The organism is Bradyrhizobium sp. T-12, assembly GCF_058314695.1.
In genome coordinates this window covers 229,176-286,846 of record NZ_JBZFQJ010000002.1, presented here as the reverse complement: position 1 = coordinate 286,846, position 57,671 = coordinate 229,176, and the positions used below count along the sequence as shown (strand labels likewise).

Sequence of the window (57,671 nt, the reverse complement as noted above, 5' to 3'; positions counted from 1 at the left end):
ACTTCGCGCAGGTGCCGACCTGCAGCTCCCCCGTAAACGATCCCGATTTCGAGTGTGCGGCCATTACCGGACCAAGCGGTCGTTCCATTCCATTCCGCCAAAAATCTCATCGCCAAAGGCTCGGTGTCCGTTGTCAAAGGGTCGACAACGATTAAGAGGCTGTTCAATCCCACCTGCGCGTCAGTCACCTCTTGCCAATTCCGGACCGTTCTATCCAACGCCCAAATGCGTTGCTGCGTTTGCAACGAAAGTGGCCCTTCGGCATCGAGCAGCAGAGCCGAAGCACCGCAGTGACTGACCCTCGGTGCATCAAGAACCACTAGCTTTGCGCACATGCCCGTACTTTGTCCGTCACTGCAGCTCTTCAAGGCCCAATAGAATTGGTGTACCGACCCGGTTCAGCCTGTCCAAATGTTGGAAACGTGTCAAAATAAGATCCGACCTGGCGGAATCGAACATTCCATCAGTACACGCCCGATATTTCCGCTCCAGATGTTCCCAACTGACGGGGTCGCTGCTCGAGCCGATATAATTGGATTTGCGCCGTTTAAAGAGACTCCCGTCTCGCCGCATGACATCAACTTCGGTAAAGGCTTTTCCGGCTCTGTAGAGCGGCTCGAAAAGCTCTGGCGTGCTCTGGTCTGGATGAACATAAGGTTCAACCGACTCCATTATCTTGCGCGTCGCGGGATCCTTGAGCGCATCGGGAGTGAAATCGGCTAGCGTGACGTCGCCTTTTCGCAGTGCCACAGCCACGCAATAGCTGTAGCTAAATTTTGCCTGTAAGTGACTTTCAGGCCGATCATAACGCATGATGTTAAGCGTTTGATAGCTGGTGCCGCAACGCACCGAGGTTATATCTGCCAGATCAAGCTCTTTATTTCGGAGGCCTTCGACAAGCACGTCGAGAGCCGGGAGCACCATCGCGCAAACCGGATATAGCTTGACGTTGATGCGCATCACTTCAAAGGGGGCTCCCATGTCGCGCATTGCGTCTTCAAAACAGATCACACTCAAGTCACCGAATAGGTGCATGAAACCTTCATGACCCTCGATGGCAGTCGGGCTTGCGTCGATGCCAGCCAGAGCCAGCTTTGCGGCCATTACGCCGTTCTCGGCAGCACGGCCGGCGTGGACGGGCTTGGTCGACGTTCCAAAGTTCTGACGGATGCCACAAGCCATCGAGGCGGCGATCCCCAACGCATCTCTGGTCTGCTGCGCGTCCAAACCCAACAGCTTTGCCGATGCAGCCGTCGCTGCGAAGGTTCCGAAAGTCGACGTCGTATGCCAACCGTTGGCATTATGTTGGTAGGTCATCGCCCGCGCAATCTTGGCGCCGACTTCCATCCCAGCCACATACGCGGTGATCAGTTGTTCGCCCGAAACGTTGCGCTCGTCGGCCAGCGCAAGAAGCGCCGGAACCATGCCAGTGGATGGATGGCCAAGCATAGTCGCGTTGCCGTCATCGAAATCGTGCACATGAGCTGCCACACCATTGAGAAAAGCCGCCGTTCTCGCCGTCGTGCGCAAGGAAGTGCCGATAACCAGCGATTTGCCGGGTTCATCGACCAAAGCTTGACGCGCCCTGCTTGCGGCCGCCTCGCCTGCGCCCGCAAGCGTCACAGACAACGTGTCTGCGAAAGCGCGCTTGGTCGTCTCCACCGCCTCTGTCGGGATGTCGGAAAAGCGCAGTTTCGTAACCCAATCAGCAAGGAAGGCGGTCACGGGTGGACGTGATCGCGTCGCCTCGGCGGCACTGGAAGTGATCTCGTTCATATTATGATACTTCGAATTTGGTTCAGCGTAAGGCTAGAACCGCGGAGCGGATCGCTGCCACGGCGGTACGCAAGTCGTCGTCCGACGACGCGATGGAGATACGGAAGTAAGGAGAAAGGCCATAGGCCGCGCCTTGTACAACTGCGATGTCGGCCTCGGCCAGTAAGTAATCGCACAGAACGCTATCAGACGAGATTCGGCCGCCTGCCGGCGTCGTTTTCCCAATCAGATCGGTACAGCTCACAAAGATATAGAACCCTCCCTCAGGGCGCTCGGCGGAAAGACCTGGAATTGCCTTGATGATCGGTAAGACAAAATCTCGCCGCCGGTGGAACACAGCTACGCGCTGGGCTAAGAAATCTTGTGGCCCTTCGAGTGCGGCCAGAGCAGCAGCCTGCGCGATTGAACATGCGCCACCCGTCGCTTGCGACAAGACTCGAGTAATGTCCCTGATCAGCCAATCCGGCCCGGCGCAATAGCCGATACGCCAACCCGTCATGGCGTATGCTTTGGAAACGCCGTTGACCGTCAGGATGCGCTCCCGCAAATCGGGCGCAATCTGCGCCAAGGTGTAAAACGGCCGCCCATCAAACCGAATGTGCTCATAGATGTCATCTGACAAAGCAAGGACGTTAGGATGGCGACGCAATATTTCGGCGAAGGAAAGCAATTCCGCCTTTGAGTAAATTGATCCCGACGGATTGTTTGGCGAATTCAAAAGAAGCCAACGCGTCCGAGGTGTGATGGCCGCCTGTAGTTGTCCAGGCTGCATCTTGAAGTCACTTTCGACGCCGCACGCGACTATCACCGGCTGTCCGCCGGCGAGCCGCACCATGTCTGGCATCGGCACCCAATAGGGTGCAGGTATAATGACCTCGTCGCCGTCGTTTAAGGTTGCGGCGAAGGCATTATATATACTTGGTTTCGCGCCCGGAGCGACCACGATCTGATTGACTCCGTATTCCAAGTCGTTGTCGCGTCTCAGCTTGCGCGAGATGGCCTCGCGCAGCTGAATGGTACCCGTATTGATGGTATAGCGGGTTTCTCCAGCTCGGATCGCCGCAATTGCCGCTTCCTGAACGTGCTCTGGCGTATCGAAGTCAGGTTCGCCCTGTGCAAGGCTGATAACGCGCTTGCCTGAGGCCACTCTCAACTTTGCTTTTTGAGCCATGCTCTCGGAGACATCGACCTGAATCTTGCCAACCCGCTTCGATCTGCTTCGTGTATTCAAATTAGTCACCGCTTCCTAGTCCGTGAGAACGACGCCAGGCTTTCGACCCGTCTGCGCGCGGGCTCGGCTGTCGCAGCCTCTTATTTGATGAGCCAAGCGTTGAACATTTCATTCGACTTGGACAAGTTTTCACCCCAGAAGCTGACATCGAGGGGCACGAGCTGCTTAAAGTTGTCAGGCTGCGTCGGGATCAAATACAAGATCTTGGGGTCGATATATTGGTAGGCGCTGATCGAAGCCGTTCCGTTCAGGACGCGCGCTGCACGCGCGGCTTGTCGCTTCGGATCAAGAGTGAATTCGATGAGCTTCTGAACCATCGCCACCTTCGGATTCCCTTTCGGAATCGACCAGCCATATGCGGTGTAATAGCCTTGATTCCATAGGATCTTAAGATCCTCTCCTTGCACGATAAGCTCCGCTGCCCGGTTGACATAGGTCGCGGTAATGTCGATTTCGCCGCTGTGTAACAGCTGCGCGCTCTGCGGCGCCGTCGTCCACCACATAGCGATCCGCGGTTTGATTTGATCGAGCTTCTTGAATGCCCGAATCCAACCGGCATCTGTTTTCAGTTCGTTTATGATGGCCTGGCCGGGCTTGACGCCGTCGGCGCGCAATGCCCACTCGATGTTGTCCCGGCCGCTGTTGCGGAGGGACCGCACGCCAGGGATCGCTTTGTCCCACATGTCCGCAACGCAAGTCAGATCTTTCCCGGTCGCGGAGGTCCGATAAACCGTTGAATAGGCTGATATCGAGTCGGGCACAAAACCGGCGAGGTTCCTCAGCTCCACCGGAAGGTCGTCATACAGGTGTTTTGGAAGGGTGATCTTTTCAACCAAATCCAAAGCCAAATATCGAACTGCTTCGTCCATGCCTGCGCCAATGCAAGCATCGAAGATATAATTCTTCGTGTCGACCATCGACTGCATCTGGGGCAGCGGCTGCGCGGCTCGCACCACGGGAACGACCGTGATGCCGGTAGCCTCCGTGAAAGGAGTGTAAAAGAGCTCCTTATAAATCTGAGATACGGAGCCACCAGCATCTGCAATGTAGAGAGTTTCGCCCGCTGCCGAAGCGCGACCCATGATCGCGGGTGCTGCTAACGTTGCGCCCGCCAGCATTGTGGTCTTAGTAAACTTTCTTCTGTTCATTTCTGGCCTTCCGTTAGCGACTTACGCCGACCGCGGATTTCATCGAATGTCGTCGGAGGCAATCATCCCGGGGCGTTCAAAGGGATGGTCGTTGCCGATAGTGCCGATCATCATTCGTCATTTCACAAGCCACTGATTGAACAGCTCATTCGATTTCGTGAGATTCTCTCCCCAAAAAGCCACGTCCAACGGGACCATCTGCTTGAAATTATCTGGTTGCGTCGGGACGTACTCGAGCACCTTCTTGTCGATAAATTCGAAGGCACTTTTCGAGGCGCTTCCTTGCATCAACTCGGAAGCAAGCGCGGCTTGACGCTTCGGATCCAATGAGAACTCGATGAGCTTCTGCACCAAATGGACCTTTGGATTGCCTTTTGGGATGACGTACCCATAGGCAGTGTAATAACCTTCGTTCCAAAGCACTTTGAGGTTCTCACCTTGCCGGATCAGCGTTGCAGCCCGGTTCGCATACGTCGCTGTAATATCGATCTCCTGAGCTTGCAGAAGCTGAGCGCTTTGTGGGGCCGTACTCCACCAAGTCAGGATTTTCGGTTTGATCTCATCCAATTTTCGAAATGCGCGCTCCCACCCGGCTTTTGTTTTCAGCTCATTGATAATGGCCGGTCCCGCGGGAACGCCATCCGCTCGAAGCGCCCATTCTATGTTGTCGCGACCGCCAGTACGCAGCGAGCGAACTCCCGGAATGGACATGTCCCAAATATCGGCAACTCGTTTCAGATCCCGTTTTGTCGCTAACGGCCGATATACCGTCGCAAACGCTGCAACGGAGTCCGGATAGAAGCCCGGAACATTTCTGATGGAGTCAGGAAGGTCGTCATATATTGACCTCGGCAACTCAATTCGTTCGCTGAGCCCCTCAGCATCGTAGCGGACACCTTCATCGAGACCGGCGGCCCCATGCACATCGAACGTATAGTTCTGCGTTTCCACCATGGTCTTCATCTGAGCCAGCGCTTGGGCTGGCCGAACGACCGGAACGACATCAATTCCCGTGCTTGCAGTAAAGGGCGTATAGATAACCTTCTTGTAGGACTCGGTGTACGCACCGCCCGCATCCGCAACATAGAGGGTCTCACCGGCCGCCGATGCGCGTCCGACGATGGCGGGTAGTGGGAAAGTCGCGCCGGATAGCGCAGCTATCTTGACGAATTGCCTTCTATTCATTGTTGGCCTCCTCACTAACCATTGCCTCGAACTGACGGCTCTAATGTCGGCCCATCCAACCGATGCAAGCGCTACACGCGTCTGGACGTCCCGCCAACGGAATTGGCTATGAGCATAAATCCGAGAATTAACGCCAGGAGTAGCGTCGACACTGCTGCCAACTCCGGTGACGCCCCGTACACTGCCTGTTGGTATAGCTGCTTCGGAAGCGTGGTGAAGCTGCCTCCCGTGACAAACAGAGAAATCGTCACTTCGTCAAACGACTGGATGAATGCGAAAAGAAACGCGCCATAAACTCCAGGCTTGATGATCGGCAGCATGATATATCGGAAGGTCTTGAATTTTGACGCGCCCATCGTCCATGCGGCATAGTCCAACGAACGATTGTAATTTTTGAGCACGGCCATCAGTGACATCGTGGCATAGGGCAGCGCAAACACCATATGCCCCATGATCAATCCGACCCATGTGCCAATCAGCCCGAAGCGGGCATAAGCGTAGAACAGCGCGACCGCCGTGATGATATGAGGCAGAAAAATCGGAATGGTCAGCAGCAGAATTATCAGGAACTTTGCCCTCGTCTTTTGACGAACGAGAAATAGTGCCGCCGGAATAGCGATGGCAATGGCCATCAAGCTGGTGATGGCGGCGATGCCAACCGATCGCCAGAAAGCCAATACCCAGATTGGTGAGCTAAGGACCGACGTGTACCATCGGAGTGAGAAACCCTGGGGCGGCCAGCCGAACAGAAGGCTGTTAGAGAATGAAATCGGAACGATACAGAAGATCGGAAGTATCAAGAACAACGCAATTGCCAGCGAAACCATCGACAGAATGGGTCTACTCACCCTTTGCCTGAGCTTCACCGTCCGTCCCGTCAGTTTTTCGGCGACCAATCCGAAGCTGGCGGTAATCCATGAAATTCCGTTGATTAGTTTCATTCCGCCACGGCGGAGCATTCGGTTCAGTCTCGACGGATGCTGGTCGCCCTCTTCTCCGGTCAGAATGTGCATTCCAACCACCCGATCAAACAGAAAGAAGGAAATAAGTGTTGCCAGCAACAGCATGGCGGATATCGCCGCAGCGAAGTTCCAGTGCAACACCTCGGTAACTTGTTCGATGATCAATTGAGCGATCATCGTTTCCCGAGGACTCCCGAGCAGCTGCGGCGTGATGAAAAACCCAAGAGCACTCACAAAGATCAAGATACCGCCGGCCGCCACTCCCGGTAACGACAGAGGAAAATAGACCCGCCAAAAACCATGGGAGGGGCGGGCACCCAGCGTGCTCGCCGCTTTTTCCAAGTTCGGCTCGATGCCCTCCATTACGGAGTACATCGTAATAATCGCCAAAGGCAAAAGCGAGCTGCTCAGGCCGATCATCACGCCGTTCCAGTTGTAGAGGAAGGCGATCGAATGATCGAGCCAGCTCAACTTCAAGCCGGTTACGTTGATCAAACCGCGGCGACCGAAGATAATAATCAGTGACAGATTGCGGATCAGAAAGCTAGTCCAAAGCGGCACCAGAACGGACGTCAGGATTGCTGCTCGAACCCCTGCATTTGCTTTGGAGAGTGCATATGCAACGGGGTAACCGAGCGTCAGGCAGATCCCGGTGGCCCAAGCAGCGGTTTGAATCGTTCGCACGAGCACGCTAACGTATAGATTGGTCTTAAATACTCGCGAAAAATTCTCTAGCGTCAGCGCACCGTGAGCGTCAAAGAGGCTGAGAACAAGAATTCCGCCGACAGGCAGTACAAATACGACGGATAGAAACGTCAGCAGCGGTGCTATCTGAAGAAACGGCCAGCGCGCTAGCAATTCGCTCAGAGGTAGGCGCCGATCTGATCGCGGCCATGATCCCGGGATGGTCGTCCGATCTGTCACGTTCCTACATCCTTTATTTCTACCGACCGGGAGGCGGCCCAGCTCAAGATGCAACGTTGACCGTTCTCGATATCGTGAGGAGCCTGTGCATTCAGAACAAGGGCTGAAAGGACGCGATCGGACGCCGACTTGAAGAAGTACCGGGTTGTCGGCCCAATATTGATGCGCTCAATAAACGTCGCTTCGGTCCGGTGGTGCGCGGGAACGACGTCGGCGTTGACGCGAACGTATTCAGGTCGAACCATCAGTCGCGTTCCCGCCTGCATGGGCGTCACGTTGCCGCTTGCATCGCTCACTTCGCCAGCCGCCATGATATTGGACTGTCCGATGAAGTTAGCGGCGAAGACCGTCGAGGGGCGATCGTAAATTTCGTTCGGTGGTGCCAGTTGCTCGATCTCGCCACCGTTCATCAGACAGATCCGATCTGACATGGCCAACGCTTCTTCTTGGTCGTGGGTCACGTAGATGATGGTCGTCTTTAATCGCTTATGCAGATGCTTGATTTCGATCTGCATCTGCTCGCGCAAGTTCTTATCCAGCGCGCCCAAAGGTTCGTCCATCAGTACGATCGACGGCCGGTAGACCATTGCGCGTGCGAGAGCCACGCGTTGTTGCTGACCACCCGATAGCTCCTTGGGCACACGCTCGGCAACGTGAGGTAAGCTGATGATCTCCAACATCGACTTTACCCGGTCGCGTATATCAGCCTCCGGCATCTTCCGCATGCGCAGCGGAAATGCGAGGTTTTCCGCGATACTCAAATGAGGAAACAAGGCATAGTTCTGAAAGACCATGCCAATATCCCGATAAAACGCGGGCTCGTTGGTAGCTCGACGACCGTTGATGTAGATCTCGCCGGAGTTTGGAGGGGTTAGTCCGGCGATCATGGTTAGGAGCGTCGTCTTTCCGGAGCCAGAAGGGCCCAATAGAGTCAGAAATTCTCCTTCGGCCACATCGAGAGACGTCGGCTTCAAAGCGTCGAACGCACCGTACCGTTTCGAGAGGTTTTCGATCTTGAGCTTCATTCGTATGCCCGCTCTAACGATGCGCAGGAACTGAGTTGCGGGGCGGTCCCGCCAGGAATGAAATGCTGCGTACAATCGTGTAGTTCAACAACCCCTCAGCCCCACCCTCACGCGCATACCCCGAGTCCTTTGTTCCCCCAAAAGGCGTCTCCGGCAGCGATGACGTGAAGTGATTGATCGCAAGGTTTCCGACCTGCATGTGGTCGGCGATGTAGCCGGCGTAGTCAGCCGAATGAGTCATCGCGTAACCCGCAAGCCCATAGGGCAGTTCGTTGGCGCGCTTGATCGCGTCTGGCAGCGAAGTAACCGAATTTACGAGTGCGACTGGGCCAAACGGTTCTTCCTTCATAATACGCGCATCCGCGGGCACGTCGGCCAATACCGTAAGAGGCCAATAGTAGCCGTTATTCTTGATGCGCTCCCCACCGGCAACAAGCCTGGCACCTTTCGCGATCGCCTCGCTGACGAGTTCCTGTATCGCAGCAAGGCGCCGTGAATTGGCTACGGGCCCCATCTGCGTGGCCGGATCGAGGCCATTGCCGACCTCAATTTTTCGAGCCGCCTCGCCCATGTTGTTGACAAACTCTCCATAAATGGAGTCGTGGACGAACCAGCGTGTCGGTGATGTACAGATTTGGCCCGAGTTGCTGGCTTTAGCGGCAACCGACCTGCTCGCTGAATCGAGCGGATCGACATCGTCACAAATTATGACCGGCGCATGCCCGCCCAATTCCATAATGCAGGGCTTCATATGCATTCCGGCTTGCGCGGCAAGTCCCTTGCCAACTGGAACGGAGCCAGTAAACGCAACCAGTCTGATTGACGGGTGTCCTATCAAATAGCGCGAGATATCTGCGGGAATGCCGAATACCAAATTCAACACGCCATCTGGCAGTCCGGCTTTCACAAAGGCTTCCGCCAGATGCACGGCAGCCGCCGGTGTTTCCTCAGAAGCTTTCAGGACGAGACTGCAGCCTGCCGATAGCGCACCGCCAACCTTCCGGGCGACTGAACTTAAGGGATAGTTCCAAGGACTAAAGGCCGCTACAGGGCCAATCGGATAGAGTTGCACGGTGTTTCGATACCCGGGCTCGGACGGAATGGTCCTGCCGTAAAGTCGGCGTCCTTCTTCCGCATCCCATTCCAACACCTGACATGCCCGCCGAACTTCGGTCTGCGCGTCGCGTAGCGGCTTGCCTTGCTCCAGAGTGATATCGCGGGCCACCACATCGGCATTCGCACGCAGGTTCGCCGCGGCTTGACGAATTATCTCGGATCGCCGGGCCGCTGAGGTCAGTGACCAAACGTTGAAGCCGTTCGTTGCAGCATCGACGGCAGCGGCAAGATCGGCCTCCCTTGCCATAGGAACGATCCCCAGCACGGCTTCGTTTGCGGGGTTCAATATCGGAGCGCCGTTACGTTCGATCCATTTTCCACCGATAAACAGCCTTATTGGGGTGTGCCCAGTCATCGGGTCACTCCGAGGAATTTTCGTGTGTCGGCCACCACTTTTGCCGGACTACGCTTACGCCACGGCGCGCGCTGACCTGGCGGACGGTTTTCGATTTCTGGGTGGATCTTATTCCAGACGAAGACGGGCCCGTCCTTCGCCAGGATTTCTGGCAGGGCGGCAGTATATGTGGCTAGATCATCGAAAAAATAAGTGCGATTGATGCCACATCCGCGAGCCACAAGGTCATAAGCAACGTTCTTCGCGTTCGGTACGGGCTGTCCACCAGTTGTGGCATAGCATTCGTTGTCCATCAAGAAGTAGTAGTAGTTTCGAGGCGCCTTTTCGGCGATCGTTGTCAAGATGCTGAGGTTCATTAGTAGATCGCCCTCAGAATCGAAAACGACTACCGGCTTCTCAGGTTGGGCCAATGCGAGCCCAAAACTAAAGCCGGCATGACCGCCCATGGAAGGATCACCGACTGGAAGGTCCGCACCTCCTTCGCTGATGTCCAACCAATATTGACCCGAGCGACCCGAGACGACGAGCGCATTCCTGCGATGAGGTGCGAAAGCGTGGACAAGATCTTTTGTGTAAATCATCGACCCGCGCCTCAATTAAAACCGTGAAATTCGTCGGCGATCAGTACGACGACTGGGCGCTGAGTTAGTTCAGACTCGGTGAAAGCGAGCGAGATGCGATCGGCGTCCGCATTACTTTCCACCATGTAGAACTTGATTCCGAAAGCGAGCAGGAAGCGTTCTGTATATTCGGCCGCGCTATCGTGATTGACGCCGTGCCGCGTGTAACCGCGGTAACCAACCAAGAAGACGACCGGAACGTTCAGATTGAGCAGCCAGCCGCGCATGGAATCTCCCGATTCCATCATGCCGGTATTCTGCACCAACACGATCGGCTTTGCTCCTCCTGCGAAAAGTCCGGCCGCTATTGAGCAGGCATGCCCTTCGCGGGCGACGCCGACCAAGCTCAGCGATTGCTCCTCCTGCATTTTCAAGAACAGCCAGTTCGTCTCGCTATCTGGCAGCCAAACAACATGCGACACGCCGTTTTGCTTCATTTGCGCAACGACCGATTCGGGACTCAGTGCCGCGGCTTGCTCGTCACTCATCATCGTCCTCTTTTCGCCGGCCGCCATGGGAGCGAGGGCCCGCGGCCCAATTTGTATCCGAGACGTTAATTTAGGATACGATTAAAGGGCCTCCGGCACATTCGTGTCAACCTGAATGTGACGAAATCGTAATTTCCGAATGGAATCCTCATTTTCAGAAAGCCACGAACAATGCCCGAAACTCGGCAAGCCCCCCAAAAGGGCTCGGTCTGCGACAAGTCATTGGGGGGATCGCGAACGGTTTCATATGTATCCGGGAGGGATTGCTACGGCGCCCCCTCGTTCGCGGTCAAACGCTTGCGCAATCCGGAAGGCCGTTGCATCACCAAAACGGCGGACGGTAATTTGCAGACCTACCGGCATAAGGGCTGCGAGCCCCATGGGTATCGATATAGCGGCCAAGTCCATTAGATTGGCTATACGGGCGAGGAGACCAAAAGGTGCGGTTTGCTCGTGCGCCCCCTCGATCTCTGGAGTCACGATCGGAGCCGAGGGCAAGAGAAACGCTGCTGCGCCTTCCAGATAACGATCGAATTCCACCTGCATTTCGCGGCGGGTTGTAAGCAGGCCGAAATAGTCCCTCGCGCTGATGCCACTGCTTTTGCGCATTCGCTGCGCTATCAAACGATCAACTCGACTGTCGAGCCCCTCGATGTATTGCGATAGCCCATTCCAGCCTTCGGTCCCCGTGATACCGGATGCGTGAGCCGCATATTCTTCGTGACTCCGAGGCATGGGACGCACATCTATGTGAGCGCCTAGTCTCTTGAGGTCGCCCAGTGCCTTATGGAAAAGGTCCATAATTCGGGGGTCGACGAATTTGAGCTGAGAGTCAGTTGGCGCTCGCAAGATCAAGCCCTCGACGCCAGCCGTTAACTCGCCAAGAGGATTTATGCGCCCAATTCCGTAGGTCGAGGGATCCTGGGGATCCCGCCCTTGCAAGGCATCGAGTACCAACGCGGCATCCCGGATGCTGCGGGCCAACGGACCCACAGTGTCAAATGTCGGCGCCAATGGAAAGACGCCGCCCCGGCCGACCAAGCCGAGCGTACTCTTGTGGCCAACAATTCCACAAAGCGATGCGGGGGTACGAATTGAGCCGCCGGTATCGGTCCCGAGCGCAACCGGCACGAGCCCCGCCGCGACCGCGACTCCCGATCCGCTGGATGATCCGCCGGGTACTCTCGCAACCGAGGTATCCCAGGGATTCACCGGCGTACCGCAGACGGGATTGCACCCCCAACCACCAAAAGCGAATTCAACGGTGTGCGTTTTCCCGATGAGAACCATTCCTCGATCGAGGAGGCGCTGAACAGCGTGGGCTGTGTTCTCCGCAGGGGTCGATGCGGTCGCAAGCGATCCGGCCCGGGTCGGTCTCCCCTTGACATCAAATAGATCTTTGACCGCGAAAGGTATCCCGTCCAGCATATGCAAAGCGTTGCCGCCCGCACGCCGTGCATCGGCGGTCTTGGCAGCTACGCGAGCCGAATCCGCGTAGATTGCGACGAAGGCATGGAGCTGCGGGTCGAACTTCGCAATCCGCGCCAGAAAACGCTCCGTGATCTCGAGCGACGTGACCTGCTTGGTGGCCAATGCGCGCGAAAGCTCCCCGATCGTAGCGAACGCGACGTCACCAAGGGGCAATGTATGGCTGTCACTCATCGGAGTTCCCAACTAGTCCAACGCTAGGCGCGTATCTCTCAAGCAATGCATCAATCGGTCGGGCGCAGACATCAAAGCAGCCCCGCGCCCACCGAGCCCAGATCAGGGATCAACGAAGGATCCGTGAACCTGTCCATTGTGAAGACAGCCGATCCGGGCAACGGCTTATCCGCAACCCATGCGGCCGTTTGCTCTCCGACAGCGCAAGCCATCATCGTGCCAAAGCCGGAAAGACCGACGCACATATAGGAGCCTTCCGGTCCCATGGGCCCGACCAGCGGCCAATTGTCGTGGGTCCGCGTATACCAGCCGCTATAATGATGCAGACCGCGCGTCAGCCGTCCGATATAGGTCCTGAGTCCGGGGTTGAGCCTCGAAGCCCCTCGAAGCACAATTTCGGGAAAGCGGTCGTCCAGCGGAACGTCCCAGGTCGCGTTTACCTGCGCCCTCTCGTTGTAGGCCCATCCGAGCCGTAGCCAGCTGCCGCCGTCTCCTCCGTCGGGACGGCAATGAATTGCGCCGGTCATTGGTTGTGTGAGCCAGGCAGTGTCTGCACTGGCCCGAAGCAGGCTAGCTTCTTCTTCCGTCCAATTGATCATTTGATCATCGAGGTCGATCGAAAACGGCATGTCCCGAGGAATGACCTTGTGAACATCCTCGAAGGCGATTTTCTGCTGCATCACATTGAATAGGGGCAACTCGACGTCGAGCATGGCGGCAATGTCGTTCGCAAAGGGACCCGCACAGTAAATTAGCTTGACCGCTCGGAGAGTCTTAGAGGTCCCCTCGTCCTTAAAAGCGATAGTAAACCCGCCTTCTCGCTCCGCCTTAATGCCGTCGACCATGCCCTGCATGCGGTGCGCGCCGACGCTGCCCGTGTATTCCAGCATGAAGGCTCCCATCTGCTGCCCCGAAATGTCGCCGGCTTGGCGTACATGCAGGATTGTTCGCAGGTCGCGATCATAATTGGGAAACAGCGATTGGATCAGCTCGGGATTGCGAAGCAGATCGAAGCCTCGTGGCGCCAGCGTCCAGTCAGCGTCTGCGGGTCGTTGATAACTGCGGCTCGTGGTACCCTCATGGATCCGTACCTGCTCATCGAATTCCGCACCCAAGCTGAAGCGCAATCCCTCGATCAGCTCGGAGGCATCTGTCTTTCGCGACGCCAAGACATATCCGCGTCGAGTCATGTTCAGCCGATTGCCCGACTCTCGCGCGATGTCTTCCATGAGCTGGATGGAACGATCAGAGAGACGAACCATCAGTGGATGGGTCCACCAATTTCGATAATTCTCGCCAGACTGAGCGGACGTGAAGGCCATCGGAGGGCCTTGGTCGATGAGCGCGATATCAGTGATGCCGTGGTGTTTGGCCAGATAGTAGGCGACCGCGATACCAATCGTACCGGACCCGATGATAGCGACCTCGGCGCTTTTCACGCTCGCCATATTTTGCATCCCTTCTATTGTTTTTGGATACATTTTATATTGCCACACCGCAACTGATTTCGCATCGCCGATCGCGTTTTACGGAAGGGTTCCAAAGCGCCGTTTCGAGGTCACACGGTCCGTGGCGCGTGGCGCCTCAAGGAGAACGGCCTCGCGGTCACATCGGAAGGTCTTGGAAGGCAAAGCTCCCAAATCCCACAGGCAGGGGAAAGCGTTGAAACTATATGATGCCGCGCTCGGGCAGAGGGGCGTCGTCGATCAGTCGCTGCCAACCGAAACGAGTTAAATCCAGCGTTTCGTATCGTCCCTTCAGGATAAGTTCGGAAATCGCCAGACCACAGCCGGGCGCATGCATCAGGCCGTGACCTGAGAAGCCCGCCAGCATGTGGAAATTGCCCAGACCATCGGCCCCCGGCCCGATGATGACATTGCCGTCGAAGTCGTTCTGATCATAGAGACCCGGCAAAGTTGAACGGCATTTCGTCCGTTCGAACTGCGGGAAACGGTGCGCCAATGCTGGCCACACAACTGATTCGAAATAGTCGTAGTCGACCTCGAAATTATAGCCCCGCGGTTCCGCGAGCGTCGGAACACCGCCTGAATAGCCGGCGCCTTCGGGACGGAAAGCTAATCTTTCGGGGTCTTTGAGGTAAGGCAGCGGCTCGATGGGTTCTTGCGTTTCGAAGTAATGTTCGAAACGCCGCAGCGGGGTGATTGGAACATCGAACCCCAGTTGCTTGCAGATTTCCTTTGCCCACGCTCCTGCGCAATTGATGAATTGATCCGCTTCAATCTGAGCGCCGGATGCCACTCGGGCATGCGTTACAGCATGAGCGGCGCGGTCCATCCCCACCACATCGTCGGCAAGATATTTGACGCCGAGAGATTGCGATTTCTTACGAAAACCCATCAGCACACTATGCGGATCCAGCCAGCCGTCATCGGGAGAATGGACGCCGGCGCCAAGGTCCGAAACGTTCATCGAAGGGAATTTCTCTTTCAGACCGTCCGGCGTCAGCCATACGACATTGCAACCTTGATCTCGTTGAGCGTCGTAATTTTGACGCAACATCCCCGTCGCACTAAGGGGCACGATGAAGAGGTAGCCATTTTTCTTAAAGCCGATCTCGGCATCCACGCCTTCGATCGCCATCGTCTTCGGAAATGACTCAAAGAAGGGGATTGAGAAATTTGAAAGCTGGATATTCTCGGAAAGCGCGAAAAGACGTCGGACGCCACCAGACGCCCGTGGCGTCGAGGCTATCGCATAGGTCGGATCGCGCTCTATCACTATGACATCTGAAGCCGGCGCCATGAGCTTGAGAAAATAGGCAGCCGCGGAACCGATGGCTCCGCCCCCAATAATTGCGACATCATATTTCATTTTCCTACCTGCCCGAGTAGAGTAGATGGTGTGATACTATGCCAACGCCGTGCGCCGATGCCGTTCGTAGATGCCGCCTACTCCACGTCTACCGGAAGGATCTCGAACAAGGGCGCGCCGTAACTAACCGCGGCGCCTTCTTCGATAAGAATTGTGACCAACCGCCCCCGCTGCGGCGTTCTGATCGGGATTAGAATCAAATCATCCTGTAGGTAGCCGAGGATATCATCCGAGTTTAAAGACGAGCCCATCGGCACCGCCGCTGAAGCCGCCGCGGGATGCCTTGGTAAGAATCTTCCCGGCCCAACCGCGCGAACAACAATATTTGCCGTAGCCGGCGGCGCCGCTCGCACCTTCTCGTCGGTCGTCGCCGCAAGCTCAATGTTTATAAACTCGCCGCCTTCCTCATATTCCAGCCGGATCAAGCCATGGCGCCTCATGATGGCAGTCAATTGCGGAATGTAATCGCAAAGACCCGTCATGATGCCACCGCAGAAGTGGCTCTCTTCAGCCTCAGCCCAGCGGCCAACCAATTCTTCAGAAACCGGATGTCCGCGCTGCCGGCTTTGAACGCTTCAATGGCACCGCAGGCGCGCTCCATTCTAACGGCTATTTCCCCACGGTTGGCGATCAGCACCTTGTCAAACATTTGCTCACTCGAGAACGAGAAGAGTGTCACCCGCGCAAACCACCTGGCCGTCGTCGGGTAGGATTGCTCGCACCGTCCCCGCTCTGTCAGCTTCGACACGGAACAGTGTTTTCATGGACTCTACGACAGCAACGATCTGCCCCTTGGTGATTGTCTGCCCTACTTCAACCGCAGGAGAACCACCCTGGACATCCGAGCGATAAAACACTCCGTCGGTCAAAGCTCGTATCTTATGACCTTCTTGATTCGAACCGAGACTGTCAGCTTTTTGCAGTGACAGCGGCGCGCTGGTGAAAGCGGATGTCACTTCAGCGGCGGCGATCAGCAGCAGCCGAATGTCCCCTCTTTTCAGCTCAATCTTCTGCAAATTGAGCTCAGCCGCCTTCCGGCAAAAAACTTCGATCTGCTTCAGGTCCATGAAGGCCGCGGTCTCCCGAAGAACGAACTAATCGGCAACCGAAGACGGGGCTGACAGCATCAAACTGCGCCGGGCCGTTTGCGCCGATCGCGAGACAATGAGCACGACGCCCATAACAGTCAAGCACAATGTATTCTATTGCGGCCCTTTTGGATACATCATCATGTTGCGATAGATGCTGGCCGGACATATCGACCACCCAATGTTACTCAAGGATGGCATTCACGGCTTCATCAAGAGCTTTAGCGGCGCGTTCGCGAACACAACGCAGCTTTTCCTGCTGCTCCGCATCTCTGGTCTGGCTCTCGCGAGCGAGCTTTATCTGCGCGCACACATTGGCGGGCGCCGGGCTGCCGTAAGTCGAACGTCGGCCAACGAAAGCGAGTGGACTAAGGCTTTCCCGAAACAGTTGGGGGTCAAGGCTTGGTGCAGGAAAACCGAGCTGATTTGCTGCTGCATCCAAGTCGGCACTTGTCACCGTGTTTGGCATCATTCCGCAATTGAAACAGTGCGCCACGAATCCGGCGACCAATTCATGCGCTTTACGCCACCCCAACGCAGTCTCGCGCGCTATGGCCGCAGCAAGGTCCGTTGCGGTGCACCAGTTGGCACCCGCCAAATAGCTCATTCTCGCGACATCAAAGCGCACATCGCCCACAAGGCGCGACAGAGTATCCAGTCGTGCGGGAATCATTTCACCAATGGCCTTGAGCTGACTGTCCGTATTGACCCGCTCCATGGTGGTAAAACCAGTAGGTCCGCGTTCGGACATGCTTACAGCCAGGAAGGCCGATGATGCTTGCGTCGCCAAACTCTTGATGTCCTCCAGCCCATCAGGATTTTTCTTCTGCGGCATGATCGAGCTAGTACCACACAGATAATCCGGCAATTCGACATAGCCATATTCAAATGTCGACCATAACTGCAGATCATCGGCCAAGCGAGCGAGCGAATGCGTTAAACCTGCCATGAGACCGGCATATTCGATCTCCATGTCGTGGCTGATGATCGCATCGAAAGTGTTGGGCAAGGGCCCATCGAAGCCGAGGAGCTCTGACGAGCGCCGACGATCGATCGGAAAATCGCTCCCAGTCATGATGGCAGCGCCAGCAGGCGACTGATTGATGCGAGCATGAGCTTCTTGATATCGCTGCTGATGCCGGGCTGCGACCAGTTCAAACATCAGAGCCCAATGCGCCAGTGTTGTTGGCTGGGCGTGCTGGCCATGCGTGTTGCCCGCCATGACGGTCTCGATGTGTTTCGACGCCAATTCTATGAGAGAATGGCGCAGCTTCATCATGCCATCCAAGGCTGAACAGATCTGAGCCGCAAACGCCCTCCTTCGAGAAACGGCATTCAGATCTCCCGAACTGCGCCCGGTGGCGATCTGCCCACCAATTTCACTGCCATAAAGCTTTGTTAGATATCGTTCGCCCGCGTGCAGGCCCGAGTTCATCTTAGAATGAACATTTAGAACACCTTCTGCCTCCATCTGTCGCAGGCCGGCTAGAAGTTGCTGTCCGATTTTACGCTTAATTGCGCCCCCTTCGGTTAGCGCAACTAGATGGGCCTTGTCGAACGCATGAATATGCGGAGCCGTTATCGCATCGAACCGAGACTTGTAGTTGTCAAGATAATCTAGAGGAACTTGCTTCAAACGCGCTCCGGGGTTGGCGGCGCTGCGATAAGTTTGCGGAGCGTGGGTTTCCATTTAAGGATCTGCCTTAGCTTCGGGCCCGAACGAGCCGGTTTGCCGGCCACCGACACAACCAAGCAAGCCTGATGTATGCATATTAATTATACTGTATCCAGTCGCGCTGCCTGTCAATAACATGACACTGGGCGTGGCCGATAGCCTCCGGCGAAGCGGACGAAAAATCGATGGCGAGGTGGCCGCTGAGGTGACGGGTCAGAAGACAAATGGCTTGAGACGAGTTGTGCTGCGTGTTCACTTCAGTCATTGTCATTGATGCCAAGCTGCTTCTCGACTGCCGCCAGCAGAATTGAGATTGCAATTGCCTCAGCTGCAATCCGCACGTCTTCCAACGATGCAAAACTTGGCGCAATGCGGATATTGCTGTCCTTGGGATCATGCCCGTTTGGAAAAGTCGATCCTGCTGCAGTGAGAGAGATTCCCGCGTCGCCCGCCAGCCTGACAGCTCGTTGCGCTGCGCCTGCAATAGTATCGACGCTGATGAAATAACCGCCCTCAGGCCGAGTCCAGACGGCAGCACCTTTGCCTGCGAGACGTCTTTCGAACGCTTGGAGCACTGCGGAAAACTTGGGAGCAAGAATAGCGCGGTGTCTTTTCATGTGTCGTGTCACGCCCCCTGCGTCCTTGAGGAAACGCGCGTGACGAAGTTGATTAAGCTTGTCTTGACCAGCTCCACGCCGCTTGGCGCAGTCAAGAAACCAACGAACGTTCGCGGGAGAAGCTGCGAAGAAGCCGATACCGGCTGTGGCGAAGGTAATCTTTGAGGTAGACCAGAACATAAGCGGTCGATCCGCATTCCCGGCGGCCGCGCAAGCAGGCAAGATCCGTTTAGCTGGCTTGCTGTTATCGGCTAAGTGATGGACGACATACGCATCGTCCCAGAAGAGCCGAAAATCTGTGGCCGCAGCCTCCATCGCAGCCAGTCGATCAATTACTTCATCGGACCATATTTCGCCCGTCGGATTGGCATAAGTCGGCACGCACCACATGCCCTTCACACGTGGATCCCGCACATGATGCTCCACCACCTTCATGTCTGGCCCCTTGGGCGTGACAGGGACCGGAATCAGATCGATGCCATACTCGATGCACATGTTATGATGCAGTTCATAACCAGGCACGGGGCTAAGGAACGCGATTCTTCCCTGTTTCATCCAAGGGGTCGCAATTGCTGTCACACCCTTTAGAAGAGCCCACACAATTACATCATGCATGATCGCAAGGCTGGAGTTACCTCCTACCACGACTTGCTCCACTGGAACGTCTAGGATGGGAGCGAATATGCGGCGGAGTTCGACAAGTCCCTTCGGATCGCCCCCGTAATTTCGTGCATCGTCCCCAGCTTCCGTGATCCAATCATCGGGTTTCGGTAGCGAAAGCAGTTCGTTCGACAGATCGAGCTGCTCTTCTCCCGGGCGCCCGCGCGCGATGTTCAGCTTCAATTTGCGCGCGCGAATAGCATCGTATTCCGCCCTCACGTGGCGGAGCATCTGCTGAAGTTCGTCGGCGCTCATCTCGGCAAGCCGCATCATGATCCTCTCTCGCACCTGGCGAAGATGAGGCCTGTGGGACGATCCGATCCCGAGGTCTTGCATCATCGCACGTACGGCTTAGCTCTTCGCACTAATGCCATTTCGACGCCTGAGCCGATCTACTGCTCGCCTCTTGGCCATCATCGCGTGGTCTCATCCAGTTGCAGGCGAAACCCAGATCGCGCGTCACCACCAACATGGTCACGCGCTTGTTCCTCCGCATGGTCCATCCGTCGCCTCAGGCCAAAACGCAGCACTTCTGGTCGTGGCGGAGACACGGAGTTTCGGGAAGCACCCAGTTGCTCCAGCCGGCCCACAGCCGCCGCATCTTGCCGGAATTCCACCTGGAGGATTCGATCTCAGAAGCTCGGCAAAGCTGTTGATTATACACTTGACGGTGTTTGGATACGAAAATAGCGTCTGGTAGTCAAGCAGCGCTGGCGACCGCGAAGCGGAATGCCAGACTTGCGCGCCAACAGCAAGAAACCCGGAGAAGGTTGGCGATGGCAGCTCCCGTAACACGGCAACTCACAAAAATCTGCGCCTCACGGCGGCACCTTCGTCGCACTGCCCAAGCAGCTTTGGGAAGAAGCGATTTACCGCGCGACCCCTTCTCTTGCCGCGGTCTCCGCTTGGCTTCTGCTGGTCGTGCGCTCTGTGATGCTTATCGCTCACGTGACCGCAACGAGAGCCAACGCGACAGTGGTAAGGGCAATCAGGAATTCTAGGAACGCCATGAACAGAAGGACGTTTTTAAAATGGACGGCGCGCGCAACTGCCTCGTTGGCCGCGCCCACAGTCTGGAGTCCGGCGCACAGACATTATACGTTGCGGATACCGGAGGAGCGATGACTGAAGTCAATCGTGAGCTTCTCTATGGGCCATTTGAGAAAGCCACAGGAATCCAGGTCGTCCCCGTAATCCGTAGCGCTAGTCCGACCACCCAGATCAAATCGATGGTAGAGACCAAGAACTACATGTGGGACTGTGTTTTCGGGGCCGGCGCCGATGAGTCGCTGCAGTGGCAGCAGGCGGATTTGCTAGAACCGCTCAACGTGAGTGGCGAATTCGTCGATCAGATTCCCGAGGAGATGCGGCACAATCCAAGCTTTATGCCAGATATATCTCTGCCATTGCTCTGGTATGCCTTCCCTCTGCCACCAAGAAGGAGCTGACGTCTTTCGCCGACATGTGGGACTTTTCGATCCCAGGAGCTCGTTCACTTCGCAATGGCGGCCGCGACGACAGCGAAGTTGCCTTGCGGGCTGACGGGGTGCCCGGAGGCGAGGAGATCTACAAGGTTCTTGAGACTGACGACGGCTGGAAGCGCGCCTTCAACAAACTCGACAAGATCAGAAGATAGTGACTTGGTGGACGACTCCGCCACAAGGCGCTCAGCTGTTCCACAGTGGCGAGATCGATATTATGCCAACTTTTTCGAACCGGGCCTATCAATTGATCGCGCAAGGGGATGGGCTGGCGATTTGCTGGAATCAGGCATTTTACAACTCTTATGGCTGGGTCATCCCGAAAGGTAATCCCAAAGCCGAGCTGACTCGACGTCTCATCGTTTTCTCGCTGGAACCAGAGAGTCAGGCAGCTCGTTGCGCCAAGATCGGTGCCGGACCGTCTAATGTGAACGCATATCAGTTTATGAGCAAAGACGTCAGTCGATAATGTCCACCTATCCTGACAATCTGAAGCAAATGGTGCCGGTCGACAACGAATCTTGGAGCAAGAACCTTGCCGAAGGCGAGGAACGATTCAGGCAGTGGATACTCCAGTGAGCTGGCGTAACTTCGGAGCAGGCTCTTACAGGCCGGCAGTGCCGAAGGGCGTCAGAAGAGTGACCATGGTTCAGAAGGCATGGACGCAGCTACCCTGGCTTGGACCCTCCACAATCATCGGAGAAAAAGCATCCCTTTCCCCCGCAAACAGCTGAGGCGAGCATGTCACTACCATTAGTATATGTATTGACGACTGGCGGCACGATCGCGGGCAAGGGCGACTCGTCGGTTCGCCCTGCCGACTACGAGGTCGGTCTTCTTACCGGCAATGACCTCGTTCAGGCCATCCCCGAACTCGCTCAGTTAGCGGACACACGGGTCATCGAGATTGCGAACATTGGCAGTCAAGACATTTCGTTCGGTCATTGGAAAAAGTTAGCTGAGACTGCAAACGGTCTTCTCAGTTCTAAAGAAGAGAACATTGCGGGCATTGTGGTTACCCACGGAACCGATACCCTGGAGGAGACAGCCTACTTTCTGAATTTAACGATGAAATCGGACAAGCCGGTGGTCCTGGTCGGATCGCAGCGTCCCCCAACTGCAATGAGTACGGATGGACCCTACAATCTCTACAGTGCAGTTCGCGTTGCCATTCAGCCAGAGGCGGCAGGCAAGGGAACTCTGGTGGTCATGAACGAGCAGATCAACGCTGCTCGCGAGGTTGTCAAGACCAGCACCTTCCGGCTAGAGGCCTTTAAGTCGGGAGACTTTGGCCTTCTAGGCTATGTCGATACGGATAGGATTGTTTTCTATCGGGCACCTGTCCGTCGTCATGGCAACAACTCTGAATTTGATATCAAGAACATCAACGAGTTGCCGACGGTGCATATTGTTTACTCCTACGCCGATGCACCGGGAACACCGATCCGGGATGCTCTCGCTTCGGGCGCGAAAGGAGTTGTCATTGCCGGCGCGGGTGCCGGGACCCTATCCCAAAATGAGAAGGCGGCCGTCGCGGCTTATCGTAAGACAGGTGGTGAAGCCATCATCATGCGTTCCAGCCGCACTGAACGGGCGCGTCATTGAACGCGACCACTACCTAGAGCTTGGCGTCCTCAACGCAGACAATTTAAGTCCGCAAAAGGCTCGCATCCTCCTTGCGTTGGCCCTAACCAGGACCAACAAGCCGCATGAGATAAAGCGAATCTTCTCCGAGTATTGACCGACATGGACGAGTGCGCATGTCCTAGATGGCTACCTTGTCCCTCTGCGACGCGCCAGTGCGCTCATCGGATGAAGGGGACGGGTGGTGCATCATTCATGAGGGTGCTGAGACGTTCCTTGAAGCAGGCAACGTCGCACGGCACTTCTGGCGGTCATCTCAACGACCAGCATTCCCGACCACCCGCTTCATTCCAAGCCGACGGCGCAACAGCCCAATATTAGGAGGCATCCGCGCATGCTTCGCATCCCAAACGGCTTTCTCGCCATCCCAAATCCTGGGCGAGAGGCATCCCCGGCGACGGGGGTCTTTCTGTTGTGGCTTCGCGAGGTCCTGGCCGAGAGTTCTTTGGCCGCAGTCGAAAATCGCTGAAAGACCCGACCCGCCGGCTGGTCCGCCTGGTCAATATGGCGATATCTGCATAATGCGCATGGCCAAGGGCTTTGAGAAGATTACTGATTGACTCGATGCAGTCATTGACAACAAGCGCGCCGAACGACCCGAACAATTGACTTTGGGTGCTACCGTTGCGCGGAAACCAGAAGCATCATCGGTCGCTCCAACTCTTCTTCCAGCTCTGGCGTTTGTGTGATCTGCTCGGGGGACGGGGCAAACTCTTCGACGGCTAAGATCCGGAAGCCAGCACGGATCAAGGTGTTAAGCGTCGTGCCGATGGTCCGGTGATATTTGATTACGCCTTTCGCAAACCAGTCAGTCTGGCGCTCACCCTCGATCGAATAGCAATTGACTGGCCAAGTCTTGCGCCCGTCCTCGTCGGCGATCCAATGCGGATGGACCGCTGCCATAAAGATCGGATGCTCGATGGTGAATACGATATGCCCGCCGGGCGTGAGCGCTTGGTGGACCATGCGCGCGAGACGGCTGAAGTCCCTGATATAGTGAAAGGTGAGTGCACTATAAGCGAGATCGAAGGCTGCCGGCGGCAACTCCACTGTCTCCAGGTCTGCAATCCGGTATTTAATTTCTGGATCGTTGGTATCCGCCTTTGCCCGGCTGATCATGTTTTCGGAGAGGTCCAGGCCGAGCACCGAGTTTGCGCCTTGCTTGCGCATCCAGCGCGACGTCCAACCAAGGCCGCACCCCAAATCGAGGACGCGCTTGCCGAAAATCGCTGGCAAAATCGCGCGTATGGAGGGCCATTCAGGCGCACCGTCCAGACCGCGAATTTGTCTCGGAAGCTGGCTGTAACCGGCGAAGAAATCGGGATTGTCGTAGATATTCTGTGCCATGGTGTTCTCTTGTCCGGCGTAATGGGATTCGGATCATACGACAGACCGAGATTCCTTTTGTTCCCCTTTCGTCGCGTTTACGGCGCGAATTGGTTTCAACCAATTCTCACTATTTGGGGCAGTGGCGGCGGCGAGCTTCCCCTTGAACCCAGCGATGCGGGGCTCAATCTAGACCTAGGGGATGCAGCCGACACTCTGCACGCCCAAAGCGGCTGGAAGAAACGTCGGATGATGCCGGGATTATTGGGCGTCAAAAAGAACAGAGCGACTTGGAGACTCTAGACCCCATCCCGGACGCTCTATTGCCCGTCGCCAATGAGGTTTGGCAAAAGCAAAATCTGTCTCGCCTTCTCATTGCTGACTTTGTCGCCCCGGAAACGGGAGAGGTCTGCCTTACGTAAATGACGCGGTTCAAACGCTTCCAACCATTCTGCCGCCTGACATCACTCCGGAGTATTACCGTCGTCTCCAAGGGCCGCTCAACAGGAACTATCAGGACAACCGAGGCACGGCTCGTATTACTCTTCATAGCGCAAGTGTTACTCAGTAAGGCTCTAGGTAAGCCGCTTGGAAAGAGAGCTCTGGTGGGCATCACCAAAGGACCGGGTATCTCAACAGAGCGCCGTCAATTCAGATGAAGCTTGCTTTGGACTACGTGGTCATAGAGCGCTTTCGTGGAGCGGCCTGGAAGTCGCCGCCCCGTTCGCTTTCGGCTTCGCAATTCAGCGATGGCCCCCCTGACATCGCAATGCGGGACTGAGGCCGGCGTTCGGATCCGAATTGCAGTTCTCCATGGATCATTGGACTCTCGGCAGAGACTTCGCGAAATCGAGCACCCGTCCGCTTACGCTGGTATCCACCGTATTGTACGAGCTGAATTGAGAGATATGCCCATGGCCCAACAACCGGAGTAGCAGGGGGCAATGGGACGCCCGCAGCGCCAAGGTGGCGAATAGTTCTCCGGCTTGCACCTGCATCGGAACCGGATCGTATTCCGCGTAGGTGATCAAGGTCGGCACGTCCGGGGCATCTATCAGACGGGTCGTCGACATCTCCAAATATCGGGCAGTCTCCTCGCCGAAATAGGCCTGATTGCGCAGGTCGGGAGAAGGTATACCGAAAGCCGCAGCCGCGACGCGTTCGAGAGCGACGTTGTAAGACCCGGACTGCAGAACCACGCCGGCCGCTCGGAGAGGTCGCCCCTTGTGGAAGGTGGAGACGAAGGAAGCGAGAGCGACGTGCGCGGCTCCCGCCGATTCTCCGAGCAGACATATTCGTCTCGGATCTCCTCCATGATCTTGCGCATTCTCCTGGGCCCACCTCAAGGCAGCAATCACGTCGCGTGCCCCAGACGGCCACTTGCATTCCGGGGCAAGGCCATAGTTCGCGATGAAGGCCGTGACCCCGTTGCGGGCAAAGAAGTAACCCACATTGCTCCTATCGGACTTGTCGCCGCGACTGTAGCCGCCACCGTGGAAGAACAGCACCACAGGCACCGAACCCGATGTCGCAACCGGCCGATAGACGTCCAACGACTGCCTGGTCCCGTTTCCGTAGCGGATGTTGGGAATGACGTCGACTCCGTCGGTCGGCTGGTGAGCCAGGATGTCTGCGTAGATCCGCGCGGTTCCGGGCGGATCTATCACCGGCCCCAAGGCTCTTATTCTTTCTGCTATCTCGTTCGGCGGCGAAGACATCCAGCGATTGTTTTCGAATGGAGCGGTCATGCCTCCCCCTTTGCCCTTTCATCCAAAGTCCAGCCTCCGAACCTCTGCCGGCAGGCGTACGTCAGCACGCCAGCTATCAGGACGCCGAATACGAGAGGCAACGCGGCGGTTTCGAAGAAAGCGGTACCGGAGAGTTGCTTGGACATCAGGAAGCCTCCGAACAGAGGGCCTCCGATCGCTCCGAGGCGGCCGATCGCCATTCCCCACCCGACGCAGTTCGACCGGATGGTGGTTGGATATAACATTCCGAAAGCCGAGTTGATCGCGGATTGGGTACCGGCAACGCATATGCCGGTCACAAGAACCAACCACGGCAGGACTCCGCGATCGACGAACGGCTGGCCGATGAGCGCCATCGAGGGGATCGCGACGATGTAGAAAGCGACGATGACGAGAAAACCATAGCGATTGAACCCCACCGTAAGCATGAAGCTTCCGATCAATCCTCCGAGACCGAACAGGGTCGCCGTGAGCGCGGCGGCTTCGGGTGAAAGTCCGATGTCACGCAAGACCGTCGGAGCCCAGCTCGCCATCAGAAGGGTCGTGAACAAATTGACCACCGCGAGTAGCCAGAGGAGCGGTGTGATGATGTGCATGCCGTTTCGAAGCGGCACGAGCGGGGACAAGGCTCCCCTCGAGCCCGTGGACTTCAAGGCGAAAACCGCGTCGTCCGGAAGGTGGCCCCTCGGGTCGAGAGCCCTGGCGATCCTGAGAAGCTCCGCTCGCTTCGATGGAACGAGCGACAGGTACTTGATGGACTCGGGCAGTACGAAAACGAGCACCGTCGCCAGCACCACCGGAGCGGCGCCTCCTATATGGAAAAGTACTTCCCAGCCGTAGCGGGAGACCAGATACGCGGCGACGAGGCCGGGTACTATGCCTCCGATCTGCACGCCGAGCTGTACGACTATGAGGAAGGCACCGCGGACGCGGCGTGGAATGAACTCCGATACGAGCGCGGTCGCGTTAGGGATGATCCCGGCAAGGCCGACTCCCGCGACGAAACGAAGAGCGCAGAACTGCGCGACGGAAGCGGCCAGCACGGTCGAGCACGTGGCTAGGCCGAAAAGCAATGTCGACAGAACGATCAGAGGCTTCCTGCCAAAACGGTCGCCGAGATAGCCGGCTATCGGAGTGCCGATCAGCATTCCGACCAGGCTGGAGCTCAGGATGACGCCCATCGCGCTCCGATCGAAGTTCAATATCTTGATGATCTCGGGGGCGGCATAGCCCATTACGACAAGATCGAAACCATCTGCGATCGTGACCAGCAGTGGCCAAAGCACGACATTGAGGTGGAAGGCGCCGATCGATCGGCCTTCCACGAATTCGTCCAAGTCGATCCTGCGGCCGTCCGGTCGGCTATCGACCGGAGCGGACCCATCGAACGGAACGACGACTTGTCCTCCGATTCCCATATTCCCTCCCGCTTTTTCGTTCGTTTTGGTTCGTCAAGCTCCGCGCACCCGGTCGATCACAGCCGTCGGATCCTCCGGTGGAGCGTTTCCGTGCCATGCGATGTGCTGGTCGGGCCTGACCAGAACGAGTTTGGATTGGTAGGGCTGGCCAGGAGCGGGACAACGGACCACCGACAGCGGGAGCCTCCGCAGCTTCGCGGCCTCGAGCAACGCCTCGAGAGGTTCTCCGCTTTCGAAATCGACAAGGGTGTAGTCTCGACCCAACAGATCGTAGAAGCCGCGTCCGGGCGACGGCCAGAAGTGGGGCGAACGCGCTCCCGGAAAGTCGGCGGGCTTGTAGTTGCTCCATGTGTCCGGAGGCGCGGCAGTGCCATTGGCACAAACGATGGGGGAGGATTCGTACCGCTCGCCCAACTGCAGTCCGGACGTGTCGTATTCGTCGAGATCGTCTACGACCACGAAATCCCCGAACGTCTTCCGGGCACGCGCACCGGCCTCGCCTTCATCCTCGATGGTCGGCGGGATCAGCCACTTGCCTTTCCGTTTCGAGCAGTGGATGCCGATCTTCGAGTTCCTCAAACCGATGGATCTCCGCTCGGCCTCGTACGAATCCAGGAGGTTGGGACCGGCCCACCCCGAGTATGCTGCCGCAAGCTTCCAAGTCAGGTTCAGGACATCTCCGATGCCCGTGTTCATGCCGAAGCCACCTAGAGGTGTGTAGAGGTGCGCCGCGTCGCCAACGAGGAAAGCGGGACCTGCCCGGTATGCCGCGGCAACCAAAGACAAACCGCCGGTCCACGGCCCCTCCGCGAGGATTTCGTACGGAAGGTCTTTGCCGAATATCGACCGCATCACCTCGTCGCTGCGGACCTGCTCCCAGCCGAGGCCTTCCGGAACCTGATAATGAATGATCCAGCGCTCGCGGCCGTCCTGGGCAAAAACGAACGCGCGGAGGTCGTGATTTATGATCCAGGTGATGGTCGCCGGCGCACGCCTGCTCTCCTCCAGCAGAGTCGGGGCCCGAACGAAATACGTGATCATGGTGCCGGAGACGAACGCATTGTCGATGCGCCCGTCGTCGCCCGCCATGGAAATGTTGAAGTGACGACGAACCGGACTCCGAGCCCCATCGGCACCGATGACGTACCGAGACCGGATTCGTTTGCGCACTCCCGTGCGCACGTCTTCGACCGTTGCGATCGGAGCGCCGTCCTCCCCACCGAGCGCGACCAGGCGTGTACCGAAGCGCACGTCGACCGACTCCGAGGCCTCGGCATGTCGGCGCAGCAGCGGCTCCAGAAAGAGCTGGGAGATGGACAGGCCGGACTCCGGTCCGAGCTGCCCTTCACTAAGGCGCGTCTTCAGCAGATCGATGTTACCGAATTCGTGGCCGCAGAAGCGCGTGACGAAGGCTACGCGCGGATGCATTTTGGCAAGCGGCGCCGCCGCGCGAACTTCCTCCGCCAGTCCGAGACGACGGAAATGCTCCATAGTGCGTGCATTCACGAAATTGCAGCGGGGCTGGGTCGCCGTCTCGAGGTTTTCCGTAATCAGAATGCAAGGTACCCCCCTCTGCGCGAGATCGATCGCGGATGTCAGCCCGACGGGTCCTCCGCCTACGATAAGAACGAACGTTTCCTCGAAATCGCCTGTCATTTCCTCTCTCTTCGGCTTCTTGTTTGTTTTTAGGAACGCTGCCTAGCAAGGCGTTCGCGTCACGACACCGGGCTGGGCTTTTCCCTGCAACAGCAGTTGCTGCCGGCAGAGTTCGGCGGTCTCGCTGAAGTGTCGTGTCAGCAGGACGACCGCCTCGTCCGGACGGTGCGCGAGCACCGCGTCGGCGATCATCTTGTGGTCGGCGGTGCGGGCTCCGCCGACGTGTGCGGCGCGAGACATGAACCGATACCTGTCGGCGCTGTCGAACAACTGATCGCAATACGCCAGAATGCGCGGCGCGCGGCACGCGGAGAGAAGCGTGGCGTGGAAGACACGATGCGCGCGCTCCCATTCCGGGTCAACGGAAGCCGGCGTAAACGGAATGCGGGACAGCCGGTGCCATGAGAGCAGGACCTGCTCCTCCCACTCGGCCCCACCGTACTCGAACGATTTTCTGAGAGCGAACTCGTTGAGCACGATCCTGGTCTGCAAGAGGTCGTCCAAATCCTCGATGCTCAACGGCGCGACGGAAAAGCCGCGCTGGTCGGAATGCATGATGAGGCCGTCTTTGGCCGCCCGGGTCAGAGCCTCGCGCATCGGAGCTGCGCTGACCCCATAACGTTCGCACAGCGAGCGGATCTTCAGCTTTTGGCCGAAGGAAAACATCCCTCCGATCACGTCCATACGGAGCTTCTGGTAGGCGGCCGTTGCGAGCGTCTCTGATGCGTCCGACAAACTACCCCTCCTGAAATAGAAATTTCTTGCCTTGACGTATGATAATCTTTATTTAAGTCGGGCAAGTCAAATAATATATTGTTTGGAGCCGAAATGGACCTCGGTTTGGCGGCTAAACGGGCCCTCGTATGCGCGTCCTCTAAGGGGTTGGGTTTTGCATGCGCGACTTCGCTCGCCCGCGAGGGCTGCGAAATCACACTGAACGGCCGGGATGAGGAGCGCCTTCGCCTGGCCGCAAAGTCCATCGAGGCCCTCGCGGGTAAGCCAGTGGCGTTCGTCCAGGCGGACATCGCGGAAGAATCGGGTCGCCAAACGGTTATCGAGGCCTGTCCCGAACCCGACATCCTCATCAACAACAATCACGGGCCGGCGCCCGGAAATTTCCTCGAGTTCGGCCGCACGGAGTGGTTGGAGGCGATCGAGCAGAACATGCTCGCGCCCCTTCACTTCGTAAAAACCTTTCTTCCTGGAATGCGGGACCGGAAGTTCGGGCGGATCATCAATATCACGTCTGCCATGGTGAAGGCGCCGCATCCCAAGATGGAACTCTCGTCAGGCGCGCGCGCCGGGCTCACGGCGGCCTGCAAGTCGCTTGCCCGGCAATACGCCGCCTACAACGTCACCATCAACAACATGCTGCCCGAGCGCATCGATACCGATCGTCAGCGCTTCATGGCGGAAAGGATGATGTCGGAGCTGGGAATATCGCTTGAAGAGGCACGCACCAGGATCGCCGACTCGCTTCCGGCGAAGCGATTCGGAAAGCCAGAAGAATTCGGGGATGCCTGTGCCTACCTCTGCAGCGTACAGGCGGGCTTCATCACCGGCCAGAATCTTCAACTGGACGGCGGCTCCTACCCCGGCCTGATTTGAACGAAAACCAATACAAGGGAGGACTTGATGGCGATACCGCGACCCGTATTTCGTCCACCGTTCAACATGACCCGAGCAAGCCATGTCGTGCTCGCGGTGAAAGACCTGAAAGAGAGCAAGCGCTTCTACGTCGACGCGCTCGGATTCGTAGTCAGCAGCGAAGACGAAAACCGCCTCTACCTCCGAGGACTCGAAGAAGGTTGCCATCATTCCCTCGTTCTGGAACAGGGCGGCAAGCCGAGCGCGCAACACATTGGCTTTCGCGTTCTGACCGAAGAGGATTTGGATGCTGCAGAAGCTTTCTTCCGGGATCTAGGTCATCGTCCGACCTGGGTCGAGGTACCTCATCAGGCTCGTACGCTGCGTGTTTCCGACGCCGCGGGTGTTCCTCTCGATATTTGCGCCTCCATGGAAACGAGGCCTCGTCTGATCTTGCAATCCAGCCGTTTTAGCGGCGCCTGTCCGCAGCGGCTCGACCATTTTCAGATTTTGACACCACACGTGGACCGGGCGCTCGAATTCTACACTCGTCTCGGATTCAGACTGTCGGAGTACATTACGCAGGACGGATCGGAAGAACCGAGCTTCGTTTTCCTGCAGAGAAAGGGCAATCCGCACGACATAGTGTTCGCCCCAGGTCCGGGCCCAGGACCTCTCCTTCATCACGCCGCCTTCACCATCCCGGAGACCTACCATCTCATGTTCATCTGCGATCTGCTCGCCGAGATGGGCTTCGGTAGGTCGGTGGAGTACGGCCCGGCGCGCCATTTCGCTCCCGGATATGCCCGCTTCGTTTATCTCCGCGACCCGGACGGACACCGCATCGAACTGTTCAACACTCACTACCAGACGATCGACATCGAGGACGAACCGCTCAAATGGGAGATGGCGAAGGTATTGGCCGGTGGATGGGGCCCCCCTCCTCCCCAATCGTGGATGACCGAGGCAGCTCCGTTCGGCGCGGCAGAATAGTCCGGCCAAACTGGCTGCGGCAGAGGGCCACCGGCTATTCCGAATAGTACCTCTAGAAGAGGCGCACCCGGGTGGAATTCAGGACTGAAAAGCTAGAGCGACGCGAGGTTAACCATCAGCGCGCCGACTGCCTGCGTCGGGAGCTCGGTGATCAACTTGGAGCCCTAGCCTTCAAAGGGTGTATCCGACGTGCTATATAATGATACACGGCAACGGCTAGAGGATCCGGATGGCTTTCCATATTAAGAATCCTGATACTGACGCGCTGGCCCGCAGGATCGCGGCGCTCAAGAAGATCGGCCTCACCGAGGCCGTGCATACGGCGCTCACCCATGAGCTGGAGCGTGAGCAGGGTAAGCCTACCTTGGTCGACTTGGGCGTACAGTTCTGTCGCGATCTCCGGGCCAGGGGCAATCCGCAAAAAAGTAGGCCGGCAGACAAGGTGTTTCGCGACGGCCTTTACGAAGTTGACTGATGTTTATCGATGCCTCGGCGTTGACCGCGATGTCGATCGATGAAGACGAAGCGCGGGAGCTGTTGACGCGCCTTCAACAAGCGGCCGCGCGTTGACACTCGCCGCTGGCAGTGTGGGAGGCGGTGATCGCCGTAGCCCGAATACTTGGTCTTCCAATCTCGGACGCTAGCGAAGCAGTCGAGAGCTATCTGGCGCTAATGGAAATCAAGATGGTGCAAGTGCCGCCCGAAACGGCCCGGATCGCGCTCGACGCCTTTGACCGTTAAGGCAAGGGCCGACACCCAGCACGGCTGAATTTCGGGACTGTTTTGCTTATGCATGCGCCTGCCATTTAGGAGAGCCTTTGATGTTCAAAGGCACCGATTTTCCGCAGACTAATATTGAAGCTGCATGATGCCGTCCGCGCAGGAGTGCTCACGGCAAGTGTAGGCCAGGACGAGAGCTACAAATCCCGGTCAACGACCGGCCAGTGACTGGAAAGGGCAGGTGGCTTTCCGAAGAACGCGGGCAGTCTCATCTTCTTCCCGAAGAGTGGTGCATTGACTTCCAGAGCGGACGCGCCACCCTAGACTCCGTCGAGACAGAACTGTTGCAGCTCTCCCGAGTTTCCAACTCGTTCACCTCCGCGGTGGCTCATAAATATGCGCAAAACGCCTGTCGGAATACACATTCGACGCAACCATGGATGCCATCATGGAGCTCGACATGCTCACGACGGCGTTTGTCGTAGCCTATGTGCGTCTGCATCAGGGCGGAAACGGCAGCGGATTCGATCGCCATAACCTTCCTTAAACGTTTCACAAAGTTCATGATGAAATCATCGAGATGCGCAACAAGATTCGCGCATAAAGACAGCCACCTTCACGAACTCATGGGGCTCGATTTTTATGGCGAACGCTTCTTTCTTAAATGCGGCGGAGAGGATGAAGGAGGCTGCATCCGACAAGTCCGCATTGCACGATGACGTCGACCGAGGAGAGCAAAGTGAGGAATTCAAGCGCATCACCGGCGCAGCTAGTGAACGATCGGAACGACCATGCTCGGCGCTGCCGCCGAGCATCTGAGGACCGAGGTCAAATTGACCGGCATTTAGGGCAACCGGGTGCAACGCTGCCATGTCCAAGCGGCACGCCGCCTATTCGCTGGATAGTTTCGATTGTCGCACGGTCGAACGACGCCTCCTATGTCGCGACGCCGGCGGTTGTAACCGCGACACGGATTTATCACGGTAAGCGCCTTGAAGGATCAGCTCGGTTTCCCGCGGGCACCCGTGTTGGAGCGCCGATGGCGTGGCGGCCTTCCCCGATCCCGTGTTCCTGCCGACTCCGCGCTCATTTGCGGAGCACACCTACCGACATGCCAACAGGCGGCCATTTCGCAGCGATGGGAGAGCCAAAGCTGATGCTGGCCGACTTGCGAGCTATCAACGGCAGAGTCTTGGGAGAGCGCTGCTAAAGTCGGAACTCTCGCTTTCCGAAGCGCGGCGCATCACGCTTGCGGCCCAGGGCTTCAATATCCCTCGTCGCGGCGGAGCCACCAGAGCGGCGCGGCTACAACGAGCGATCAAGCGGCTCTGCCTGCTTCAAGGGGCCCATTGGTTCAGCGTTGTTTGCTCGTCCACCTGCGGCAGAGACATCGTCGATGTCCTATCTCTTGCGACGCCGCCTTCGACAATTCGCGGACAGCTATAAGCATGACCTCACTGGAAGCCCACCGAAGGCATGCCATTCACCACCAGAGGGCCAACATCGACCTTGGTTGACATGAGAACGATCTCGGCAACTGGGATCTTTCCGTCACCGATGTCGCACAGCGCCAGCGTGCGAGCCACATTTCCGAGACAAATTGCTTGACCTAATGCGCGAGCGCGCTATCCGCGATAGTTGCTTCGTGTCGGCGGCGGCTGCTACGGAGCACCACGCATATTCTCGCAAAGAAGCATCAGAACCCCGCCTTTCCGATCGCATCAGCAAACGAACGATCGACGATCTCCGCCGCAACCAGCTTCTGCTTGATGAGGCCCCAGCGGAAATACAGATCAATCGTGCCCTGCTCGTCCGCAACCACGCCGTCGTCGATCGGCGCGATCCGGATTTTTGCGCGCGAGAGCCAGTTCTGCGGTACTGATGTCGGGATGTTCATCCACTTGCCCCAGGTCGCGGCATAGCTGTCGATATTGTTCAGCGACCACGCGCGCGCCGCGGTGAGGCGACGGATGAAGTCGTTGAGCTCGGTGCGCTTGTCCCTGATGGCATCGGATCGCGCCACCTGGAAGCTGAGGCCCGGCGTCAGGCCTTCCGAGGTGATGATGCGGCGCGATTTGAACAGCACCTCTTCCTGGCTGACGTACGGCTCCCAGGTCGACCAAGCATCGACCGAACCTTGCGTGTAGGCGATTTTGGCATCGGACGGCGCCAGGAATGCGATCTGCACGTCACCGGCACTCCAGCCGTTCTTTTCGAGCGCGGCCAGGATCAGCTGATGCCCGATCGAGCCACGGCCGGTCGCGATCTTTTTACCGCGCAGGTCGGCGAAGGTCTTGATCGCCGAGCTCTCGGGCACGAGGATCGCGAGCCCCTCGCGCGTCTGCCGGATCGCGGCGATCGCCTTGACGGGCGCGCCGGAGGCGGCGGCGAAAGTGAAGGGCGCGTCTCCGACCAGCCCGGTCTCGATCGCGCCGGCGCTGAGCGCTTCCAGCAGCGGCGCCGCGGCCGGAAACTCCTTCCATTCGATCTTGTAGGGAACGTCGTTGAGCAGGCCCGCGGCTTCCATCACCGCCCGCGCATTGCCCTTCTGGTCACCGACGCGCAGCGTCGTCTGCGCGCTGGCGAGACCGGCGCCCGCAAGGGCGAGCGCCAAAGCAGCGATGAGCCGGATCATTCCGCCGCGATGCCCCGTTGCTGGTCGCGTGTCGCGATCAGCTTGCGCGTCAGCGGGATCAGCTCGCGGCCGTAGTCGATGGCATCGGGCAGCGGATCGAAGCCGCGGATCAGGAAATGGCTGACGCCAAGATCATAATAATCGGCGAAGACCTCGGCGACCTGCTCGGGCGTGCCGACCAGCGCGGTGGTGTTGCTGTTGGCGCCGGTGAGCTTTGCGATCTCGGTCCACAGCCGCTTGTCAATGCGCGCGCCCTGGTCAGCCAGCGCCAGGAGCCGCTTGGCGCCGTCGGTGGCGTGGTTTGGCCGGCGATAGCCGGTCTGGTCCTGGAGCGCAGTTGCGCGTTCGAGGATGTGCTCCGCCTTCTGCCAGGCCTTCTCCTCGGTCTCAGCGAGGATCGGCCGCACCGACAGGCTGAAGCGCGGACTCGGCCGCCCGTGTTTCGCAGCCGCTGCGCGCACCCGCGCCGTGACGTCGCGCACCTGCGCATAGGACTCGCCCCAGAGCGCAAACGTGTCGGCATACTTGCCCGAGACCTCGATCGCGGCATCCGAGCCGCCGCCGACGAAGGTGTAGATGCCGCCCTTCTGCAGCGGCTTCACCTGGGAGAAACCGTTCTCGACGGTGTAATATTTGCCGCTGTAGTTGAACGGCTTTTCGCTGGTCCATTCCAGCCTGACCACGTCGAGGAATTCGCTGGTGCGGGCGTAGCGTTCGTCCTTGTCGTCGAAGGTGTTGCCGTCCTGACGCAGCTCGGCGGCATTGCCGCCGGTGATGACGTGCAGCGAGACGCGGCCGCCATAGAGCTGGTCGAGCGTGGCGAGCTGGCGCGCCAGCAACGTCGGCGCGGTGAAGCCCGGCCGCTGCGCAATCATCACCTTGAGCTGTTTGGTGATGGTCAGCACATGCTGGGCAACTTGCAGCGCATCCGGCGTGGTGGAATGAAACGCGAGCAGCGCGCGGTCGAAACCGGCAAGCTCATGTGCTTTTGCCACCGTCTCGATATAAGCGGGATCGAGGATCGGTCCCTGGCGCACGATGGTCTCGGAAGCATTGCTGTTGGCGATAAAGCCGATGAACTCGACCGACATGATAATCTCCCTGTTGTTTTCGGAAAGGCTAGAGGCCCAATGCGGCGCGGCCGAGGCCGGTGCGCGTGGCATCGTCCTGCGGCGTGTGCACGCGCCCGCACAGGACATCGCGATAATGCCGCTCCAGCGGATTGCTGCGGGATAGGCCGTGATTGCCGGTCAGCGACAGCGCGTCCTCGACCGCGGCGACCGCATTGTTGGTGACCGTCAGCTTGATGACGTTGGATTCGCCGTTGGAGAGATCGACGCCGTCGTCGAAGTCGCGGGCGAAGGTGTCGAGCAGCCGAGCATTAACCGCGAGCCTGGCCTCGATCGCACCGAGGATTTCCTGCGCGCGCGGCAGCGTGGCAAGCGGCGCGCCGAGGCTGGCGGGCACGCGCTGCTTCAGGAACTGGACGAACCAGTCGCGCGCCGCACGGGCAATACCATCATAGATCGCGGCGACGAAGACGGTGTGGACGGTCGCCTGCGCGACGTCGGGGGCGCGCCAGTCGGCGGGCTTGCGGACATCGACCTCGGCGTCGAGCGGGATCACGACGTCGTCGAAAATGACGTCATGGCTGCCGCTGGCGCGCAGGCCGTGATGGTCCCAGGTCTCGACGATCCGCGTTCCCGGCAGGCCTGCCGGCACCAGGAACTGGCCCACCCGCGGCTCGGCTTCGTCGGTCCGCGCCCATACCAGATACCATTTCAGGATCGGCGCGCCGGTCGAGTAGATCTTGTGGCCAGAGAGCCGCCAGCCGGTCTCGGTGCGGCGGGCCACTGTCGCCGGCAGGCCGCCCCGCGCGGGCGAGCCGAGTTCGGGCTCGACCCGGAGCGCATTGATGAGCGCGAGGCCCTCGACGCTTTCGCGCGCAAGCTTGCGCGACAGCCGCGCCGGCCAGGTCGGGCTGCGCGCCATCACCAAATGATTGATGTAGTGCATCGACAGCACCAGCGCGGTCGACGGATCGGCCTTGCCGATGATGCCGAGCACACGCGCGGCATATCGTGCGCCCGCGCCGGCCCCGCCGAGAGCCGCCGACACCGTCAGTGACAGCAGGCCGGCTTCGGAGAGCTCGCGAAAGTTCTGGAAGGGAAAGCTGGCGGCGCGGTCGTGCTCGGCTGCGCGCACGGCAAAGCCCGGCGCAAGCGCCTCGGCGCGCGCGATATAGTCGGGTTCGCCATGCGCCACCCGTCCCTGAGCGATAGAAGTCACCATGTTGCATCCAATCCCAGCAGGCCAAGAATCTGGCGGCGCAGGTCCGCAAGATATGGATCGCCGCGATGGCGCGGATAGGGACGGTCGACGCGGATGTCGGCCTTCACGCGCGCCGGACGCTCGCTGAAGACGATGACGCGGTTGGCGAGCACCAGCGCCTCCTCGGCATCATGCGTGACGAGGAGCGTGGTAAAGCCCTTGCGCTGCCACAACGAGACCAGCTCGGCCTGCATGGTGATGCGGGTCAGCGAGTCGAGCTTGCCGAGCGGCTCATCCAAAATCAGGATCTTGGGATCGTTCACCAGCGCCCGCGCCAGCGCCACGCGCTGCGCCATGCCGCCGGAGAGCTGGTGCGGATAGGCATTGCGGAACGACGACAGTCCGACGAGATCGAGCGCATCATCGACACGCTGCCGCTGGCTCTTCAGAATGCCCTGGGCTTCGAGGCCCAGGGCGACGTTGTCCCAGACCGACCGCCAGGGAAACAGGGTCGGATCCTGGAACACGACGACGCGTGACGGATGCGGCCTGACGATGCGGACTTCGTCCTCGCGCAGACTTCCCGCCTTGGGCTTGTCGAGCCCTGCCACCAGCCGCAGCAAGGTCGACTTGCCGCAGCCGGAAGGCCCCAGCAGCGCGACGAACTCGCCGGGCTCGACGGCGATGCTGACATCGCTCAGCACCGGCAGCGCGGCGCCGTCGATGTCGAAGGCATGGCCGACCTGCTCGATGTCGAGCGCGGCACCGGCGGCCGGATGCACGATTGCCTCTACCATTTCACGGTCCCCTTCTGCCAGACCAGCAGACGGTCGCGGATCGCAAACAGCAGCGTGATCGCGCCGGAGCAGAGCAGCGACATCACGATCAGCGCCGCATACATGTTGGCATAGGCAGCCCAGCCCTGCGCCCATTGCAGGTACCAGCCGAGACCGGCCTTTACGCCGATCATCTCGGCGACGACGAGCACGGCAAAGGAGGCGCCGAGCCCCATGAACAGCCCAACGAAGACGTGCGGCAGCGCGGCAGGGATCGCGACCTTCAGCACCAGGAAGGACGGTTTTTCCCCGAGCGTCCGCGCGACATCGTAATAAGCACTGCTGACACTCGCGACGCCCGACCATGTCAGCACCGTGACGGGAAAACCGGTCGCGAGCGCGATCAGAAAGGTCGACGCGCTCCAGCTCGAGGGGAAGGTGAAGAACGCGATCGGCAGCCAGGCGGTTGCCGGCAGCGGCCCGATGAAGCGCAGCACCGGGTGCACCCAATAGCCGACCGCGCGCGACCAGCCGATCGACACCCCCGTCAGGAAGCCGACCGCAGCGCCAATGATGTAGCCGCCGAGCTGCAGCTTGACCGAGGCGAACAGGCTGTCGAGCAGCTTCGGCAGATCGTCGGTATAGACCTCGATGATCGCCTGCGGCGGCGGGAAGAACGGCAGCGGCAGCCAGGCAAACTTGGCGGTCGCGACCTCCCACAGCGTCAGGAACGCGCCGAGCGCGATGAGCCAGGGCGCGCGCTGGCGCAGCGCCCTGCCCGCCGTGCCCAGATAGTCGGCGCCGACGGTCCCGAACAACACGACCGCGGCAATGACGAGCGCCGCGATGCCGAGCGAATGGGTGCGCGACCAGTCGCCGACATCCTCCCACCACAGGCAGGAGAGGCCGAAGGCAATCCACGCGATGCTGGCGAAAACCCCGGCGCCGGACTCGCGCACCCAGCTGGCAAACGCCGTCGTGGTCCGCGGCGCGCCGGAGGCGAGCCCGTCAGACAGAGAATACGTCGACATAGATGCGCTCCGCGAATTTGGTCGTATCGGTGCTCTGCTTGAAGACCTGCACGCTCTTGAGATCGTCGGCGTAAGCCTTCAGTTCGCGCTTGAGCACCTCACCGGTCGGATGATGATGGTGGGTGTGGTAGCGCACCATGCCCTCGATATCGGCGAGCGTTGCGGCCTTCGGTGCGTAGGGCTGGAATGACTTTGCCGCGACGGCCGGATTCTGCGAGGTGAACATGGCGGCGTCGAGCAGCGCCTGAGTGATCGCACGCGCGACCTGGGGTTCTTCGCGAACCAGCGAGCCGCGCAGGCCGACGATGCAGCAGCTCTTGTCGCGATAGTCGCCATCGAGGTTGGAGGCGACCTCCCTGTACTGGGTGTCCTTGAGCCAGAGATAGGCAAGCGGGTCGGACGACAGGAAAGCCTGCACCTCGCCCTTCTGGACCGCAACATCGAGCAGATTGCCGGGATAGGCGCGCCAGTCGACGTCCTTGTTAGGATCAATGCCGAGTTTTGCCAACTGGATCGAGAAGAAGTTCTTGTCGGGACCAGCGAGATCGCCGACCGCACCGATCTTGCCCTTGAGATCGGCAAGCTTGTTCACGCCGGAATCGGCGCGGCTCAGCACGCGCATGCAGCCGCCATGGGTGCCGGCGGCGATCTTGACGTCAAAGCCCTGCTCGAGCGGTTTCAGCCAGCGCAGCGCCATGCCGAGACCGGCATCGCTCTTTCCGGTCGCGATGGCCTCGAGCAACTGGTCGGTCGAACCGGAATAGTTGACGAGCTCGACATCGAGATTCTGCTTCTGGAAGAAGCCGTGCTCGATCGCAACAGGCAGCGGCGCAAGGCACACCGCGCCGGCATTCCACGAGAGCTTTAGCTTGCGCGGGGCTCCCGTGAGCACAGGACCGTCCGCGGCCGTGCGGCATAGCGGGAATTCCGAGAAGTCTATGCCAGGCGCGGGCGCCTGCGGCACAAACGCCTGTGCGCCCAGGGCGCCGAACGGGGCCGCAAAGGCCGCCGCCAGTCCCGCCTGAAGCAAATGACGCCGGTCGAGGCTCGATCCGTTGCGCTTAATGTCGTTTCCCATCAGCCCCACTCCTGAGTTGGCACGCTCCGCCATCGGCACAACTGTTCGCGTTGCGGATGTTCCTGAGGGAGCTGCGTAGAGAGAATATTTTTCGCGGGTCGCTTCCTGCGTCCACGTTGATGCGATGTGCAAATCATGCGGCGCGGGTACCGCATCGTCAATGAAATGGAATTTCGAATCTGGCGCGATGCGAAGTCATTCTCTCCATCGGCACACGCAACAACGATGAAACGATTTTCGCTGACGCATCGGCTCCCAGGCAGCTTCACGACTCTGCGAGAGGATCACTGTCACCCAGTCTGAGGCATGCGCACGCCGCTTTTCTGAAAAGCACACATTCATTGAAATGTCCTTGCTCATCGCGCGCGCAATACGGTTGGCCATTTCATTGACTGCGTATCACGCGGTCATAGACTTGATCGTCTCGCCGCATCACGCGCCCACGTGTCGTAACAGGCAAGCAACAAGACAGATCACATGAGCATCAACTCTTCGGACCATTCGATCACGCACCGCCTGGCGGCCTCTCTGTTCGCCGCGGTCGTCACCTTGTCGACGGCAGCCGCGTCGTTCGCGGCCGATACAGTCGTGCTGCGCGTCGGCGACCAGAAAGGCGGTAAACGCTCGCTACTCGAGATCTCGGGTTATGCGAAGGACCTGCCTTACAAGATCGAATGGTCGGAATTCCCGGCGGCAGCTCCCATTCTGGAAGCGCTCAACGCCGGCGCGCTCGACGTCGGCTACACGGGCGATCTGTCTTTCCTCTCCGTCTATGCAGCGGGCGCGCCGATCAAGGCGATCGGCGGCACGCGGTCGGATGCCAAGACGCAGGCGATCCTGGTTCGTCAGGATTCACCGATCAAGTCGGCCGCCGACCTCAAGGGCAAGCGCCTCGCTGGTACGCGCGGCGGCTGGGGCCAGTTCCTGATCGATGCAACCCTGGAGAAGGCGCAGATCAAGCTGGACGAGGCGACCTTCGCGCCTCTCGGCCCTGTCGATGCCAAGGTGGCACTGGTGGCGGGGTCAGTCGACGCCTGGGCGGTGTGGGAGCCCTATGTCTCATTCGCGACGTTGAAGGACAAGGCGCGCGTCATCGCCGACGGCGACGGCCTGACGCCGACCATCACCTTCATCGTCGCCTCCGACAATGCCATCGCCACCAAGCGCGCCGCGGTTCAGGACCTCGTGCAACGGCTGAACAAGGCACGGCTGTGGTCGCTGGACCATATTGCGGAATACGCCAGGAGCACGGCCGAGCTGACCAAGCTGCCGGAGGACGTGCTGATCTCGGCCTACACCGCGCAGCGCACCAGCCCGATTGTGATCGACGAGGGCGTGGTGAAAGAGGTGCAGGAAGCCTCCGACCGCTCGACCCGCTACGGCATCCTGCCGAAGACGCTCGACGTCAGCAAAGCCGTCGACCGCAGCTTCACGGCTGCTGCGGCGGGATCGAATTAGGTTGGCTCAGGTGGCGGCCGTCCGGACGAACATCACCACCGATTCGCTTGAACGCGGGCGCAAAGACGCAGTGTTCGAGCTATCGGGACCTTGAGAAGGGCTCCAACTTCATCTCGATGTTCCGACTTCAAACCAGGATAAGGTAGCTTGACGTAGAGAGCGGAAAGCCTTCCTGATGAGCCTCGATCACGGCGAAGGTACGCTATTGTTGTACTATGGAATACTGCAATTCTCGGAATAGATTCGAAATACCTTCGGATTACTTTGACATACTTTAATTGGAGATTTTCTCCAGATCAGACCGCTTGCCGCACGTCGCAGCCGGCTCCAAGCGAAAGTGCCGCTGTACGTAACCACGACGGGTCTTGCGCTTGAACCAGGACTCAAGCGCCTCTGCACGTGCCCATCGAACAGATCGAGCCGCCGTTGGCCGTGCCCACCGAGGCGGCCCCATTCGCGCACCAATGCTGTATCGCCAAACAGCGTCGGCTCGATCGTCAGCACGTAGAACTTTGCGGGCTTATTGCACGGTGAGTTCGGACATGCGCCAGAATCGCAATTCCCGAATCAACCGTCCAATTAAATAAGTGAATCGACCAGGGCCGACGATTCAGAAATTTCATAACGGCATTTGTGGCAATCGCTGCTGAGCTCGCGATAGGTGACCGAGGCGAAGCCCGCAAGCTCCGGGCCTGTCGGACTTCAACGAAAACGGCGAACGCACCGCGAAACAGCGCCGCGGGTACGACAGGCACGATTTTCTGAACTGCCCCGGGCAAGCGCTGGATCAAGATCATGGCGCCCCTACTCTTCATCTACATCACTGAATATCTCGATCAACGCTCCGGAGATCTTCGGCGAAGATTTGAAAGTTTCGCTTCGCCGCGGGGAGGCCGCTGGTCCTCATCCTCGTAGATCATCTCGTCCATCCGGCGCAAAGCCGTTGACAACGCCGCTTGCAACGCGTCATCGTCCCAAAAATACTTTGCGGCGGCCTCGAGAGAATCGCGAAAGTCACGATACATTCCTGCCTGATCGCTCGAGCTGTAACTTCTTCGCGTGCGACCGACCGACGCACCAAGGTCGGCAAGCCATTCCCATTTCACGTCGGCGCAGAGCCGTTCGAATTCGTCAGAAGGCAACAGTGATCGCACACGTCCATCCTGGAAAATCGACTCGTCGAAGCATTCCAGCGTATTCCCGTATCTCCCTCATCAGGTTTCAATGTCCTCTTCGGACAAAGGACGAACTGTTTGAATCGGGCAAGCAAGCGGATGTTATTGCCGTCAGCCATCGGAATATGCAGGGGAACTACCAAATCTCTGGGCGCGCCTCGACGAAAGTGCGCAGAAATCTTCATCACAGCGCTCGGCTAGGAAGTAATGAAGGACGCTATTGATCGGCACGTCCAATAGTACCTTCTGCGCTCTATGGCGTTCTGACGCATCGACATCGCTGCGACGTCCGCAAAACACGTACGCCAGCAGTCGCTCGGATTTGGCTCCGGGCAGGTATATCTCGACGAGGTCGGGGCCTCCCGCGACGAATAGGCATCCGCGATCGTCGGATGACGAAAGGTCCACCTGTCGCCTTCCTCGTGCTCGGCTATAGCAAGGTCATCCAGCGCGCCAAGAGACGATATCGCCGCGATCATCGATTTGCCGGAAGCCGGATCCCGCGAAGCAAGACGAACCGGTGATCCAGCAGCGCTTCCACGCTCCGTCTATGCGCGTCCGTGGTCGCGAAGCAGCGCAGATTTGTCGCCCATCGCGCCGAGTAGATGTCATGCCTGAAGATAGGCTCCGCCGTCGATGAATTGTCGGAGATGCGTGAGGTTGTAGATTCGCGGAATTAGCATCCTCGGGGACGGGCGGCTCCGAAGCTGGGCCGCGACCCAGTCGCCTCCAAACACGCGACAACGCTGCACACCGGCCTTTTCGAAAGCCTGCAGATGCTTGCCTCGGCAGCTCCCGAAACCCCGGCGTTCGTAATGAAGATGTAATCGCCTGCGCGCCCCCTGGGCAGCGAGCTCCTTGGCATTGCCCGGCTGTCGCGCGCCATGGAAAACTGCCCCCTCAGTTCCGGATGGCGTTTGACACCCGGCTTCTTGGTGAGGTGCGACAGAGATAGACGGGCGGCGGCATTTCCGAAATGCTTGATCTGGATCGTGCACTTTCCGGCGCGGGGCGGCCTCGCCTCCTTCCCAAGCGCCGGGAAATGCTCGTCCGACCGCCATCGTGGGAGGCCAAAAAGTTCTGTATCGGGGACTTCAAATCTTCCGCCACGATGGCGAGGCACAAATCTTGGAATGCCTCCCGTCCGATACGAGGCAAATCGTCGATCGTACCTAAGTGGATAGGGCAGAGGGAACCCGGCCGCGCCTTCGCAAGTCTCTGGCGCATCACTACGTAGTAGTCAAATATGATATATTGAAGCAGATAACATTTCATATATGATGAATTATAGACCAAGCGCTGTGTCGCTCTGATCATGGACGAAGGCGGCTTCGTAGTCGCGCGATTGGGCACGGCCGACCCCTGCCCGTCGGAAAGTTTCCCGCCATCCATCGGACACGCGTTGAGCTGTATCTCGGATGATCTTTCGCGCGTTGGCGTCGGTGATTTCGAAAAACTCGCAGGCCTCGAGGGCGAGCTTGATTGATCGGTCGTGCGTGCCACCTTCCATGATCGCCGTCTCGAGATGCGGGTTGCGATCGGGCGCCGGGTTCACATCGAACATCGGCGACAGACGCCACCGTCCCGAACCGACGTACAGGAAGCCATGGTTCTTCAGATGATCATCCTTGTTCGAAACAAGGATAGTGAAGACCATCCGCCGATAGAGCTCCTCAAAATCGACTTGCGGATCCGGAGCTGACGTCCGCATGAAATCGACAATCTCCGTGTACGAACCGAGCTCTAAGCCTGTCTTCCCGAGCGCCGTTCGGGCGGAGATGTAGGGAATGCGGGCGCGGCCGCGTCGATCGAAACGCTGGACCAGCGCGACCGGAAATTTCGTGTCAGCGAGTTCCAGTCTGACCTCTGGAATGCGGATGCCGCACATCCTGGCAAGGTTCAGCGTCGCGACCTCGACCTGTTCGATCGGGTGCTGATCGTGGACGGAAGTGAACTTGGCAAGCCAGAGAACGTCGCCGTCACGAACGTTGGCTTTGGGCCGAGCCCCGCCCGAGCCGCCGGCTCCGGCAAGAGCTTGCATGTCCGCAGGGGAAATCTCCTTGCCTTGTTCGTAGGCGCGGGCAATCGCCGTGATCGCCTCTAGATCAAGAAGACGCGGTACCGCTTCGTTGGCCTTACCGGTAATGATCTTCCCATGTTCATCGATGAAACGCAGAGCACCTTGCCGGCATGTATCGTCGGACAGTGTGAGATATTCGAATTCAGAGAGGCCATTGCCATAGGCACGTTCAAGCAGTCTGCGCCCCCAGCTGTCGGGCGCAGCATCGGAGAAGACGCCAGCAAGCGCCTCGCGCGAATTGCCAGACTGCGCCGACGCATGAAACGGCCCGCCCTCAAAGGGCATGTTCGGCTGCAATGCGAAAGCACGCGGATCCTTCGCCCAGGCCGGGTCATAGGTGAAGATCGAAAATTGACGAGGCCCGGTCTGCGTGAAGCGTAGTTCACCGACTCGCGTTAAGCCTTCGCCAAGGGCTACTTGGGCGTAGTATTCAGTCATCAGAAGGCCACGCCGTTCGGATCAACATCGTCCGGTTCGTTTTTCCCGTCCTTGTCGCCCTGCCTCTCCTGCTTGCGCAGCCTTGCAGCGTACGATCGACCGCGCTGCGGCAACCGCTCCGACGTCAACGCCAAACCCAGATCGTCTTTCCGTATATCGACGAGATCGGCGAGATTCTCGATAAGCCCGAGAGAGACGAGCACGTCCGCGAGCGTGCCTACGGCGACTCCCGGATCGCCTTTTTCCAGGCGTGCGATGGTGCTAGGCGACGTACCCGCGCGCGCAGCCAAGTCGGCCACAGCCACACGACGGCGCAGGCGAGCCGATCGAAGGTCGTGACCAAGACGTTCAAGCGCGGCATTGGATTTGGGCGAACTCATAATATCACCATATGTGGCGACTAACACTTGTTTATATGCCATATATGACGAATTGGTTTACTTGACAACAGCCTGAGCAGCTCCATTTGGGTCCGGAAGCCGGACATTTCTTCGACGCTCGACGAGACATCGCGCAGCTCTAGCTCGGCCCTGATCACCGGCGTGACCTCGATCCTGACCTGCGCGGCGCCTCTCTGGACGGTCAGCTTGATGACAATCTTTCACCGGCGCTGACGACTTCCGTCACCCGTGCTGCCGGCAATCCTTTCCTGATGGCCGCCGCCATGCGCTCCATCGCCGCATCGATCGGGGCCAGAGATTTGGGGCGCGGAACCACCGGCAGATAGGTGTGGTCGATATCCACCGACAGGCGCGGCATGTCGCGGTGGAAAGGATTGATGGCGGCGCCGTCCTCGAGCGCAAAAGTAGGCTCCGCCGCGACGAATATTTGCTAAATGTAAGCTACTCAAAGACGCCTGGGTCCGTCGACGATCTTGTGTGTGATGAGACCAAACAAGCGGAGTAGGCCGGCAAGCAATATCTCGTCAGATTGTCAGACGTCGCAGCTACCATCTCAAAAGAAGCGATGGTGACCGACCGGACGAAACGTTTCGAAGGTCAAATTGTGGCCGGCCCGAGGTAACATCGTTCACGCTGATTGTTCGGCGAGGTTAGATCACGATCCTATATCAAGGTGACGTGACGGGCCAGATCGATTGGCTTGCCGTTCGGTATGATGCTATTCTTTCCTTTAGGCCGACCTGCGAAGCGGACGCGATGAGCCTCAGCATGTCGAAGCCGTCACCCGTTTCTCCGCGAACGCTGCGAGCACTCGCTGCAGCCATCCAAATCGATTGATGCGTCGAACTATCTAGCCGACAGGCGCGAGCGGTCTCGCTAGACACTGCCCTTTCGATGTCTTCGTAGCCAATTTGTTTCATAGCCAAGCCGGATTCCAGCGCGGATTGCGCATCGACCGTCGCCCCTCCCATGATCCATTCCGCGGCCGTCGCGGCGCCGACGATCTCGGCGAGCCTTGAGGTACCCAAGACAAGGCCGAAATTCGCTCCCGGAAAGACGAACGACGACCCCGGTAGGATCCAACGGATGGCACAGGCGCAGAACAGGTCGGCCCCGGCTCCGATCGCTCGCCCTCGGGCTATTGCCAACGTCGGGAAAGGTGCATTCTTGATCGCCTGGAGACAATATTCGATACGGACGAATCTTGCCAATAGCGTATCGTCTGTTTCCTCCTGGAGTCGCGACAGATCAAAGCCAGTGCAGAAGTTGCGCCCACTCGACTCGACGATCATAAGCCTGGCGCACGATCTTCGTGCCTCCTCTACCTCGCGCGTGAGGGCCGCGATCAAACCTGGGTTCAAGGCGTTGCCTACTTCCGGTCGGTTCAGGCGCAATCGCACGACACCGTCGGCGCGACCGACGAAAAGGTCTTCCGTCCCACTCACTGCGCTGGCGCCCAGAGGTTGGGAGTGAGAGCATTGGAATAACCCGAGACAAACTCTTGGGTCTCACCGAGATCTTTGAAGACATGACGTCGGATTCTCCCGATATTCCCACCGTAGCAGTGGATACTAATGGACACGCGGTCATCGAACGCATTTCGCACTTGATGAATGTCGCCAACCGCTTCCGACACGATTTCCACGTCGCCTGGCTCCAGTCGCTCGGAACCACCGATCGGGTCCATCCCATAGGCCGTCCGGCCGTACCTCTGGTTGATCTCGGATCCTCGCAACATGCCGATGACACCCCACACGGAATGGTCATGGACCGGCGTCTGCTGGCCCGGTCCCCAAACGAAGCTCACGACCGAAAAGCGATCAAGAGGGTCTCCATATAGCAGATGTTGCTGATAGAATTTGGGATCGGACAGCGCCATCGTCTCAGGCAACCAGTCATCCGTTGACACAAGCTCGCTCATCGCCTTCCTGACGCGCGAAACGACTATGACTTCGTCCTGAACGTTTTCGACACAGCGTGTCACCTCGGCCACAAATGCAAGCAGCTTTTGGCTCACCTCAGTCCTCCGACCTTGTTGAAACTCGGTTGAGGTCCGGCTGCCTGCGGCTGTAGGCGTCACGGAACTCCTTTGTATGTTCACCCAGCAGGGGCGGTCGGCTCCGGATTTCAAAGCTTTCGCCGCCGAACTTCAGGGGCGATGCGAAAGTCTGCGTCGTTCGTCCACCCGGCAACTGGAGTTCTTTGATCCATCCCATGTGGCGCGTCTGAGGATCTCCAAGGGCCGCGTCGTAGCTATTAATCCTTGCATGAGGCACACGAGCCTTCGCGAAGGCTCCGATCCAGTAATCGACCGGCTGGGTTTCGAATACGGCCTCCAGCAGCTCCTTGAGGGAGTGCTGGTTCGAAGCCCTGTCAGCGGTGGTAAGGAAACGCCCATCGGTGACGAGATAGTCGCGTCCGACGACACGACAGACCTCGCGCCACAGTCCGTCGTTGCCAGCCGCAATCGCGAAGAAGCCGTCCGCCGCTCGATAAGCCTGGTAGGGCGCATTACGCGGGTGGGCGGATCCCAATCTGCGGGGGAGCAGACCAGTCCCGAAAAATTCACTTGTCTGTAACGCGGCTATACCCAACGTGCAGCCAAACATCGGAACGTCTATGTGAGCGCCGTTGCCCCCCGCCCGAACCCGCACCAGAGCGGAGGTCACGGCAAAAGCGGCGTATAGACCCGACGCAAAATCCGAGATCGGAACTCCGCATTTGACCGGCGCTCCATCGCTTTCGCCCGTTACGCTCATCACGCCAGCAGCGGCCTGAATGGTGAGATCAAACCCACCTTCGTCGGCTCGAGGTCCGGTTTGACCATATGCGGATATCGAGCAGTAGATAAGATCCGGCCTCTCCGCGGCGAATTGCGGATAACCGAGCCCCAAGCGCTCCATCACGCCGGGACGATTGTTCTCGATCAGCACGTCGGCATCGAGCACAAGCCGCCGCGCAATGTCATTGTCCTCATCATTCTTGAGATCCAGGACGATCGATTTCTTGTTGCGATTGAGTGAGGCAAAGTTCTCGCTAAATCCTTCTGTCAACGGCGGCCATTGGCGTAAGCCATCTCCATTTGGCGGTTCGACCTTGATGACGCTCGCTCCCATATCCGAGAGCAGCATGGACGCGAAAGGCCCCGCTGCCGTCGAGCAGAATTCGACTACGCTAACCTGATCCAGGGGAAGTGGCTTCGACGACATATTTTTTTCCGGTCGCAGTCGTTCTGCGCTGAATGGATCACGTGAGGCCGGATGCGTGGTCTTCCGGCCGCACTCACGCGAAGCTCGAAGTGCGGAAAGCGTGGTTTGCCTTTGCTCCGAATCGCAGCAAACCGGTGAACCGGGACAGATGCCCTTCGCTCTCGATATTGTTGATGGCCTCGAAGAGCCTATCGGAGGATACCTTGTCCAATCTAGATTTGCAGCAATCGTCGAATTTTGCTTTGCGGTCGTCGAGGCTAAACGGGTATTTGAGGGTACCGACCGGAAGATCCCGCGACCGTTCCAGCGACCGGCCATTCTTCAACTTGACGGTAATGACATGAGGACGCATTAGGTCGACGTTCTTCTGCTCCTCCGCAGGATCGTAGCAACTGACGGTTGTCAGTCCGAAAAGTCGACGGTATTTTTCCTGCTTGACGGATTGCGGCGTGAAGTGACTGAGCTTCGGAGCACCGTCGACAAGAGCCACGGCCATGCAATATTGCATAGAGAATCTAGCCTCCATTTCGGAGACTGGATTTGTGTACATCAGATTTCGCGAGTTACCGTATCCAATTAGCGTGTTGATGCTTTCGACCTCGTCGGCCTCGAACTTCTCTTGCGCCCTTAGCTCGAAGAACGCGTCTAGAACCCGGTGCGTCGAGGCGCAACACGGATAGCGTTTGAACATGAGACCGCGAGACTCCGCCGTCATCGGCGCGCCCAGTTTCTCGATGTTTTTTCCCCAGCCAGCCGGTCCTTTGCCGCCGAACAATTCGAGAAAGCCCATCCCTCCTTCAAGCGCATTCAGCCGTCCCTCGACGCCGGCCGCGGCCAATTGGGCCGCCTCGATGGCGTGCTGAGCGGCAAGCCCGGCGTGCAGAGGCTTTGCCATGCTGCCAAACTGGACCTTGCACCCAGACGCCATACTCGTCCCGAGGCTGAGCGCATGCGCGAAGCGCCTGGCATCCAGCTTGAGAAGCCGCGCGCAGGCGCCGGCGGCTCCGATGCACCCGATCGTCGAAGTGGAGTGCCAACCAAAATCGTAGTGGCTACGCATCACACCGCTGCCGACCGCGAATTGGAGCTCTAGACCGACCAAATAGGCATCGATTAATTCGGCGCCCGAGGATCCCGCTTGCTCGCCAAGCGCCATGAGGGCCGAGACGAGAACCGAACTGGCGTGATTGACGCCCGGAAGGAACGTATCGTCATAGTCCAATGCATGGCCGGCCGTTCCATTTGCGAGCGCCGCCAGCTGCGGCAACACGGCCTTCTCCTCTCCGACGACCGTGCCAGGACCGGCACTATCGGAGGCGTACACCATCTTGCGGACGTTAGAGGCGCCGAGATCGTTGGATCCCGCTATGATGCAGGCAATTACGTCTTCAACAGCGTGCCGAGCGACGTCTCGCGCTGCCCTTGAATGTTCGAAGGGCGCTTCGGACCCCCACTTTGCAAGATGCTCGATGACCGTCATTGAATATTCTCCTCTCTCGGTGTCCAGTTGTCGATTTCCTCTATTGCGGTTTCCAAGCGCGGGCCTGCGCCCGGAGCTCAGCGGGATCGAAACCGCCACAATCGTTCTTGAACCGTTGGTCCGCGTACTTTGATATTTCCATCCGCTCCGGAAGGATTCCGTTCTCGTACAGCTTGTCGACGGTGTGCTGAACGGTCGGCAGTTCCTGGTAGCCGATGATGCCACCGGCTCCTCTGTGGTTCACGACGTCGAGCTTGGCTCTCAGGATGACCTCGCCTTCCCGGACCGCTTCATCAAGTGGTTTGTTCGATGGGAGCTGGCCAGGATAGACCTTAAAGTGATTGCGCACGGTCCCTTCGATGTTTCCTTCGGCGAAGAAGAACGATTCGTAGAGCGCACGGCACAGGCCTGCGACCACCTTCGGATGCTTTTCGATTTCACTGCGGGTGACAACCATACCGACCATACCAACGAGATCGTTCAGCGGGGACGGCACGTCTCTCATCTTCACGCCGAGGAGATTTCCGATCACCGCGTTCGGGCTATCGAACCCCGCGAAAGCCTGGATCTTGCCGCTTTTCAAAGCGTCCGCCGCTGGTGCTCCGAGACCGACCGGCAGGAAGGTCACGTCCTTGTCGGGATCGAGGCCGGCTTCCTTGAGGATAGCCTTGCCATACGGATAGGCCGCCGTGCCAAAACTACCGACTCCAATAACTTTACCTTTCAGGTCTAAGGGACCCTTCACCGGACTATCGGGGGGCACAATCACCCGGAGAGAATTGCCGGGGTCGAACGAGACGATAACAAGGTTCGGGTCTTGACGGGCGAGCGGCAAGAAGGACGCTAACGCCACCAAAGTATAGAATGCATTGCCGTTGCTTACGGCCTGCACCGCAGCCGTCGCGCCAGCGGTAGGTTGAAACTTGACCGTCACCCCCGCGTACTTCTCCGGCAACTTCAAGGTGGGCTGGAGCGATGAGTAAGGCGCGGACCCGATGCTCAATGCTGTATCCGAGGATGCGAAGGTCACTTCCTTCAGACTCTCGGCTTGCGTCGCACCACAGACGAAGACGGACAGATTGGCTGCAACCGCCAAACAACCTACTAAACGCAAGGACTTCCTCCATTCAATCGTGCCGAAAGGCATTGCGTGCCCATACCTGCAATCAGCCCCACGCCATTGACTGAAGAGCTCGGGTCACCGTCCTGACGATGCTTCTAAGGCTTATGCCGATTGCGGCCGTGAGAGCGAGGACCGCATAAACGGCCGCTATGTCGCCCGTGAACGACTTTTGTTGAATGACCTGCCCCAGACCTGCGGCTCCGCCGACCAGTTCGGCAGCGATTGCTCCGAGCAAAGCCAGCACGATGGCCACATCGAGAGAAGGCACGATGAAAGCCATCGCGAAGGGCAGCCTCAATTTGCGAAGTTCTTGTAGCCGCGTCGCCTTCATCGATCGCAGCAGATCGATCATGTCCGAGTTCACTTCAGTGAATCCGGCAAGTGTAGCGGTGAATACCGGAAAGAAGGCGAGTAGAGCCGAAATGATGACCTTCGGTCCTATGCCGTATCCGAACCAGGCTATCAGCAAGGGAGCGATAGCGATCTTCGGGAACGTCTGAACAGCAATGACGTAGGGATAGCCGGCACGCCGCAGGAGCCCCGAATATGCGAACGTCGCCCCCAGAGTGATGGCGACGACCGTTCCAAACAGGAAGCCAAGTACGGTTTCGTTGAATGTCACGAGGATGTCGTTCAGGAAGCGTCCGCCGACCACGCCTTCGTAGAGCGCGCCCGCTACCAGAGCTGGGCTCGGGAGGATCAGAGCGGACACAAGTCGATATTGGGACGAGAGTTGCCAGATAGCGAGAAGCAGCAGCGCAATGCCGAGCGCTAGCAGTGCTGCTCCGAATTTTCGGCCCCCCTCTAGGATCGAGGGGACTGAGCCGATCTCGGATTCGCTTCTCACGGCCTGGCTGGACACTTGCATTCTCCGTTTACAACATCGAACGATAGGTCCCGAGTCACAAATGAAGCCTATCGAAGGCATCCCGGGCTCTCGCCACCTCCCGGAAAAATTCTTGCTTCTTCCGGAGTGAGGCGTCCCTCACAGCGGGAAAGCCCTGCGCTTCGATGATGCTGTCTAAGCGCCCGGGTCTTGGGGCCATCACTCCGATGCGATCAGACAGAAAGACCGCTTCGGATATGTTGTGCGTGACGAAGATGATGGTCTTTTGCGCGCTCTTTTGCAGACCCATCAGTTCATCGTTCAGGCGCTCACGCGTGAATTCGTCGAGCGCGCTGAAGGGCTCGTCCATGGCCAGGATTTCGGGATCTGTGATCAACGCCCGAGCTATCGCCGCTCGTTGTTGCATGCCGCCGGATAACTCGTCTGGCGAGCGATTTTTGAAAGCGGCAATTCCCATCATCTCAAGCAGGCGATCGGCCCGCGATCTCGCCTCTTGCATCGAGCATGATTTCGTCACCTCGACGGGAAGGAGAAGATTCTGAAGAACCGTTCGCCAGGGTAGAAGCGTGGACTTCTGGAAGACCATACCGATCCGTGAATCCGGTCCGGTCACTTGCGTGCCATTTATGAAAACGCCACCTGTCGTGGGGGTGGTGAGGCCGGCGATGATGCGGAGCAAGGTTGTCTTGCCGCATCCCGACGGTCCGATGAAGCTGAAGAACTCGCCCTTCCGGATCGTGAGGGAAAGCGGCTTGAGCGCCACGGTCTGTTCCGAAGCGCCGAGCGCGAAGATCTTCGATACATCGCGAACGTCGATGCCGGTAGCCGACGGCGCGGCGTCTTCGCTGCGTGCCGTCGGCACTTCGCGCCTCTTCGACTCAGCCGCCCGCACGAGCTGCATCCGCCAAAGCAGCCTTGAAACGGACGCGGCACACGGCCGGATCCAGAGTTCGCTTAAACTTCGGCGGATCGGTGGGCTTGACCCGCATCAAGATGAAGACGGCATCTTCAGATTCCCGCAGCAACTTGCTGCCTTTCGGTAGCTCGGCTGCTGTACCGATAGTCAGGGTGCGCCTGATGCCGGACCCGACGGCGATCTTCTCAAGGTCTACGCCCAAACTCGTATGGCTGCGCTGGTAGCCGGTTTCGCCGTAGTGACCGTTGTCGACACAAACGATTCTCAAGTTGGGAGGATTGCGGACGCCGATGGTGGCCAGGGACCCGACGTTCATCAGCAACTCTCCGTCACCGCAAAAGGCGATGACGGTACGATCGGGACGAGCGAGAGCGAGACCCAACCCCATCATCGTCGCCGCCCCCATGGCCCCTCCGAGACCATAGGCGGACGGACCATCGTTCACCAGCGAAGTCACATCGCGCGCGGTGCCAGCCAAGCCCGCGATGAACAGGAACTCCTTGTGACCTCCCACTAACGCTGGAACGGCCTCACGTCGATCAAGGACGTAGCGCTCGTCGAACTCCGGATTGCCAACATTTGCTTTCATGATCATGCCCCCTAGAACGCCTTCGCGCCGATGAGTTTTTGAGTGAGGAGGACCGCAACTGCCTCGCCGCCTTGGAAGGCCATCGTGATGGCAGCCGAGACGACAGGCACGACGTCCTCAGGCCGGTCTACACGCAGACATCGAACCGACATCGCTTCCAGGACCGGCTCGACGGCCCTCCCCATCGGCATCTGCCAGGGATTACCCTCGCCGAAATCTCCGCGCATACTCAGGAGCGTCAAGAAAGGGAAGCGTCCGCCCGCTATCAGGGAGAGAAGGTTGACGCAATTACCCGCGCCGCTGCTCTGCATAAGCAGCACGCCACGGGCGCCGCCCAACTCGGCACCCGCCATCATCGCGACACCTTCTTCTTCGGTTGTAAGCGCGATCGACTCGACCTCGGCATCTGCGAGCGACTCGTTGATGAGAACGGTGTGGCCGGCATCCGGGACGTAGGCAAACTGCGTGAAGTTGTTTCGTCGGAGCAGGTCGTACAACTCATATTGCCAGCCCGCCCGGGCGGCTTCCTTCGCCTTAACGCGGCTCTCTGCGTGCACAGCTGCTGACAATGAACGATCCTCCTTGTATCTCCGACCAACCCGGCAACCGGGACGACGTCGTAGTGATTGCTACGATCAGTGAGCCGGAGACGTCAAGGCGAGATCGACAGCCGGTCGCTTCCCGCGCTGCACCAAACCACGGCCGTCGCGACAAATTTACTCGAAGTCCCCGAAGCTTACGCGCAGGACAAGCCTCCTCTTTCATTTTGATCATACTTCCATAACAGCTGCTGTCGTTGCCCATGCTGCTACCTCGATCTATTGAGCTGCTTGTTGCGAACGCTCAAACGGAGGAGATGGAATGCAGCACTTCGAGATGGTGATCGGAGGAAAAAAGCGCGCGTCAAAGAGCCAACGGCGATTGGAAACACAGAACCCTTTTACATCAGAGACCTGGGCGACTGTCCCGCAAGCCGATGCTTCCGACGTGAACGACGCAGTCGACTCCGCACACAGGTCATTCGTCGAAGGACCTTGGCCTCGGCTGACCGGAAAGCAGCGAGGGGTTATTCTTCACCGGGTTGGAGATCTCGTGCTGAAGAACATCGAGAGCCTGGCGCGATGGGAGATCCGCGACAACGGAAAGACTATTTCCGAAATGCGGACCCAAATGCAGACGATGGCGCAGTGGTATCACTACTACGCCGGCCTTGCCGACAAGGTCCACAGCTCCGTTATCCCCGTCGATCCGGAGAATTATTTCAACTACACACGATACGAGCCGATCGGCGTCGTCGCCGCGATCACTCCGTGGAATTCGCCGTTGAGACTTCTTTCCTGGAAGATTGCCCCGGCCCTCGCCGCCGGCAACACGGTGGTCGTCAAGCCATCAGAATTCACATCCACATCGACACTGTTGTTCGTGGATCTGCTCGAAGAGGCTGGAGTGCCGCCCGGCGTCGTGAATGTTCTTACCGGCTACGGCTCCGAGATCGGACCCGCGCTGGTCCAGCACCCACTAGTCGCCAAGATCTCCTTCACTGGTGGTGTCGACGCCGGTCGCAAAGTCTACGAGCTCGCCGCTCGCCACCTCAAACCGGTAGCCCTGGAACTGGGCGGGAAATCGCCTAACATCATTTTCGAGGACGCCGATCTGGATGCTGCGGCAGCCGGTGCCGTCGGAGGTATTTTCTCCTCGACCGGGCAAACATGTGTCGCGGGCTCCCGCCTACTCGTTCAAGAGACGGTGCTTGAACAGATCCTTGAAAAGCTGGTCCGGCGTGGAAGCGGCATGCGGCTGGGCGACCCGTTGGATCCAGCGACCGACATCGGCCCTGTCGCGACGGAACAGCAATTCCGCAAGATACTTTCGATGATTGACACAGCCAGCTCGGAGGGCGCGCGGCTAGTGCTTGGCGGCAAGCGATCCCACGCCCCGGAATGCGGCAAGGGATGGTTCGTCGAACCGACGATCTATGCCGATGTGAAGAACACGATGACGATTTCCCAGCAGGAAGTCTTTGGTCCCGTTCTTTCTGTTATCGCGTTCAAGGATGAAGAGGATGCGATCCGCACGGCTAATGCGACCAACTTCGGCTTAGCCGGGGGATTCTGGACCAAGGACGTAAGTCGCGCTCACCGCGTCGCAGCCCGACTCCAGGCCGGAACGGTCTGGATCAACATGTATCGGAAGACTGATCCTGCCGTTCCCTTTGGTGGTTACAAGACATCCGGCTTGGGGCGTGAAAGTGGGATCGACGCGATGAAGGATTTCCTTCAGACGAAGAGCGTGTGGCTCCGATTGCAGTAGACATCCCGCTGCTATTTCGGGCCTGCGTGCTTGCACGCCCGCAAGTTCTCACGTGATCGCCGGCGCTGCGAGACAGCCGCGCGTCCTCCATCCGCTCGCGGGCGCTTAGTCGATTGCTCCCGGGCCGTCGCTTATTGATAAATCGGAGCCAAAATGAGCATCTATAGTGGGCCCGTCTTCGAGATGGCTTCACGACAGTTCACCGTGATTGCCGATCATCTGGCAATTCCCATCGACGAACGCAGCCGCTTGCTTCTTCCCAAGCGCGCCATCTCGGTTTCTTGCCCCATCCATTGTGATGACGGGTCGATCTCCGTATTCGAGGGCTATCGAGTCCAGCATCACCTTACACTCGGGCCGACCAAGGGAGGAACGCGCTTTGCCGCTAGTGTTGATATCGGCGAAGTCGCCGCCCTCGCGATTTGGATGAGCTGGAAATGCGCACTGGTCGGACTACCCTATGGCGGCGCGAAGGGCGGTATTCGTGTCGATCCAGCGAAGATTTCCCACCGAGAGCTTGAGGCGCTCTCGCGCCGCTATATGCAGGAGATGATTCCGTTCGTGGGTCCGCACGTCGACGTCATGGCTCCCGATATGGGCACCAACGAGCAAGTGATGGCGTGGTTCATGGACACGTATTCCATGTACCAGGGGCGTACCGTAACGGAGATCGTAACCGGCAAGCCTGTTGGCGCGGGAGGCACCTTAGGGCGTCGGGAGGCGACAGGACGCGGCGTCGCCCATCTGGCCAAACGAGTTTTGAAGGATCTGTCGATCGACTGGTCGACGGCGACCGCGGTGGTTCAAGGCTTCGGCAACGTCGGCTCGTACGCGGCACTGGAGTTGAGCAGGAGCGGCGTCAAGATAGTAGGTGTCGGCGACCACACGGGCGCATTTTACGACCGTGCAGGCCTCAACGTCACACAGTTGATCCGTCATGCGGCGAGGCACGGAAGTCTGTCTGATTATCACGAAGCGCCCCGTCTCGATCCAGCCGAGCTCCTGCAGCTTCCTTGCGACGTCCTTGTGCCAGCAGCCATGGAGCGGGTGATCGATGATCGCGTGGCGCGGGATCTGCGATGTCGCGTGCTTGCTGAGGGCGCCAACGGCCCGACCACTCCGGAGGCTGATCTGGTCCTAGAGAGGCGCCGCAACGAGATATTCCTCATACCGGATATTCTCTGTAACTCGGGCGGCGTGATCGTGAGTTATTTCGAGTGGCTTCAAGACCTCCAGCAATTGTTCTGGGAAGAAGAAGAGGTTATGCGGAGGGAATATCAGATCCTCGATCGCGCATTCAACGATATGGTTACCCGCGCCGCTCGTGACAACGTCTCTCATCGAACCGCCGCCATGGCCATAGGTGTCGAACGAGTGCGGGCAGCGAAAACGACCCGAGGGCTTTTCCCATAATAAGCTCACCATTCTTCGCTAACGGCGAGCGGCACTCTGCCCATCCTCATCTCACGAAAATGCCGAGACCTTTGAAGGCCTCGGCGAGTCAGGGAGGAAACGCCTCATGCGAGGCCGAGATCTAAAGCGCACGCGGCGAACTCTTTGTAAACTCGTTTCTGCCGAAAGCCGCCCTCGCGGTGGGCGAACACTGGCTGATTATGTCCGCAGGGGGCCGGCATCTCCGCCGATTTCGGCGAATCGAGACCTAGTAGACCTCGCTATGTCCGCTATTAGTCTCTGCACCAGATCTGATACGGGACGATCGACCGGGAGGCAGACCACAAGATTGCGTTGGGCCCAGTTATCCGACAACTCGACAGCCCGCGCTCCTGCGTCCTTCACCGAAGAAGAGATGACGCTTACTGGGACGACGGCAACGCCGGCGCCCGCAGCCACCATGCGGCAAACACTTTCAAACCCTCGCAAACGTATGCGGATGACCAGCTCTCGACCGAGCCTTCG

The 57,671-nt window shown here is 58.6% G+C and carries 55 protein-coding genes and 1 pseudogene (2 of these 56 cut by a window edge); 11 read left to right on the top strand and 45 right to left on the bottom strand.

The window, feature by feature from the left end; genetic code table 11:
* The 18 genes from AC0WRY_RS35615 to AC0WRY_RS35530 form a co-directional block, all read right to left on the bottom strand.
* Positions 1–335: the start of a carboxyltransferase domain-containing protein gene (locus AC0WRY_RS35615; RefSeq protein WP_128929618.1), read on the bottom strand. The gene continues 370 nt to the left of window position 1, outside the view; only the first 335 of its 705 coding nucleotides appear in the window; its start codon is at positions 333–335; the stop codon falls past the left edge of the window.
* A gap of 16 nt (positions 336–351) precedes the next feature.
* Positions 352–1,776 carry an MmgE/PrpD family protein gene (locus tag AC0WRY_RS35610; protein ID WP_128929619.1) on the bottom strand — a complete coding sequence of 475 codons (1,425 nt, stop codon included), beginning with the start codon at positions 1,774–1,776 and terminating at the stop codon, positions 352–354.
* A gap of 22 nt (positions 1,777–1,798) precedes the next feature.
* A complete protein-coding gene (locus AC0WRY_RS35605) occupies positions 1,799–3,016 on the bottom strand; it encodes a pyridoxal phosphate-dependent aminotransferase (protein WP_128929620.1) in 1,218 nt (405 codons plus the stop codon).
* Between the two features lie 71 nt (positions 3,017–3,087).
* On the bottom strand, positions 3,088–4,155 hold the full coding sequence (locus tag AC0WRY_RS35600) for an extracellular solute-binding protein (protein ID WP_128929621.1): 1,068 nt from the start codon (positions 4,153–4,155) through the stop codon (positions 3,088–3,090).
* Positions 4,156–4,272: 117 nt separating this feature from the next.
* A complete protein-coding gene (locus AC0WRY_RS35595) occupies positions 4,273–5,340 on the bottom strand; it encodes an extracellular solute-binding protein (protein WP_128929622.1) in 1,068 nt (355 codons plus the stop codon).
* Positions 5,341–5,411: 71 nt separating this feature from the next.
* Entirely contained in the window at positions 5,412–7,226 is a 1,815-nt protein-coding gene (locus AC0WRY_RS35590) for an ABC transporter permease subunit (RefSeq protein ID WP_164933842.1), read from the bottom strand.
* Positions 7,223–8,251 carry an ABC transporter ATP-binding protein gene (locus tag AC0WRY_RS35585; protein WP_128955179.1) on the bottom strand — a complete coding sequence of 343 codons (1,029 nt, stop codon included), beginning with the start codon at positions 8,249–8,251 and terminating at the stop codon, positions 7,223–7,225. The genes AC0WRY_RS35590 and AC0WRY_RS35585 overlap by 4 nt, the downstream gene beginning before the upstream one ends.
* Before the next feature lie 13 nt (positions 8,252–8,264).
* The gene (locus AC0WRY_RS35580; RefSeq protein WP_128955180.1) at positions 8,265–9,722 is read right to left on the bottom strand and encodes an NAD-dependent succinate-semialdehyde dehydrogenase; all 1,458 of its coding nucleotides are present in this window, start codon (positions 9,720–9,722) and stop codon (positions 8,265–8,267) included.
* Positions 9,719–10,303 carry a thiamine pyrophosphate-dependent enzyme gene (locus AC0WRY_RS35575; protein ID WP_128929626.1) on the bottom strand — a complete coding sequence of 195 codons (585 nt, stop codon included), beginning with the start codon at positions 10,301–10,303 and terminating at the stop codon, positions 9,719–9,721. Before AC0WRY_RS35575 ends, AC0WRY_RS35580 begins: the two co-directional genes overlap by 4 nt.
* 11 nt (positions 10,304–10,314) lie before the next feature.
* Entirely contained in the window at positions 10,315–10,830 is a 516-nt protein-coding gene (locus AC0WRY_RS35570; protein WP_164933841.1) for a thiamine pyrophosphate-binding protein, read from the bottom strand.
* A gap of 243 nt (positions 10,831–11,073) precedes the next feature.
* Positions 11,074–12,492 (bottom strand): amidase, encoded by a 1,419-nt coding sequence (locus AC0WRY_RS35565; RefSeq protein ID WP_128929628.1) that lies wholly within the window; start codon positions 12,490–12,492, stop codon positions 11,074–11,076.
* 71 nt (positions 12,493–12,563) lie between these two features.
* Positions 12,564–13,940: an NAD(P)/FAD-dependent oxidoreductase gene (locus tag AC0WRY_RS35560; protein ID WP_237866328.1), complete on the bottom strand. Its 1,377-nt coding sequence runs from the start codon at positions 13,938–13,940 to the stop codon at positions 12,564–12,566.
* A gap of 220 nt (positions 13,941–14,160) precedes the next feature.
* Complete coding sequence (locus tag AC0WRY_RS35555) at positions 14,161–15,324, bottom strand: NAD(P)/FAD-dependent oxidoreductase (RefSeq protein ID WP_128955182.1); 1,164 nt, start codon at positions 15,322–15,324, stop codon at positions 14,161–14,163.
* Positions 15,325–15,401: 77 nt separating this feature from the next.
* Positions 15,402–15,806, bottom strand: coding sequence for an acetyl-CoA carboxylase biotin carboxyl carrier protein (locus tag AC0WRY_RS35550; RefSeq protein WP_128929630.1), 405 nt, complete (start codon positions 15,804–15,806; stop codon positions 15,402–15,404).
* On the bottom strand, positions 15,803–15,973 hold the full coding sequence (locus tag AC0WRY_RS35545; protein ID WP_164933826.1) for a biotin carboxylase N-terminal domain-containing protein: 171 nt from the start codon (positions 15,971–15,973) through the stop codon (positions 15,803–15,805). The genes AC0WRY_RS35550 and AC0WRY_RS35545 overlap by 4 nt, the downstream gene beginning before the upstream one ends.
* 4 nt (positions 15,974–15,977) lie before the next feature.
* Entirely contained in the window at positions 15,978–16,391 is a 414-nt protein-coding gene (locus AC0WRY_RS35540) for an acetyl-CoA carboxylase biotin carboxyl carrier protein (protein ID WP_128929632.1), read from the bottom strand.
* A gap of 205 nt (positions 16,392–16,596) precedes the next feature.
* Complete coding sequence (locus AC0WRY_RS35535; RefSeq protein ID WP_128929633.1) at positions 16,597–18,102, bottom strand: argininosuccinate lyase; 1,506 nt, start codon at positions 18,100–18,102, stop codon at positions 16,597–16,599.
* 242 nt (positions 18,103–18,344) lie between these two features.
* A complete protein-coding gene (locus AC0WRY_RS35530) occupies positions 18,345–19,637 on the bottom strand; it encodes an aspartate aminotransferase type Ic (RefSeq protein ID WP_128929634.1) in 1,293 nt (430 codons plus the stop codon).
* A gap of 848 nt (positions 19,638–20,485) precedes the next feature.
* Here AC0WRY_RS35530 and AC0WRY_RS35525 point away from each other — a divergent pair.
* The 4 genes from AC0WRY_RS35525 to AC0WRY_RS35510 all read left to right on the top strand — a co-directional run bounded on the left by AC0WRY_RS35525 (position 20,486) and on the right by AC0WRY_RS35510 (position 22,586).
* Entirely contained in the window at positions 20,486–20,812 is a 327-nt protein-coding gene (locus AC0WRY_RS35525) for a type 2 periplasmic-binding domain-containing protein (RefSeq protein WP_128929635.1), read from the top strand.
* 145 nt (positions 20,813–20,957) lie between these two features.
* Positions 20,958–21,314, top strand: coding sequence for an extracellular solute-binding protein (locus AC0WRY_RS35520; RefSeq protein WP_128929636.1), 357 nt, complete (start codon positions 20,958–20,960; stop codon positions 21,312–21,314).
* A gap of 272 nt (positions 21,315–21,586) precedes the next feature.
* The gene (locus tag AC0WRY_RS35515; RefSeq protein ID WP_128929637.1) at positions 21,587–22,450 is read left to right on the top strand and encodes an asparaginase; all 864 of its coding nucleotides are present in this window, start codon (positions 21,587–21,589) and stop codon (positions 22,448–22,450) included.
* Complete coding sequence (locus tag AC0WRY_RS35510) at positions 22,362–22,586, top strand: hypothetical protein (protein ID WP_371746378.1); 225 nt, start codon at positions 22,362–22,364, stop codon at positions 22,584–22,586. The genes AC0WRY_RS35515 and AC0WRY_RS35510 overlap by 89 nt, the downstream gene beginning before the upstream one ends.
* Positions 22,587–23,107: 521 nt before the next feature.
* Here AC0WRY_RS35510 and AC0WRY_RS35505 read toward each other — a convergent pair.
* The 5 genes from AC0WRY_RS35505 to AC0WRY_RS35485 all read right to left on the bottom strand — a co-directional run bounded on the left by AC0WRY_RS35505 (position 23,108) and on the right by AC0WRY_RS35485 (position 29,372).
* A complete protein-coding gene (locus AC0WRY_RS35505) occupies positions 23,108–23,836 on the bottom strand; it encodes a class I SAM-dependent methyltransferase (protein ID WP_128929638.1) in 729 nt (242 codons plus the stop codon).
* Positions 23,837–24,633: 797 nt separating this feature from the next.
* On the bottom strand, positions 24,634–25,563 hold the full coding sequence (locus AC0WRY_RS35500) for an alpha/beta hydrolase (protein WP_206733167.1): 930 nt from the start codon (positions 25,561–25,563) through the stop codon (positions 24,634–24,636).
* Entirely contained in the window at positions 25,560–26,900 is a 1,341-nt protein-coding gene (locus AC0WRY_RS35495) for an MFS transporter (RefSeq protein ID WP_164933839.1), read from the bottom strand. Before AC0WRY_RS35495 ends, AC0WRY_RS35500 begins: the two co-directional genes overlap by 4 nt.
* A gap of 114 nt (positions 26,901–27,014) precedes the next feature.
* Entirely contained in the window at positions 27,015–28,637 is a 1,623-nt protein-coding gene (locus AC0WRY_RS35490; RefSeq protein ID WP_128929640.1) for an FAD-dependent monooxygenase, read from the bottom strand.
* A 42-nt stretch (positions 28,638–28,679) separates the two neighbouring features.
* On the bottom strand, positions 28,680–29,372 hold the full coding sequence (locus AC0WRY_RS35485) for a GntR family transcriptional regulator (RefSeq protein ID WP_128929641.1): 693 nt from the start codon (positions 29,370–29,372) through the stop codon (positions 28,680–28,682).
* Between the two features lie 93 nt (positions 29,373–29,465).
* Here AC0WRY_RS35485 and AC0WRY_RS35480 point away from each other — a divergent pair, with 93 nt between their 5' ends.
* From AC0WRY_RS35480 to AC0WRY_RS35465, 4 genes and pseudogenes are all read left to right on the top strand, one after another.
* Positions 29,466–30,245, top strand: a complete 780-nt coding sequence (locus tag AC0WRY_RS35480; RefSeq protein WP_128929642.1) for an SDR family oxidoreductase — start codon at positions 29,466–29,468, stop codon at positions 30,243–30,245.
* A gap of 27 nt (positions 30,246–30,272) precedes the next feature.
* Complete coding sequence (locus tag AC0WRY_RS35475) at positions 30,273–31,217, top strand: VOC family protein (protein WP_128955087.1); 945 nt, start codon at positions 30,273–30,275, stop codon at positions 31,215–31,217.
* A gap of 229 nt (positions 31,218–31,446) precedes the next feature.
* Entirely contained in the window at positions 31,447–31,692 is a 246-nt protein-coding gene (locus AC0WRY_RS35470; RefSeq protein WP_128929644.1) for a type II toxin-antitoxin system VapB family antitoxin, read from the top strand.
* Positions 31,692–32,086: pseudogene (locus AC0WRY_RS35465) on the top strand (type II toxin-antitoxin system VapC family toxin). Before AC0WRY_RS35470 ends, AC0WRY_RS35465 begins: the two are co-directional and overlap by 1 nt.
* 423 nt (positions 32,087–32,509) lie before the next feature.
* On the opposite strand, the gene AC0WRY_RS35460 reads toward AC0WRY_RS35465, so the two are convergent.
* From AC0WRY_RS35460 to AC0WRY_RS35430, 7 genes are all read right to left on the bottom strand, one after another.
* Entirely contained in the window at positions 32,510–32,815 is a 306-nt protein-coding gene (locus tag AC0WRY_RS35460) for a hypothetical protein (RefSeq protein ID WP_164933838.1), read from the bottom strand.
* 818 nt (positions 32,816–33,633) lie between these two features.
* On the bottom strand, positions 33,634–34,572 hold the full coding sequence (locus tag AC0WRY_RS35455; protein ID WP_128929645.1) for an ABC transporter substrate-binding protein: 939 nt from the start codon (positions 34,570–34,572) through the stop codon (positions 33,634–33,636).
* The gene (locus tag AC0WRY_RS35450; RefSeq protein WP_128929646.1) at positions 34,569–35,663 is read right to left on the bottom strand and encodes an LLM class flavin-dependent oxidoreductase; all 1,095 of its coding nucleotides are present in this window, start codon (positions 35,661–35,663) and stop codon (positions 34,569–34,571) included. Before AC0WRY_RS35450 ends, AC0WRY_RS35455 begins: the two co-directional genes overlap by 4 nt.
* Positions 35,664–35,691: 28 nt before the next feature.
* The gene (locus AC0WRY_RS35445) at positions 35,692–36,864 is read right to left on the bottom strand and encodes an acyl-CoA dehydrogenase family protein (protein ID WP_128929647.1); all 1,173 of its coding nucleotides are present in this window, start codon (positions 36,862–36,864) and stop codon (positions 35,692–35,694) included.
* Complete coding sequence (locus AC0WRY_RS35440) at positions 36,858–37,640, bottom strand: ABC transporter ATP-binding protein (protein WP_128929648.1); 783 nt, start codon at positions 37,638–37,640, stop codon at positions 36,858–36,860. Before AC0WRY_RS35440 ends, AC0WRY_RS35445 begins: the two co-directional genes overlap by 7 nt.
* On the bottom strand, positions 37,634–38,650 hold the full coding sequence (locus AC0WRY_RS35435; RefSeq protein WP_128929649.1) for an ABC transporter permease: 1,017 nt from the start codon (positions 38,648–38,650) through the stop codon (positions 37,634–37,636). Before AC0WRY_RS35435 ends, AC0WRY_RS35440 begins: the two co-directional genes overlap by 7 nt.
* Positions 38,628–39,728, bottom strand: a complete 1,101-nt coding sequence (locus tag AC0WRY_RS35430; RefSeq protein WP_128929650.1) for an ABC transporter substrate-binding protein — start codon at positions 39,726–39,728, stop codon at positions 38,628–38,630. Before AC0WRY_RS35430 ends, AC0WRY_RS35435 begins: the two co-directional genes overlap by 23 nt.
* A gap of 477 nt (positions 39,729–40,205) precedes the next feature.
* Between AC0WRY_RS35430 and AC0WRY_RS35425 the strand changes: the two genes are divergently transcribed.
* The gene (locus tag AC0WRY_RS35425; protein WP_128929651.1) at positions 40,206–41,186 is read left to right on the top strand and encodes an ABC transporter substrate-binding protein; all 981 of its coding nucleotides are present in this window, start codon (positions 40,206–40,208) and stop codon (positions 41,184–41,186) included.
* A gap of 213 nt (positions 41,187–41,399) precedes the next feature.
* Here the strand turns inward: AC0WRY_RS35425 and AC0WRY_RS35420 are convergent, their stop codons facing one another.
* From AC0WRY_RS35420 to AC0WRY_RS35355, 14 genes are all read right to left on the bottom strand, one after another.
* The gene (locus AC0WRY_RS35420; protein WP_232995584.1) at positions 41,400–41,690 is read right to left on the bottom strand and encodes a WGR domain-containing protein; all 291 of its coding nucleotides are present in this window, start codon (positions 41,688–41,690) and stop codon (positions 41,400–41,402) included.
* 332 nt (positions 41,691–42,022) lie between these two features.
* A complete protein-coding gene (locus tag AC0WRY_RS35415; protein WP_128929652.1) occupies positions 42,023–42,340 on the bottom strand; it encodes a hypothetical protein in 318 nt (105 codons plus the stop codon).
* 1,306 nt (positions 42,341–43,646) lie between these two features.
* On the bottom strand, positions 43,647–44,879 hold the full coding sequence (locus tag AC0WRY_RS35410) for a type II toxin-antitoxin system HipA family toxin (RefSeq protein ID WP_128929653.1): 1,233 nt from the start codon (positions 44,877–44,879) through the stop codon (positions 43,647–43,649).
* Positions 44,879–45,259: a helix-turn-helix domain-containing protein gene (locus tag AC0WRY_RS35405; protein ID WP_128929654.1), complete on the bottom strand. Its 381-nt coding sequence runs from the start codon at positions 45,257–45,259 to the stop codon at positions 44,879–44,881. Before AC0WRY_RS35405 ends, AC0WRY_RS35410 begins: the two co-directional genes overlap by 1 nt.
* Positions 45,260–45,461: 202 nt before the next feature.
* Entirely contained in the window at positions 45,462–45,638 is a 177-nt protein-coding gene (locus AC0WRY_RS35400) for a hypothetical protein (RefSeq protein WP_232995585.1), read from the bottom strand.
* 310 nt (positions 45,639–45,948) lie between these two features.
* Positions 45,949–46,680 (bottom strand): enoyl-CoA hydratase/isomerase family protein, encoded by a 732-nt coding sequence (locus AC0WRY_RS35395; RefSeq protein WP_232995649.1) that lies wholly within the window; start codon positions 46,678–46,680, stop codon positions 45,949–45,951.
* Positions 46,681–46,721: 41 nt separating this feature from the next.
* A complete protein-coding gene (locus tag AC0WRY_RS35390) occupies positions 46,722–47,297 on the bottom strand; it encodes a cysteine dioxygenase family protein (RefSeq protein WP_164933837.1) in 576 nt (191 codons plus the stop codon).
* A gap of 1 nt (position 47,298) precedes the next feature.
* The gene (locus AC0WRY_RS35385) at positions 47,299–48,489 is read right to left on the bottom strand and encodes a CaiB/BaiF CoA transferase family protein (protein ID WP_128929657.1); all 1,191 of its coding nucleotides are present in this window, start codon (positions 48,487–48,489) and stop codon (positions 47,299–47,301) included.
* Between the two features lie 73 nt (positions 48,490–48,562).
* Entirely contained in the window at positions 48,563–49,969 is a 1,407-nt protein-coding gene (locus AC0WRY_RS35380; protein ID WP_128929658.1) for an MmgE/PrpD family protein, read from the bottom strand.
* 40 nt (positions 49,970–50,009) lie between these two features.
* Positions 50,010–51,065: an ABC transporter substrate-binding protein gene (locus AC0WRY_RS35375; protein ID WP_194408519.1), complete on the bottom strand. Its 1,056-nt coding sequence runs from the start codon at positions 51,063–51,065 to the stop codon at positions 50,010–50,012.
* Between the two features lie 70 nt (positions 51,066–51,135).
* Complete coding sequence (locus tag AC0WRY_RS35370) at positions 51,136–51,954, bottom strand: ABC transporter permease (protein WP_164933836.1); 819 nt, start codon at positions 51,952–51,954, stop codon at positions 51,136–51,138.
* A 40-nt stretch (positions 51,955–51,994) separates the two neighbouring features.
* Positions 51,995–52,801 carry an ABC transporter ATP-binding protein gene (locus AC0WRY_RS35365; protein ID WP_164933835.1) on the bottom strand — a complete coding sequence of 269 codons (807 nt, stop codon included), beginning with the start codon at positions 52,799–52,801 and terminating at the stop codon, positions 51,995–51,997.
* A 16-nt stretch (positions 52,802–52,817) separates the two neighbouring features.
* Positions 52,818–53,450, bottom strand: coding sequence for a thiamine pyrophosphate-dependent enzyme (locus AC0WRY_RS35360; protein ID WP_206733166.1), 633 nt, complete (start codon positions 53,448–53,450; stop codon positions 52,818–52,820).
* A gap of 5 nt (positions 53,451–53,455) precedes the next feature.
* The gene (locus AC0WRY_RS35355) at positions 53,456–54,013 is read right to left on the bottom strand and encodes a phosphonopyruvate decarboxylase (RefSeq protein ID WP_232995587.1); all 558 of its coding nucleotides are present in this window, start codon (positions 54,011–54,013) and stop codon (positions 53,456–53,458) included.
* 292 nt (positions 54,014–54,305) lie between these two features.
* Between AC0WRY_RS35355 and AC0WRY_RS35350 the strand changes: the two genes are divergently transcribed.
* On the top strand, positions 54,306–55,754 hold the full coding sequence (locus AC0WRY_RS35350; RefSeq protein WP_128929662.1) for an aldehyde dehydrogenase: 1,449 nt from the start codon (positions 54,306–54,308) through the stop codon (positions 55,752–55,754).
* 153 nt (positions 55,755–55,907) lie between these two features.
* On the top strand, positions 55,908–57,167 hold the full coding sequence (locus AC0WRY_RS35345; protein ID WP_128929663.1) for a Glu/Leu/Phe/Val family dehydrogenase: 1,260 nt from the start codon (positions 55,908–55,910) through the stop codon (positions 57,165–57,167).
* Positions 57,168–57,365: 198 nt separating this feature from the next.
* Here the strand turns inward: AC0WRY_RS35345 and AC0WRY_RS35340 are convergent, their stop codons facing one another.
* Positions 57,366–57,671: the 3' portion of a LysR substrate-binding domain-containing protein gene (locus tag AC0WRY_RS35340; protein WP_128929664.1), read on the bottom strand. 630 nt of this gene lie beyond the right edge of the window; only the last 306 of its 936 coding nucleotides appear in the window; its start codon lies beyond the right edge, outside the window — the gene reads right to left on this strand; its stop codon occupies positions 57,366–57,368.

What these genes read in the sequence shown, in the direction of transcription:
- AC0WRY_RS35455 (WP_128929645.1), bottom strand. Translation starts at nt 34,572, where the DNA reads ATGATCCGGCTCATCGCTGCTTTGGCGCTCGCCCTTGCGGGCGCCGGT.
- AC0WRY_RS35425 (WP_128929651.1), top strand. Translation starts at nt 40,206, where the DNA reads ATGAGCATCAACTCTTCGGACCATTCGATCACGCACCGCCTGGCGGCC.
- AC0WRY_RS35565 (WP_128929628.1), bottom strand. Translation starts at nt 12,492, where the DNA reads ATGAGTGACAGCCATACATTGCCCCTTGGTGACGTCGCGTTCGCTACG.
- AC0WRY_RS35470 (WP_128929644.1), top strand. Translation starts at nt 31,447, where the DNA reads ATGGCTTTCCATATTAAGAATCCTGATACTGACGCGCTGGCCCGCAGG.
- AC0WRY_RS35530 (WP_128929634.1), bottom strand. Translation starts at nt 19,637, where the DNA reads ATGATGCGGCTTGCCGAGATGAGCGCCGACGAACTTCAGCAGATGCTC.
- AC0WRY_RS35435 (WP_128929649.1), bottom strand. Translation starts at nt 38,650, where the DNA reads ATGTCGACGTATTCTCTGTCTGACGGGCTCGCCTCCGGCGCGCCGCGG.
- AC0WRY_RS35610 (WP_128929619.1), bottom strand. Translation starts at nt 1,776, where the DNA reads ATGAACGAGATCACTTCCAGTGCCGCCGAGGCGACGCGATCACGTCCA.
- AC0WRY_RS35445 (WP_128929647.1), bottom strand. Translation starts at nt 36,864, where the DNA reads ATGGTGACTTCTATCGCTCAGGGACGGGTGGCGCATGGCGAACCCGAC.
- AC0WRY_RS35410 (WP_128929653.1), bottom strand. Translation starts at nt 44,879, where the DNA reads ATGACTGAATACTACGCCCAAGTAGCCCTTGGCGAAGGCTTAACGCGA.
- AC0WRY_RS35570 (WP_164933841.1), bottom strand. Translation starts at nt 10,830, where the DNA reads ATGAGTGACGAGCAAGCCGCGGCACTGAGTCCCGAATCGGTCGTTGCG.
- AC0WRY_RS35585 (WP_128955179.1), bottom strand. Translation starts at nt 8,251, where the DNA reads ATGAAGCTCAAGATCGAAAACCTCTCGAAACGGTACGGTGCGTTCGAC.
- AC0WRY_RS35535 (WP_128929633.1), bottom strand. Translation starts at nt 18,102, where the DNA reads ATGGAAACCCACGCTCCGCAAACTTATCGCAGCGCCGCCAACCCCGGA.
- AC0WRY_RS35450 (WP_128929646.1), bottom strand. Translation starts at nt 35,663, where the DNA reads ATGTCGGTCGAGTTCATCGGCTTTATCGCCAACAGCAATGCTTCCGAG.
- AC0WRY_RS35440 (WP_128929648.1), bottom strand. Translation starts at nt 37,640, where the DNA reads ATGGTAGAGGCAATCGTGCATCCGGCCGCCGGTGCCGCGCTCGACATC.
- AC0WRY_RS35600 (WP_128929621.1), bottom strand. Translation starts at nt 4,155, where the DNA reads ATGAACAGAAGAAAGTTTACTAAGACCACAATGCTGGCGGGCGCAACG.
- AC0WRY_RS35505 (WP_128929638.1), bottom strand. Translation starts at nt 23,836, where the DNA reads ATGGCACAGAATATCTACGACAATCCCGATTTCTTCGCCGGTTACAGC.
- AC0WRY_RS35405 (WP_128929654.1), bottom strand. Translation starts at nt 45,259, where the DNA reads ATGAGTTCGCCCAAATCCAATGCCGCGCTTGAACGTCTTGGTCACGAC.
- AC0WRY_RS35510 (WP_371746378.1), top strand. Translation starts at nt 22,362, where the DNA reads ATGAGAAGGCGGCCGTCGCGGCTTATCGTAAGACAGGTGGTGAAGCCA.
- AC0WRY_RS35380 (WP_128929658.1), bottom strand. Translation starts at nt 49,969, where the DNA reads ATGACGGTCATCGAGCATCTTGCAAAGTGGGGGTCCGAAGCGCCCTTC.
- AC0WRY_RS35500 (WP_206733167.1), bottom strand. Translation starts at nt 25,563, where the DNA reads ATGACCGCTCCATTCGAAAACAATCGCTGGATGTCTTCGCCGCCGAAC.
- AC0WRY_RS35430 (WP_128929650.1), bottom strand. Translation starts at nt 39,728, where the DNA reads ATGGGAAACGACATTAAGCGCAACGGATCGAGCCTCGACCGGCGTCAT.
- AC0WRY_RS35550 (WP_128929630.1), bottom strand. Translation starts at nt 15,806, where the DNA reads ATGACGGGTCTTTGCGATTACATTCCGCAATTGACTGCCATCATGAGG.
- AC0WRY_RS35560 (WP_237866328.1), bottom strand. Translation starts at nt 13,940, where the DNA reads ATGGCGAGCGTGAAAAGCGCCGAGGTCGCTATCATCGGGTCCGGTACG.
- AC0WRY_RS35490 (WP_128929640.1), bottom strand. Translation starts at nt 28,637, where the DNA reads ATGACAGGCGATTTCGAGGAAACGTTCGTTCTTATCGTAGGCGGAGGA.
- AC0WRY_RS35480 (WP_128929642.1), top strand. Translation starts at nt 29,466, where the DNA reads ATGGACCTCGGTTTGGCGGCTAAACGGGCCCTCGTATGCGCGTCCTCT.
- AC0WRY_RS35555 (WP_128955182.1), bottom strand. Translation starts at nt 15,324, where the DNA reads ATGAAATATGATGTCGCAATTATTGGGGGCGGAGCCATCGGTTCCGCG.
- AC0WRY_RS35345 (WP_128929663.1), top strand. Translation starts at nt 55,908, where the DNA reads ATGAGCATCTATAGTGGGCCCGTCTTCGAGATGGCTTCACGACAGTTC.
- AC0WRY_RS35580 (WP_128955180.1), bottom strand. Translation starts at nt 9,722, where the DNA reads ATGACTGGGCACACCCCAATAAGGCTGTTTATCGGTGGAAAATGGATC.
- AC0WRY_RS35575 (WP_128929626.1), bottom strand. Translation starts at nt 10,303, where the DNA reads ATGATTTACACAAAAGATCTTGTCCACGCTTTCGCACCTCATCGCAGG.
- AC0WRY_RS35540 (WP_128929632.1), bottom strand. Translation starts at nt 16,391, where the DNA reads ATGGACCTGAAGCAGATCGAAGTTTTTTGCCGGAAGGCGGCTGAGCTC.
- AC0WRY_RS35595 (WP_128929622.1), bottom strand. Translation starts at nt 5,340, where the DNA reads ATGAATAGAAGGCAATTCGTCAAGATAGCTGCGCTATCCGGCGCGACT.
- AC0WRY_RS35545 (WP_164933826.1), bottom strand. Translation starts at nt 15,973, where the DNA reads ATGTTTGACAAGGTGCTGATCGCCAACCGTGGGGAAATAGCCGTTAGA.
- AC0WRY_RS35475 (WP_128955087.1), top strand. Translation starts at nt 30,273, where the DNA reads ATGGCGATACCGCGACCCGTATTTCGTCCACCGTTCAACATGACCCGA.
- AC0WRY_RS35525 (WP_128929635.1), top strand. Translation starts at nt 20,486, where the DNA reads ATGACTGAAGTCAATCGTGAGCTTCTCTATGGGCCATTTGAGAAAGCC.
- AC0WRY_RS35360 (WP_206733166.1), bottom strand. Translation starts at nt 53,450, where the DNA reads ATGATCATGAAAGCAAATGTTGGCAATCCGGAGTTCGACGAGCGCTAC.
- AC0WRY_RS35515 (WP_128929637.1), top strand. Translation starts at nt 21,587, where the DNA reads ATGTCACTACCATTAGTATATGTATTGACGACTGGCGGCACGATCGCG.
- AC0WRY_RS35400 (WP_232995585.1), bottom strand. Translation starts at nt 45,638, where the DNA reads ATGCCGCGCCTGTCGGTGGATATCGACCACACCTATCTGCCGGTGGTT.
- AC0WRY_RS35385 (WP_128929657.1), bottom strand. Translation starts at nt 48,489, where the DNA reads ATGTCGTCGAAGCCACTTCCCCTGGATCAGGTTAGCGTAGTCGAATTC.
- AC0WRY_RS35350 (WP_128929662.1), top strand. Translation starts at nt 54,306, where the DNA reads ATGCAGCACTTCGAGATGGTGATCGGAGGAAAAAAGCGCGCGTCAAAG.